Source organism: Streptomyces sp. NPDC001678, from assembly GCF_042892945.1.
Classification (GTDB): Bacteria; Actinomycetota; Actinomycetes; order Streptomycetales; family Streptomycetaceae; genus Streptomyces.
In genome coordinates this window covers 57,672-114,578 of the sequence record NZ_JBIAUP010000020.1, presented here as the reverse complement: position 1 = coordinate 114,578, position 56,907 = coordinate 57,672, and the positions used below count along the sequence as shown (strand labels likewise).

48 protein-coding genes (1 of these 48 cut by a window edge) are annotated in these 56,907 nt (G+C 73.3%); 28 read left to right on the top strand and 20 right to left on the bottom strand.

Annotated features, from left to right (window positions below; genetic code table 11):
- Positions 1-132: 132 nt before the first annotated feature.
- Genes ACFYZR_RS30145 through ACFYZR_RS30135 form a run of 3 tightly spaced genes read right to left on the bottom strand, consistent with a single transcriptional unit; the run spans position 133 to position 3,234 of the window.
- Entirely contained in the window at positions 133-1,293 is a 1,161-nt protein-coding gene (locus tag ACFYZR_RS30145) for an Mrp/NBP35 family ATP-binding protein (RefSeq protein WP_391916049.1), read from the bottom strand.
- 43 nt (positions 1,294-1,336) lie between these two features.
- Positions 1,337-1,951 (bottom strand): DUF1003 domain-containing protein, encoded by a 615-nt coding sequence (locus tag ACFYZR_RS30140; protein ID WP_391916046.1) that lies wholly within the window; start codon positions 1,949-1,951, stop codon positions 1,337-1,339.
- Positions 1,948-3,234: a magnesium transporter MgtE N-terminal domain-containing protein gene (locus ACFYZR_RS30135; RefSeq protein WP_391916044.1), complete on the bottom strand. Its 1,287-nt coding sequence runs from the start codon at positions 3,232-3,234 to the stop codon at positions 1,948-1,950. Before ACFYZR_RS30135 ends, ACFYZR_RS30140 begins: the two co-directional genes overlap by 4 nt.
- A 185-nt stretch (positions 3,235-3,419) precedes the next feature.
- On the opposite strand from ACFYZR_RS30135, the gene ACFYZR_RS30130 reads away from it, so the two are divergent.
- Positions 3,420-4,238: a hypothetical protein gene (locus tag ACFYZR_RS30130; RefSeq protein WP_391916041.1), complete on the top strand. Its 819-nt coding sequence runs from the start codon at positions 3,420-3,422 to the stop codon at positions 4,236-4,238.
- Between the two features lie 109 nt (positions 4,239-4,347).
- Here ACFYZR_RS30130 and ACFYZR_RS30125 read toward each other — a convergent pair whose 3' ends face one another.
- Positions 4,348-4,848: a hypothetical protein gene (locus ACFYZR_RS30125; RefSeq protein WP_391916038.1), complete on the bottom strand. Its 501-nt coding sequence runs from the start codon at positions 4,846-4,848 to the stop codon at positions 4,348-4,350.
- Positions 4,849-4,885: 37 nt separating this feature from the next.
- Between ACFYZR_RS30125 and ACFYZR_RS30120 the strand changes: the two genes are divergently transcribed.
- A complete protein-coding gene (locus ACFYZR_RS30120) occupies positions 4,886-5,887 on the top strand; it encodes a DMT family transporter (protein ID WP_391916036.1) in 1,002 nt (333 codons plus the stop codon).
- Between the two features lie 15 nt (positions 5,888-5,902).
- Here ACFYZR_RS30120 and ACFYZR_RS30115 read toward each other — a convergent pair whose 3' ends face one another.
- Positions 5,903-7,012, bottom strand: coding sequence for a magnesium and cobalt transport protein CorA (locus ACFYZR_RS30115; protein WP_391916034.1), 1,110 nt, complete (start codon positions 7,010-7,012; stop codon positions 5,903-5,905).
- Between the two features lie 498 nt (positions 7,013-7,510).
- On the opposite strand from ACFYZR_RS30115, the gene ACFYZR_RS30110 reads away from it, so the two are divergent.
- The 4 genes from ACFYZR_RS30110 (at position 7,511) to ACFYZR_RS30095 (ending at position 10,695) form a co-directional block, all read left to right on the top strand.
- A complete protein-coding gene (locus tag ACFYZR_RS30110; RefSeq protein WP_391916031.1) occupies positions 7,511-8,164 on the top strand; it encodes a suppressor of fused domain protein in 654 nt (217 codons plus the stop codon).
- Between the two features lie 119 nt (positions 8,165-8,283).
- Positions 8,284-8,925 carry a DUF6758 family protein gene (locus ACFYZR_RS30105; protein WP_391916029.1) on the top strand — a complete coding sequence of 214 codons (642 nt, stop codon included), beginning with the start codon at positions 8,284-8,286 and terminating at the stop codon, positions 8,923-8,925.
- A gap of 78 nt (positions 8,926-9,003) precedes the next feature.
- Positions 9,004-9,867 carry a PHP domain-containing protein gene (locus ACFYZR_RS30100; RefSeq protein WP_391916026.1) on the top strand — a complete coding sequence of 288 codons (864 nt, stop codon included), beginning with the start codon at positions 9,004-9,006 and terminating at the stop codon, positions 9,865-9,867.
- Between the two features lie 222 nt (positions 9,868-10,089).
- Positions 10,090-10,695, top strand: a complete 606-nt coding sequence (locus ACFYZR_RS30095; RefSeq protein WP_391916024.1) for a MarC family protein — start codon at positions 10,090-10,092, stop codon at positions 10,693-10,695.
- A 75-nt stretch (positions 10,696-10,770) separates the two neighbouring features.
- On the opposite strand, the gene ACFYZR_RS30090 is transcribed toward ACFYZR_RS30095, so the two are convergent.
- Entirely contained in the window at positions 10,771-10,923 is a 153-nt protein-coding gene (locus ACFYZR_RS30090; protein WP_391916021.1) for a hypothetical protein, read from the bottom strand.
- 261 nt (positions 10,924-11,184) lie between these two features.
- Between ACFYZR_RS30090 and ACFYZR_RS30085 the strand changes: the two genes are divergently transcribed.
- Positions 11,185-11,964: a VOC family protein gene (locus tag ACFYZR_RS30085; protein ID WP_391916018.1), complete on the top strand. Its 780-nt coding sequence runs from the start codon at positions 11,185-11,187 to the stop codon at positions 11,962-11,964.
- Between the two features lie 65 nt (positions 11,965-12,029).
- Here ACFYZR_RS30085 and ACFYZR_RS30080 read toward each other — a convergent pair whose 3' ends face one another.
- Complete coding sequence (locus ACFYZR_RS30080; RefSeq protein ID WP_391916015.1) at positions 12,030-12,890, bottom strand: alpha/beta fold hydrolase; 861 nt, start codon at positions 12,888-12,890, stop codon at positions 12,030-12,032.
- 180 nt (positions 12,891-13,070) lie between these two features.
- On the bottom strand, positions 13,071-15,761 hold the full coding sequence (locus ACFYZR_RS30075; protein ID WP_391916012.1) for a DEAD/DEAH box helicase: 2,691 nt from the start codon (positions 15,759-15,761) through the stop codon (positions 13,071-13,073).
- A gap of 517 nt (positions 15,762-16,278) precedes the next feature.
- On the opposite strand from ACFYZR_RS30075, the gene ACFYZR_RS30070 reads away from it, so the two are divergent.
- Complete coding sequence (locus tag ACFYZR_RS30070) at positions 16,279-17,037, top strand: ferritin-like fold-containing protein (protein WP_361704778.1); 759 nt, start codon at positions 16,279-16,281, stop codon at positions 17,035-17,037.
- Between the two features lie 83 nt (positions 17,038-17,120).
- Here the strand turns inward: ACFYZR_RS30070 and ACFYZR_RS30065 are convergent, their stop codons facing one another.
- The 4 genes from ACFYZR_RS30065 to ACFYZR_RS30050 all read right to left on the bottom strand — a co-directional run bounded on the left by ACFYZR_RS30065 (position 17,121) and on the right by ACFYZR_RS30050 (position 19,043).
- Positions 17,121-17,399, bottom strand: coding sequence for a hypothetical protein (locus tag ACFYZR_RS30065; RefSeq protein WP_391916009.1), 279 nt, complete (start codon positions 17,397-17,399; stop codon positions 17,121-17,123).
- A gap of 200 nt (positions 17,400-17,599) precedes the next feature.
- A complete protein-coding gene (locus tag ACFYZR_RS30060; protein WP_391916007.1) occupies positions 17,600-17,827 on the bottom strand; it encodes a DUF3107 domain-containing protein in 228 nt (75 codons plus the stop codon).
- A gap of 165 nt (positions 17,828-17,992) precedes the next feature.
- Positions 17,993-18,631: a TetR/AcrR family transcriptional regulator gene (locus ACFYZR_RS30055; RefSeq protein WP_391916005.1), complete on the bottom strand. Its 639-nt coding sequence runs from the start codon at positions 18,629-18,631 to the stop codon at positions 17,993-17,995.
- Between the two features lie 181 nt (positions 18,632-18,812).
- Positions 18,813-19,043 carry a hypothetical protein gene (locus ACFYZR_RS30050; RefSeq protein WP_391916003.1) on the bottom strand — a complete coding sequence of 77 codons (231 nt, stop codon included), beginning with the start codon at positions 19,041-19,043 and terminating at the stop codon, positions 18,813-18,815.
- A gap of 168 nt (positions 19,044-19,211) precedes the next feature.
- On the opposite strand from ACFYZR_RS30050, the gene ACFYZR_RS30045 reads away from it, so the two are divergent.
- From ACFYZR_RS30045 to moeZ, 12 genes are all read left to right on the top strand, one after another.
- On the top strand, positions 19,212-20,204 hold the full coding sequence (locus ACFYZR_RS30045; protein ID WP_391916001.1) for an alpha/beta fold hydrolase: 993 nt from the start codon (positions 19,212-19,214) through the stop codon (positions 20,202-20,204).
- Positions 20,197-21,570, top strand: coding sequence for a DUF3152 domain-containing protein (locus ACFYZR_RS30040; RefSeq protein WP_391915998.1), 1,374 nt, complete (start codon positions 20,197-20,199; stop codon positions 21,568-21,570). Before ACFYZR_RS30045 ends, ACFYZR_RS30040 begins: the two co-directional genes overlap by 8 nt.
- 65 nt (positions 21,571-21,635) lie before the next feature.
- The gene (locus ACFYZR_RS30035) at positions 21,636-21,728 is read left to right on the top strand and encodes an Ms4533A family Cys-rich leader peptide (protein WP_346429068.1); all 93 of its coding nucleotides are present in this window, start codon (positions 21,636-21,638) and stop codon (positions 21,726-21,728) included.
- A gap of 161 nt (positions 21,729-21,889) precedes the next feature.
- Positions 21,890-23,614 (top strand): ABC transporter substrate-binding protein, encoded by a 1,725-nt coding sequence (locus tag ACFYZR_RS30030; protein WP_391915995.1) that lies wholly within the window; start codon positions 21,890-21,892, stop codon positions 23,612-23,614.
- Complete coding sequence (locus ACFYZR_RS30025) at positions 23,611-24,636, top strand: ABC transporter permease (protein WP_391915993.1); 1,026 nt, start codon at positions 23,611-23,613, stop codon at positions 24,634-24,636. Before ACFYZR_RS30030 ends, ACFYZR_RS30025 begins: the two co-directional genes overlap by 4 nt.
- Positions 24,633-25,622 (top strand): ABC transporter permease, encoded by a 990-nt coding sequence (locus tag ACFYZR_RS30020; RefSeq protein WP_391915990.1) that lies wholly within the window; start codon positions 24,633-24,635, stop codon positions 25,620-25,622. The genes ACFYZR_RS30025 and ACFYZR_RS30020 overlap by 4 nt, the downstream gene beginning before the upstream one ends.
- Positions 25,619-27,277, top strand: a complete 1,659-nt coding sequence (locus tag ACFYZR_RS30015; protein WP_391915987.1) for a dipeptide ABC transporter ATP-binding protein — start codon at positions 25,619-25,621, stop codon at positions 27,275-27,277. Before ACFYZR_RS30020 ends, ACFYZR_RS30015 begins: the two co-directional genes overlap by 4 nt.
- A gap of 155 nt (positions 27,278-27,432) precedes the next feature.
- On the top strand, positions 27,433-28,971 hold the full coding sequence (locus tag ACFYZR_RS30010) for a DUF3492 domain-containing protein (protein ID WP_391916064.1): 1,539 nt from the start codon (positions 27,433-27,435) through the stop codon (positions 28,969-28,971).
- 113 nt (positions 28,972-29,084) lie between these two features.
- On the top strand, positions 29,085-30,005 hold the full coding sequence (locus tag ACFYZR_RS30005; protein WP_391915984.1) for a hypothetical protein: 921 nt from the start codon (positions 29,085-29,087) through the stop codon (positions 30,003-30,005).
- Positions 30,006-30,101: 96 nt separating this feature from the next.
- Positions 30,102-31,016 carry an NAD-dependent epimerase/dehydratase family protein gene (locus tag ACFYZR_RS30000; protein WP_391915981.1) on the top strand — a complete coding sequence of 305 codons (915 nt, stop codon included), beginning with the start codon at positions 30,102-30,104 and terminating at the stop codon, positions 31,014-31,016.
- On the top strand, positions 31,004-31,783 hold the full coding sequence (locus ACFYZR_RS29995; protein ID WP_391915978.1) for a spherulation-specific family 4 protein: 780 nt from the start codon (positions 31,004-31,006) through the stop codon (positions 31,781-31,783). The genes ACFYZR_RS30000 and ACFYZR_RS29995 overlap by 13 nt, the downstream gene beginning before the upstream one ends.
- A 63-nt stretch (positions 31,784-31,846) precedes the next feature.
- Entirely contained in the window at positions 31,847-33,025 is a 1,179-nt protein-coding gene (gene moeZ / locus ACFYZR_RS29990; RefSeq protein WP_391915975.1) for an adenylyltransferase/sulfurtransferase MoeZ, read from the top strand.
- A gap of 82 nt (positions 33,026-33,107) precedes the next feature.
- On the opposite strand, the gene ACFYZR_RS29985 is transcribed toward moeZ, so the two are convergent.
- The 7 genes from ACFYZR_RS29985 to ACFYZR_RS29955 form a co-directional block, all read right to left on the bottom strand.
- Positions 33,108-34,697: an alpha/beta hydrolase gene (locus ACFYZR_RS29985; protein WP_391915972.1), complete on the bottom strand. Its 1,590-nt coding sequence runs from the start codon at positions 34,695-34,697 to the stop codon at positions 33,108-33,110.
- 64 nt (positions 34,698-34,761) lie between these two features.
- A complete protein-coding gene (locus ACFYZR_RS29980; RefSeq protein WP_391915969.1) occupies positions 34,762-35,775 on the bottom strand; it encodes a hypothetical protein in 1,014 nt (337 codons plus the stop codon).
- 126 nt (positions 35,776-35,901) lie between these two features.
- Positions 35,902-37,458 (bottom strand): alpha/beta hydrolase, encoded by a 1,557-nt coding sequence (locus tag ACFYZR_RS29975; protein ID WP_391915966.1) that lies wholly within the window; start codon positions 37,456-37,458, stop codon positions 35,902-35,904.
- Positions 37,459-37,531: 73 nt separating this feature from the next.
- Positions 37,532-39,475 carry an ABC transporter permease gene (locus tag ACFYZR_RS29970; protein ID WP_391915963.1) on the bottom strand — a complete coding sequence of 648 codons (1,944 nt, stop codon included), beginning with the start codon at positions 39,473-39,475 and terminating at the stop codon, positions 37,532-37,534.
- On the bottom strand, positions 39,472-40,239 hold the full coding sequence (modA, locus tag ACFYZR_RS29965; protein WP_391915960.1) for a molybdate ABC transporter substrate-binding protein: 768 nt from the start codon (positions 40,237-40,239) through the stop codon (positions 39,472-39,474). The genes ACFYZR_RS29970 and modA overlap by 4 nt, the downstream gene beginning before the upstream one ends.
- A gap of 12 nt (positions 40,240-40,251) precedes the next feature.
- Complete coding sequence (locus ACFYZR_RS29960; RefSeq protein WP_391915958.1) at positions 40,252-40,647, bottom strand: molybdopterin-binding protein; 396 nt, start codon at positions 40,645-40,647, stop codon at positions 40,252-40,254.
- A 135-nt stretch (positions 40,648-40,782) separates the two neighbouring features.
- Complete coding sequence (locus ACFYZR_RS29955) at positions 40,783-43,410, bottom strand: YbhN family protein (RefSeq protein WP_391916061.1); 2,628 nt, start codon at positions 43,408-43,410, stop codon at positions 40,783-40,785.
- A 287-nt stretch (positions 43,411-43,697) separates the two neighbouring features.
- Here ACFYZR_RS29955 and ACFYZR_RS29950 point away from each other — a divergent pair, with 287 nt between their 5' ends.
- The 5 genes from ACFYZR_RS29950 to nudC all read left to right on the top strand — a co-directional run bounded on the left by ACFYZR_RS29950 (position 43,698) and on the right by nudC (position 53,304).
- Positions 43,698-44,042: an MGMT family protein gene (locus ACFYZR_RS29950; RefSeq protein WP_391915955.1), complete on the top strand. Its 345-nt coding sequence runs from the start codon at positions 43,698-43,700 to the stop codon at positions 44,040-44,042.
- A 212-nt stretch (positions 44,043-44,254) separates the two neighbouring features.
- Positions 44,255-47,572 (top strand): ATP-dependent helicase, encoded by a 3,318-nt coding sequence (locus tag ACFYZR_RS29945; protein ID WP_391915954.1) that lies wholly within the window; start codon positions 44,255-44,257, stop codon positions 47,570-47,572.
- A 31-nt stretch (positions 47,573-47,603) separates the two neighbouring features.
- Positions 47,604-50,822: a UvrD-helicase domain-containing protein gene (locus tag ACFYZR_RS29940; RefSeq protein WP_391915952.1), complete on the top strand. Its 3,219-nt coding sequence runs from the start codon at positions 47,604-47,606 to the stop codon at positions 50,820-50,822.
- A 47-nt stretch (positions 50,823-50,869) separates the two neighbouring features.
- Positions 50,870-52,303 carry a dipeptidase gene (locus ACFYZR_RS29935; RefSeq protein WP_391915949.1) on the top strand — a complete coding sequence of 478 codons (1,434 nt, stop codon included), beginning with the start codon at positions 50,870-50,872 and terminating at the stop codon, positions 52,301-52,303.
- 59 nt (positions 52,304-52,362) lie between these two features.
- The gene (gene nudC, locus ACFYZR_RS29930) at positions 52,363-53,304 is read left to right on the top strand and encodes an NAD(+) diphosphatase (protein WP_391915946.1); all 942 of its coding nucleotides are present in this window, start codon (positions 52,363-52,365) and stop codon (positions 53,302-53,304) included.
- A 21-nt stretch (positions 53,305-53,325) separates the two neighbouring features.
- Here the strand turns inward: nudC and ACFYZR_RS29925 are convergent, their stop codons facing one another.
- Positions 53,326-53,568, bottom strand: a complete 243-nt coding sequence (locus tag ACFYZR_RS29925; protein WP_229351040.1) for a mycoredoxin — start codon at positions 53,566-53,568, stop codon at positions 53,326-53,328.
- A gap of 210 nt (positions 53,569-53,778) precedes the next feature.
- On the opposite strand from ACFYZR_RS29925, the gene ACFYZR_RS29920 reads away from it, so the two are divergent.
- From ACFYZR_RS29920 to ACFYZR_RS29910, 3 genes are all read left to right on the top strand, one after another.
- Positions 53,779-55,986, top strand: a complete 2,208-nt coding sequence (locus tag ACFYZR_RS29920) for an ATP-dependent DNA helicase UvrD2 (protein WP_391915943.1) — start codon at positions 53,779-53,781, stop codon at positions 55,984-55,986.
- 146 nt (positions 55,987-56,132) lie between these two features.
- Positions 56,133-56,432 (top strand): hypothetical protein, encoded by a 300-nt coding sequence (locus ACFYZR_RS29915; protein ID WP_391915940.1) that lies wholly within the window; start codon positions 56,133-56,135, stop codon positions 56,430-56,432.
- A 132-nt stretch (positions 56,433-56,564) separates the two neighbouring features.
- Positions 56,565-56,907: the 5' portion of a WhiB family transcriptional regulator gene (locus ACFYZR_RS29910; RefSeq protein WP_311614403.1), read on the top strand. 20 nt of this gene lie beyond the right edge of the window; the window shows 343 of its 363 coding nt (coding positions 1-343); the start codon lies at positions 56,565-56,567; its stop codon lies beyond the right edge, outside the window.

The window sequence follows — 56,907 nt, the reverse complement described above, 5'->3', positions numbered from 1 at the left end:
GGTCCTACACCAACACCGCCCCCCCCCCCCCCTTCCCCCCCCCCCCCCCCACGAACACTCGCCCTGAGGCGGCCCCCCCCCCCGGGGGGGGGGGCGGGGGGGGCCCCCCCCCGCCCCCCCACTCGTGACGCGTCAGAACTTGTTGCGCGGCGTGATGCCCAGCGACATGCCCGACAGACCCCGCTGCCGCCCGCCGAGCTTGCCCGCGATGGCGCGCAGCGCGCTGCCCGCCGGGGAGTCGGGGTCGCTCAGGACGACCGGCTTGCCCTCGTCGCCGCCCTCGCGCAGCCGGACGTCGATCGGGATCGAGCCCAGCACGGGGACGTTCGCGCCCGTGGTGCGGGTGAGGCCGTCGGCGACCTTCTGGCCGCCGCCCGTGCCGAAGACGTCGACCATCTCGTCGCAGTGCGGGCACGGCAGCCCGGACATGTTCTCCACGACGCCGACGATCTTCTGGTGGGTCTGCACGGCGATCGAGCCGGCCCGCTCGGCGACCTCTGCGGCGGCCTGCTGAGGGGTCGTCACCACGAGGATCTCGGCGTTGGGGACCAGCTGGGCCACCGAGATGGCGATGTCGCCCGTGCCCGGCGGCAGGTCGAGGAGGAGGACGTCCAGGTCGCCCCAGAAGACGTCCGCCAGGAACTGCTGGAGGGCGCGGTGGAGCATGGGGCCGCGCCAGACCACCGGGGCGTTGCCCGGGGTGAACATGCCGATGGAGATGACCTTCACACCGTTCGCCGACGGCGGCATGATCATGTTCTCGACCTGGGTGGGACGGCCGTCCGCGCCCAGCATGCGGGGCACCGAGTGGCCGTAGATGTCGGCGTCCACGACACCGACCTTCAGGCCGTCGGCCGCCATGGCGGCGGCCAGGTTGACCGTCACCGAGGACTTGCCGACGCCGCCCTTGCCGGAGGCGACCGCGTAGACGCGGGTCAGCGAGCCGGGCTTGGCGAAGGGCACCTCGCGCTCGGCCTGGCCGCCGCGGAGCGAGGCCGCGAGCTCGCGGCGCTGCTCGTCGCCCATCACGTCCAGCTCGACGGTGACGCCCGTGACGCCCTCGACCCGGGAGACCGCCTCGCTCACCATGGAGGTGATCTTGTCGCGCATGGGGCAGCCGGCGACCGTCAGATAGACCGCCACCGCGACCGTACCGTCCGCCGCGATCTCCACCGATTTGACCATCCCCAGCTCGGTGATGGGGCGCTGGATCTCGGGGTCGTTGACCGTCGCGAGCGCGGCGCGGATCGCGTCCTCACTCGGCGCGGCGGTGTCGTACGTGTCGGTAGCCATAGCTCCGATGGTACGGCGCGGCACGGGGCCTCGGGAAAGCCTCTCAGCGGTCGCCTTCCTCACTCTCCGCCGGGAATACGCGCCGCTGCTCCAGCTCCTTGACCAGCTCCTCGAACTCCGAGCGGATCCAGTCCCGGGTCGCGACCTCGCCGAGGCCCATCCGCAGCCCCGCGATCTCCCGCGTCAGGTACTCGGTGTCCGCGATGGAGCGCTCGTTCTGCTTACGGTCCTGCTCCAGGTTGACCCGGTCGCGGTCGTCCTGGCGGTTCTGCGCCAGCAGGATCAGGGGGGCGGCGTACGACGCCTGGAGGGACAGCACGAGCGTCAGGAAGATGAACGGGTAGTTGTCGAACCGCAGGTGCCCGGGGACCGAGGTGTTCCACACGACCCAGACGATGATGACGACCGTCATCCAGACGATGAAGCGGCCCGTGCCCAGGAAGCGGGCGATCCGCTCCGACATCCGGCCGAAGGCCTCCGGGTCGTACTCCGGCAGCCAGCGGGCCCGCTTCACCCGCGGCAGGTCGAGCCGGACGCGCGGCGACGGGTGGGGGTGCGGGTGCACCGCCGCCGACTCCGCCTTCGCCCGGTCGGCGGACCGGTCCGGGCGCAGCGCGGGCGCGCTCGCGCGGGCCCGGTCGCGGTCCCCGGGCCTCATGGCCCGCCGCCCTGGAGGTCGATGCCGAACGCGCCGTGGTGGAGCTCGGTCTCCCGCCAGTCGTCCGGCAGCAGGTGGTCGAGGACGTCGTCCACGGTGACCGCGCCGAGCAGCGAGCCGCTCTCGTCCACCACCGGCACGGCGATCAGGTTGTAGGTGGCCAGATAGCTGGTGACGGCGGGCAGCGGGGTGTCCGGCGGCAGCGGCCGCAGCTCGGTGTCGGTGAGCGCGCCGACGAGCGTGAACGGCGGGTCGCGCAGCAGCCGCTGGAAGTGCACGGTGCCCAGGTACTTGCCCGTCGGCGTCTCGTCCGGCGGCCGGCACACGTACACCTGGGCGGCGAGCGCGGGGGAGAGGTCGGGGTTGCGCACCCGCGCGAGCGCGTCGGCGACGGTCGCGTCCGGGCGCAGCACGATCGGCTCGGTGGTCATCAGACCGCCCGCCGACAGCTCCTCGTAGGCCATCAGCCGCCGGACGTCGGCCGCCTCGTCCGGCCGCATCAGCGTCAGCAGCCGCTCCATCTCCTCCTCCGGCAGCTCGGAGAGCAGGTCGGCCGCGTCGTCGGGGTCCATGGCCTCCAGGACGTCGGCGGCCCGCTCCTCCTTCAGCTTGCCGAGGATCTCGATCTGGTCGTCCTCCGGCAGCTCCTCCAGGACGTCCGCGAGCCGGTCGTCGTCCAGGGCGGCGGCGACCTCGGCGCGCCGCTTGGGGGAGAGGTGGTGGAGGACGTTGGCCAGGTCGGCGGGGCGCAGCCGCTCGAAGGTGGCCAGCAGGTTCGCGGCGCCCTGGCCGTGCTCCTCCAGCGAGAAGCCCGTGACGGCGGACCACTCCACCGTCAGCGTCTCCCCCTTGCGGCGCAGGGCGCCGCCCTTGCCCCGGCGGACGAAGACCTTGTCGATCTCCCAGTCCCGGCGGGCGGGCAGCTGGGTGATGGACACGTCGAGGACGGTCACCTCCTCGTCCGTGCCGGTGAGCCGCACCCGGCGGTCGAAGAGCTCGCCGTAGACCAGCGTCTCCGTGGGCCGCTGCTCGAACCGCCGCATGTTCACCACACCCGTCGTGATGACCTGCCCGGACTCCACGCCGGTCACCCGGGTCATGGGCAGGAAGATCCGCCGGCGGCTGACCACCTCCACGACCAGCCCCAGCACCCGGGGCGGCCGTCCGCCCACGCGCAGCATCGCCACGACGTCGCGGACCCGGCCCACCTGGTCCCCGTTGGGGTCGAAGACCGCCACGCCCGAGATGTGCGACACGAACACCCGGGGGGCACCTGCTGCCATGGCCGCGTACCTCCTCCCGCGCCGGGTGGTGTCCGATTCAGGCTAGCGTGACCGGCTTCGCCGGGCGCGGGAGAGACGGCCGTACGGAGCCTCTACGGATCCTGTACGGACTCCCCGCTTCCGCTCGTCGGCGGCACAGGTACGCTGCGCCGTAGCCCACCGGTGACCGGAGGACAGGAGCAGGGGTGCGAACGCGGAACGCGGCTCTCGTGGGAGCCCTGTGCGTCGGCCTGTCGGCCGTGCTCACGGCCTGCGGCGGCGGAGCCGAGGACCCGGACGCGGGGACCAACGGCGTCGGCAAGCTCGAACCCGCCGCCATCCAGGACAAGGCCCGCACCGCCGCGCGCGGCGCCGAGGCCGTCCACCTGTCCGGCAACGTCGTCAGCCAGGGCCGTACGTACCGCATCGACATGCGGCTGAAGAAGAACGGCGGCACGGGCCGGGTGTCCTCCTCCGCCGCCAGCTCCTTCGAGCTGCTGCGCGTGGGCGACGACCTCTACCTCAAGGCACCCGCCGGGTTCTGGGCCAAGGGGGCCACGCCGGCGCCCTCGAAGGCGCCCACCTCCTCCGCCCCGGCCAAGGGGGACAAGGCGGCCGCCGCGGGCAAGCTCGACGACAAGTACGTCAAGGTGCCCTCGGACGACCCCGCCTACCAGCAGTTCCGGGGCTTCACCGACAAGGACGTCCTCCTCGACGGCCTGCTCACCCTCCACGGCACCCTCGCGCGCGGCGACCACGGCACGGTCGGCGGCGTCCGCACCATCCGGGTCACGGGCGCCAAGGGCGGCGGCGGCACGATGGAGGTCTCCCTGACCGGCACCCCGTATCCGGTGCGGGTGCAGCGCGCGGGCGGCGCGGGGCAGCTGGAGCTGGACGGCTGGGGCAAGGACTTCGCCCTCGCCGTCCCCGACAAGAACCAGACCGTCGACTACGGCAAACAGCTGCGCATCCCCTCGGGCGGCGCGCTCCCGTCGTCGGGGGCGGGCGCCGACCCGGGGAAGTGACCGGACGCGCCCGAAGGGCGCGGGGCAGTGTCGGTCTGCGGCTACCGCCGCGCGGGCGCGACCAGCCACGATGCGCCCGCAGATGACGCCCCGACTACCAGCGGAGCGCCTAGCGGCGCCCCCGGCGCAGCAGCCGCGGCAGCGCCGCCGGCATGGGCTCGCGCGTCGTCGCCGGCGTCGCCAGCGGAACCGCCGCCAGGGAATCGTCCGGCAGGTCCGCGGTGGCACCGGACGGCGTCAGCCGCAGCACCCGGCACTCCTTCGCCCAGCGCTCCTCCAGCTGCTCCGCGCCGGGCGCGTTGAGCCGCTTGCCCTTCAGCTCGGTGACGGCCGCCGTCCACTCCTCCCCGTGCGCCGGGAGCTCGCTCACCGACGCGGTCCAGGAGACCAGCCGCCCGCCCTTGTCCTTGCTGCGCACGGTGACGGTGGCCGTGGCGCCCTCGGTGAGCCCCAGCTCGTCCACGGGCTGCTCGCCCGGGCCGCCCACGAGATGCGCGGCACCCTCGTGCCAGACGTGCCACAGCGCCCGGCTGGGCCCGGCCGGACCCTTCACCCAGATGAGGCCGGACTTCTTCGTGGCCTCTTCGATCAGCGCCTGCGTCATCGTCATGCGCCCTACCTTACGCACGGGTCCTAGGCTTGAGTCCGTGAGTGCTGCCCGAGCGAGACGCGACGCGATACCGACGCCCACGACGACCACCGGGCAGGCCGGACCGGCCGGACCCGGCCCGGATCCCGGCACGCCGGGGGTGTCCGTCCGCACCGAGCTGCTCCTGCTCGCCGTCGCCATCGCCGGCGTCTCCCTCTCCGCGCCGCTGATCGCGGCCACCGCCGCCCCCGCCCTGGCCATCGCCTTCTGGCGCAACGCCATGGCCGTCGGCGCGCTCACCCCCGTCGCCCTGCTCCGCCGCCGCCACCGCGCCGAGCTGCGCGGCATCGGCCGGCGGACGGCACTGCTGGCCGTCGCCGCCGGGGCGCTCCTCGCCGTCCACTTCGGGGTCTGGCTGCCCAGCCTCCAGATGACCTCCGTCGCGTCGTCCACCGCGCTGGTCACCACCACGCCCATCTGGACCACCCTGCTGCTGCGGCTGCGCGGCCACCGCCCGCCCGCGCTGGTCTGGGCCGGCACCGGGCTGGCCTTCCTCGGCGTGCTGACGCTCACGGGCGTCGACCTGTCCCTCTCCCCGCGCGCCCTCGCCGGCGACGGCCTCGCGCTGGCGGGCGGCATCGCGGCCGCGGGGTACGTCCTGCTGGGCGCGGAGGTGCGCCGGACGGTGGGCACGGTCGCGTACACCTATGTCTGCTACACGACCACGACGGTGCTGCTGCTCGCCGCGTGCCTGTGCGGGGGAGTGTCCCTCGGCGGCTACAGCGGGGAGACGTGGCTGAAGCTGGCGGTGCTCACGGTCACGGCGCAGCTGCTGGGCCACTCGCTGATCAACCGGGTGGTCAAGGGCCTGGGCCCGTCCGTCACGTCCACGGCGATCCTGCTGGAGACGCCGGGGGCGGCGCTGATCGCGGCGGTGTGGCTGGGGCAGACGCCGCCCGCGATCGCCTACCCGGCGCTGGCGGTGATCATGGCGGGGCTGGCGCTGGTCATCATGGGCGACAGGAAGAAGGACCGGGTTCCCCCGGAAACCGGCGTTTAAAGGCCTGGGACGCGCCTACAGCCACCCGTTCCGCTTGAAGCCGCGGTGGATGGCGTAACAGATCACGACGGTGACCACCATGACCGTGGGGTAGCCGTACTTCCACTGCAGCTCCGGCATGTACTTGAAGTTCATGCCGTAAACGCCCGCGATCATCGTCGGGACGGCGAAGATCGCCGCCCAGGACGTGATCTTGCGCATGTCCTCGTTCTGGGCGACGGACGCCTGCGCGAGGTTGGCCTGGAGGATGGAGTTCAGCAGGTCGTCGAAGGAGACCACCTGCTCGTGCACGCGCGCCAGGTGGTCGGCGACGTCACGGAAGTACTTCTGGATGTCCGGGTCGACCAGCCGCATCGGCCGCTCGCTGAGCAGCTGCATCGGCCGCATCAGCGGGGTGACCGCCCGCTTGAACTCCAGCACCTCGCGCTTGAGCTGGTAGATGCGGCCCGCGTCGCCGCCCCGCCGGCTGCCCTTGCTGGGCTCGGAGAAGACGTCGATCTCCACCTCGTCGATGTCGTCCTGCACGGCGTCGGCCACGGCTATGTAGCCGTCGACCACCTGGTCGGCGATGGCGTGGAGCACGGCCGAGGGGCCCTTGGCGAGCAGCCGGTCGTCCTCCTCCAGCCGGTGGCGCAGGGCGCGCAGCGAGCCCTGGCCGCCGTGCCGGACGGTGATGATGAAGTCCGGGCCGGTGAAGCACATCACCTCGCCGGTCTCCACGACCTCGCTGGTGGCGGTGAGTTGGGCGTGCTCCACGTAGTGGATGGTCTTGAAGACGGTGAAGAGCGTGTCGTCGTAGCGCTCCAGCTTGGGCCGCTGGTGGGCGTGGACCGCGTCCTCCACGGCCAGCGGGTGCAGCCCGAACTCGCGGGCGATCCCGGCGAACTCCGACTCCGTGGGCTCGTGCAGCCCGATCCACGCGAAACCGCCGGCGCCGCGCACCCGGCGCAGCGCCTCGGCGGGGCTGACGAGCTCGCTGACGCGCTTGCCGTCGCGGTAGACGGCGCTGTCCACGACGGCGCTGCTGACCGAGGCGTCACGGGTGGTGCCGTAGCCGCCGCTCTGGGCGGGCACCCGGCGCAGGGCGGGGCGGACGGCGGCGCGCAGGTCACGGATCATCGACATGGCTGGCTCCTTCACGGGCCGGCCGCGGGCCGCTACGCGGGTGCAACGCTGCCTGGAAGGAGGACGTGGCCGGGCGCTCGGGGCGCGGGGGAGCACGTCCGCGAATCAGGCGGCGCTTCGCGCGGTGCGTTGCGGCCGACGGCAGTTCGCGGAGAGTTCGCAGAGAACTGCGGAGAACACGGAACAAAGCGAGGGAAAGGCGCTCTTCCGTCAAGTGCCGCGGGCGTGAAGGGACTTCCGGGATGCCGTCCGGCCGAGGGGCCGGTCGTGGAAGGCCTCAGATCACAGGGTGACGTGCGTCCGGGGCGAGGAGACGGGAGAACTGCCGGTACTGCACGGTCGACTAGGATCCACCGCAGCCCCACCTCCTCCGGCCGGTCCCCGCGTAAGGGACGAACGTCATGCCTGGACCAGAGGCCGAGGCGAGTCAAGGCTAGCAGTGACCTGACGCGTCAAGGCCCCGCTTTGCCTGTTCGATACGCGTTCTATGCTCACTGCATGTCAGACGTTCTCGCACTGGTCGAGGCCCGGCTGCTGACGGCCCTCGGTGCACCCGACGCGCGTGCCGCGATCACCTTCCTGGGCACCGACCGGATCGAGGTCCTCCGGTTCCTTGCCTCCGACGACACCGGGGACATCGTCCGCTACGCCACCCTCGGCATGTCCGCCCAGCCCATGACCGACCCGGCCGGCCCCTCGCCCGACCACCACCCCTCATCGAGCCGCTTCGCGGCGCCCCTTTCCGTTTCCCTCGCCGACCCCCTGCGTGGCCCCCGCGCCGAGCTGGTCCTCTCCGTGCGCGCCGGCCGCGCCGACACGGACAAGGTGCTCCGCCCGCTCGCCGTCCTCGCCGCGTCGCCCCAGGTCGAGGGGCTCGTGGTGGCGCCCGGTGCCTCCCTGGACACCGGCGAGCCGCTCTGGCCCGGGGCGCCCTTCACCTCCGTGCTCGTCGCGGAGTCCGGCGGCCTGGTCGAGGACCTGGAGCTGGACGCCCCGCTGGATCCCGTCCGCTTCCTGCCCCTGCTGCCGATGACGCCCAACGAGGCCGCGTGGAAGCGCGTCCAGGGCGCCGCCGCGCTGGAGGAACGGTGGCTTCGGCACGGCACGGATCTGCGCGACCCGCTGCGCGCCGGGGTGCCGCTCGGCGAGTGACCGGCGGGTGGCCGGCGGGTGACGCGCCGGACGGGGTGTCCCGAAGGGTGGGGACGCCCCGACTCCGGACGGGTGATCGTCCTTGACGCGGGGGCGCCCTGGTAGGACCGTTGGAGGCTATGAGGGGCGAACCCAGTTGCCCGAAGTGCGGTGGCCGGGTCCGCGCGCCCGGTCTCTTCGCCGACTCGTGGCAGTGCGCCGTGCACGGCACCGTGCACCCTCTGCAGCCGGTCGTCCCGCCGAGCGTCGAGGCACTGGCCGTCGCGGTGGGGCGGGCCCGGGTGCCGGTCTGGATGCCCTGGCCCCTGCCCGTCGGCTGGCTCTTCACCGGTGTGGCCAGCGCGGGCGACGACCGCGCGGGCGCGCGGGCGACCGCCGTCGCCTGCTCGGGGCCCAGCCCGCTGGGCGGCCCCGGTGAGCTGCTGCTCGTCGCCGAGGAGCTGGGCGTCGGCCTCGGCGCGCGCTACGCCGGCGTCGACGGCCCCGACCCCGGCCCGTACCTCCGCGTCGACCGCTCGCCGCACGCCAAGGTCCACGCGGCCGGGCGGCCCACCCCCCTGTGGCACGTCGAAGGCGCCCCCGGCGACCGGGCCGTCTTCGCGGGGGAGGCGCGGGGGCTGTGGCTGTGGGCGATCGTGTGGCCCGAGCGGTCGGGGCTGCTGATGTACGACGAGCTCGTGCTGACGGATCTGCGGGACGCGGGGGCCGAGGTCGACCTCCTGCCGTGCGGGGCGCTGTCGCCGCGGATCCTGTCGCCCTGAGCGCGGGCGCCCGCCCACAACCGGGCCCGTTATCCTGAACCGGTCCTGTCCTGTTCCGGTTGTGTTGGGAGTCGTGTCGTGCGCATCGATCTGCACACCCACTCCACGGCCTCGGACGGTACGGACACCCCCGCCGAGCTGGTGCTGGGCGCGGCCGCCGCCGGGCTGGACGTCGTCGCGCTGACCGACCACGACGGGGTCGGCGGCCACGTCGAGGCCATCGCGGCCCTCCCCGCCGGGCTCACCCTGGTCACCGGCGCCGAGCTCTCCTGCCGCTTCACCGGCCCCGACGGCTTCAGCGTCCACATGCTGGCCTACCTCTTCGACCCCCACGAGCCGGAGCTCGCCCGCGAGCGCGAGCTCGTGCGCGACGACCGCGAACCGCGCGCCCGCGCCATGGTCGCCAAGCTCAACGAGCTCGGCGTGCCCGTCGCCTGGGAGCGCGTCGCGCGCATCGCCGGCGACGGCGCCGTCGGCCGCCCGCACGTGGCCACGGCCATGATCGAGCTCGGCGTGATCGACAGCGTCTCCGACGCCTTCACCTCCGAGTGGCTCGCCGGTGACGGCCGGGCCTTCGTCGAGAAGCACGAGCTCGACCCCTTCGACGCCATCCGCCTGGTCAAGGCGGCCGGCGGGGTCACGGTGCTCGCCCACCCCTTCGCCCTCAAGCGTGGCAACTGCGTCTCCGAGGCACAGATAGCCGAGCTCGCCTCGGCCGGCCTGGACGGCATCGAGGTGGACCACATGGACCACGACGCCGCCACCCGCGCCCGGCTGCGCGGCCTCGCCGCCGACCTCGGCCTCCTGCCCACCGGCTCCAGCGACTACCACGGCAGCCGCAAGAGCTGCCGCCTCGGCGAGTTCACGACCGACCCGGAGATCTACGGGGAGATCACGCGCCGTGCGACGGGCGCGTTCCCCGTCCCGGGCGCCGGCGGCTGACCACTCCGCGCTCCGGGCCCGGCCGTCCGTCCACGGGCGGATGAGCGCGCCCGTACGTCCCTTCCCCTCTCACCGCGTCGACGTGTACGCGGCGATCGTCCGAGGCGTACGAGCCGTTCGCGCGCGCCCCTCGAAAGCACGCTTTTCGAAGGCTCCGCCCGAGGCGCCCCCTCATACCTCCCCCCACCGCTCCTGCTCGCTCCGCACCCGCAAGGCCCTCACGTGTTCGACATCGCTGTCTTCGGCTCCCTCTTCCTCACCCTGTTCGTGATCATGGACCCGCCCGGGATCACGCCGATCTTCCTCGCCCTCACCGCGGGCCGCCCGGCCAAGGTCCAGCGCCGCATGGCCTGGCAGGCGGCGACGGTCGCCTTCGGCGTGATCGCCCTCTTCGGCATCTGCGGCCGGCAGATCCTCGACTATCTCCACATCACCACCCCCGCCCTGATGATCGCGGGCGGTCTGCTCCTGCTGCTGGTCGCGCTGGACCTGCTCACCGGCAAGTCGGAGGAGCCCAAGCAGACCAAGGACGTCAACGTCGCCCTCGTGCCGCTGGGCATGCCGCTGCTGGCGGGCCCCGGTGCGATCGTCTCGGTGATCCTCGCGGTGCAGCGCGCCGACTCGGCGGCCGCGCAGGTCTCGGTGTGGTGCGCCATCGCGGCGATCCACGTCGTGCTGTGGGTGGTGATGCGGAACTCGCTGCACATCATCCGTGTGATCAAGGACGGCGGTGTGGTGCTCGTGACCCGGCTCGCCGGCATGATGCTCTCGGCGCTGGCCGTGCAGCAGATCATCAACGGCATCACCCAGGTGATCCAGCACCACTGACGCCACCCCGCGAACGCGGAACGCCCCCGTACGGTCGTCGTACGGGGGCGTTCGGCTTTCCGGAGCGGGTCGGCGCTACCGGACCGAGGAGTCGGCTGGACGGATGTATATGCGCTGGCCGATGGAGGCGGCCTGCTGCACGATCCGTTTGACGGAGGCGGCGTCCACGACGGTGCTGTCGACGGCGGTGCCGTCGACGTCGTCCAGGCGCATGATTTCGAAGCGCAAGGCTTCTCCCTTCGTCTGATCCTCCTGCGGAGAACGGTGAACAGTGACGCGCGCGGCGACATTGCGACGCGCGTTCCAAGAGTGTCCAACGAGTTTAACCCTCGAAACATTCCCTACGCTAAAGAAATTTTTAACATGACTAATGAGTGACCGGGTGGTGACCGGTCTACCCCCCTGACGGCCGCGCGTGCCGGAGTGCGTTCGGGGGGAGCGAGTGGAACCCTGGTCCCACTCCCGGATACGGAAACGAGGCGATCGGCGATGGCGGCCACGGAGGGTGCCGGGCTGGGACAGCCCTGCTGGGTGAGCCTGCTGACCGCCGACCTCAAGGCGTCCCAGGACTTCTACGCGGCCGTGATGGGCTGGACGTTCCGGGCCGGCACGTTCGGCGAGGGCTTCTCCGTCGCGATCTCCGACGGCAAACCCGTCGCCGGCCTGACCGACGCCGCCCGCACCCTGGGCGTGGCCGCCGCCTGGACCTCGTACTTCGCCGTCGACGACGCCGACATGGTGGCCTCCCGGGTCCGGGAGCGCGGTGGCACGGTCGCGGTCGGCCCCCTCGCGGTCGGCCGCGGCCGCGTCGTCCTGGCGGCGGACCCGATGGGCGCCGTCTTCGGCTTCTGGGAGGGCCCTAACACCCCGGGCTGGCGGATCGGCTCCGGCTCCGCGCCCGCGTGGCTGGAGCTCCGCACCCGCGACGCGTTCGCCGCCGCCATGTTCTACGGCGAGGTCTTCGACTGGGCGATGGACCGCCCCGGCCGCTGCGAGGTCCGTTACGAGGACGACGCCGTGACCGTCCGCGCGGGCGGCCGCACCGTGGCCTCGCTGCGCGGCGGGGCCGTCGAGGCCGACCCCGACCCGCGCATCCGCCCCCGCTGGCACGTGTACTTCCGCGTCGACGACGTCGAGAAGGCCGTGGAGGCCGCCCTCGCCGAGGGCGGCGCGGTCGTCTCCGAGCCGACCCGCTCACGGGTGGGACGCGAGGCGACCCTGCGGGATCCCGAGGGGGGCCTCTTCACGGTCACCGAGAAGACGGGCTAGGCCGAAGACGGGCTGGGCCGAAGACGGGCTGGGCCGAAGACGGGCTGGGCCGAAGACGGGCCGGGTCAGGGCCGGGCCGCGTCGTTCCAGAAGCGCGCGAGCGCCTCGGCCGTGGCGGCCGGCCGCTCGGCGTTGGGGGAGTGGCCCGCGCCCGGGATCACCGTACGGACCGCCGACAGCTTCTCGGCCATCGCGTCGATCTCCGGCACCGGCCAGGCGTAGTCCAGCTCCCCGGACACCACGTGCTTGGCCAGCGGCACCCGCGCCAGCTCGGCCGTACGGTCGGGCTCGACCGTCAACTGGACACCGGTCGCCTTCAGTTGCTCGGGAACCGTGCGCATCCAGCGGTGATGGAGGAACTCCGTCAGCTCCGGCGGGGTGTCGGCGGCCGCCGCGCCCTCCGCCCCCTCGCGCTGCATCTCCCGCCAGACGCTCTCCATGTCCAGCATGCCCAGGGCCTGGACGAGCAGACGCGTACGGGCCTGCTGCGACTCGGAGATCGAGCCGGGGCCGCTGCTCATGACGGTCAGCGAGCGGAAGGGGGACGCGTCCGCGAGCACGGCGGCGCGGGTGATCAGGCCGCCGAGCGAGTGCCCGAGCAGATGCACGTCACCGCCGAGCGCGGCCGTCTGCGCGAGGACGTCGCGGGCCAACTCGTCCTGCGCGTACGCGGCCTCGTCGCGCGGCCCCGGGCTCTCGTGCTGCCCCCGCCCGTCCACGGCCACCACCCGGAACCCGGCCGCGGCGAGCGGTGCGAGCAGCGCGATGAAGTCCTCCTTGCTGCCCGTGAAGCCGGGCACGAGGAGGGCGGTGCCACGGGGCGGGGAGGAGGGGCGGGCGTCGTGCACGGCGAACTCCCCGCGGGCGGTGGTGAGGAGATACGCCTCGGCGCACGGCGGGAGGGCGAGGAAGGGGGGCCGGCTCATGGCACGAGGCTAGCGCGGGGCGGGTGACGGGCCGGAGGGGGTGCCCCGGCGCCGCCCCTGGCCTGCTACTGGCCCGTTCCCGGGCCTACTCTCGGCCTGTTCCCGGGCCCGCCCCCGGCCCCGGATACGCCCGAGCGCCGGGTGGGCTGACATCAGCCCACCCGGCGCTCGGGTTTTGGATCAGGCGTCGGCCTTGGGGGCCGCTGCCTTCCGGGTGCGCTTCGGCTTGGCCTCGGCGGCTTCGGCGGTGTCCACGGCGGCCTCGGCCTTCTTGGCCACGGCCTTCCGGGTCCGCTTCGGCTTCTCCTCCGCCGCTGCGGCGGTCTCGACCGGGGCCGCGGCAGCCTTCTTCGCGGTCGTACGGGTGCGCTTCGGCGTGGTCTCCGCTGCCTCGGCGGTGTCGACGACGGCCTCGGCCTTCTTGGCGACGGCCTTCCGAGTGCGCTTCGGCTTCTCCTCCGTCGCCTCGGCGGCGGTCTCGACGACGGCCGCGGCGGTCTTGCGGACCGTGCGGGTGCGCTTCGGCTTGGCCTCGGCCGCCTCGGCGGTGTCGACGGCGGCTGCGGCAGCCTTCTTCGCGGTGGTGCGGGTGCGCTTCGGCGTGGTCTCCGCTGCCTCGGCAGCGTCGACGACGGCCTCGGCGGCCTTCTTGGCAGCCGTGGTGCGGGTGCGCTTCGGCGTGGCCTCGACGGCCTCCACCGCCTCGGCGGTGTCCACGGCGGCCTCGGCCTTCTTGGCGACGGCCTTCCGGGTGCGCTTCGGCTTCTCCTCCGTCGCCTCGGCGGCGGTCTCGACGACGGCCGCGGCGGTCTTGCGGACCGTGCGGGTGCGCTTCGGCTTGGCCTCGGCCGCCTCGGCGGTGTCGACGACGGCCTCGGCGGCCGCCTCGGCGGTGTCGACGACGGCCTCGGCGGTCGCCTCGGCGGCGACGACGGCCTCGGCGGCCTTCTTCGCCGTCGTGCGCGTCCGCTTCGGCTTGGTCTCCGCCACCTCGGCCGTCTCGGCCGTCTCGACGACCTCGACCTCGGCCTCGGCCACGGCGACGGCCTTCTTGGCGGCCGTGCGGGTGCGGGCGCGCTTCGGCTTCGCCTCGGCGGCCTCCACCGTCTCCACGGCCTCCGCCACGCGGGCGGCCGGGACGGCCAGGGCCGCCGCGGCGCTCTCGACGGTCTGGAAGTCGACCGTGTCGGTCACCGGGGCGACGACCGGCCGGATGCGGCGGCTGCGCGTACGGGCGGGGGCCTCGGCCTTCGCCGCGGGGGCCGCGGCCGGAGCGGCGGCGGGGGCTGCGACCGGGGCCGCGGCCCGGGCCGGCTCGGCCGTCACGGCGGGCGCCGTGGCGACGGCGGTCGTACCCGCACCGGCGTTCGCACCCGCGCTGCCGCGCGTGCGGCGACGGCGACGCGGGCGGGCCGGGGTCTCCGGGGCGCCGGACGCGCTCACGGCGCTCTCGGCGGCCTTCGTCGGCTCGGCGGCCGGAGTCACGGCCGTCGCGGCCGCCGGGGCCTCCGAGCCGACCGGCGCGCCGTTGCGCGTACGGCGGCGCTGTCGCGGCGTACGGGCCGGACGCTCCTCCTCCGCGCGGTCACGGCCGCCGTCACGGCCGCCACGACGGCCACCGTCACGGCCGCCGTCACGGCCGCCGTCACGACCACCGTCCCGGCCGCGGCCACGGCCGCCCGGCTCGCCGAGGTCCTCGATCTCCTCGGCCGCGAGGCCGGCGAGGGTGCGCTCGGAGCGGGGCAGGATGCCCTTGGTACCGGCGGGGATGCCCAGCGCCTCGTACAGGTGCGGGGACGTGGAGTACGTCTCCTCCGGCTCGTCGAACGACAGCTCCAGCGCCTTGTTGATCAGCTTCCAGCGCGGGATGTCGTCCCAGTCGACCAGCGTGACGGCCGTACCCGACTTGCCCGCGCGGCCGGTGCGGCCGATGCGGTGGAGGTAGGTCTTCTCGTCCTCGGGGGTCTGGTAGTTGATCACGTGCGTGACGTCGTCGACGTCGATGCCGCGCGCGGCGACGTCGGTGCAGACCAGCACGTCGACCTTGCCGTTGCGGAAGGCGCGCAGCGCCTGCTCGCGGGCGCCCTGGCCGAGGTCGCCGTGGACGGCGCCGGCGGCGAAACCGCGCCGGGTGAGCTGCTCGGAGATGTCGGCGGCCGTCCGCTTCGTACGGCAGAAGATCATCGCGCGGTTGCGGCCCTCCGCCTGCAGGATGCGGGCGACCATCTCCGGCTTGTCCATGTTGTGGGCGCGGAAGATGTGCTGCGCGATGTTGGCGTGCGTCTGGCCCTCGTCGTCCGGCGAGGTGGCGCGGATGTGCGTGGGCTGCGACATGTAGCGACGCGCGAGCGAGATGACCGCACCGGGCATGGTCGCCGAGAAGAGCATCGTCTGGCGCTTGGCCGGGAGCATCGTGATGATGCGCTCGACGTCGGGCAGGAAGCCCAGGTCCAGCATCTCGTCGGCCTCGTCGAGGACGAGCGCCTTGACGTGGGCGAGGTTCAGCTTCTTCTGGCCGGCGAGGTCGAGCAGCCGGCCGGGGGTGCCGACGATGACGTCGACGCCCTTCTTGAGGGCCTCGACCTGGGGCTCGTAGGCGCGGCCGCCGTAGATCGCCTGGACGCGGACGTTGCGGACCTTGCCGGCGGTGAGGAGGTCGTTGGTGACCTGCTGGCACAGCTCACGGGTGGGGACCACGATGAGCGCCTGCGGGGCGTCGGTCAGCTGCTCGGGCTTCGCCCGGCCCGCCTCCACGTCGGCGGGGACGACGACGCGCTCCAGCAGGGGCAGGCCGAAGCCCAGGGTCTTGCCGGTGCCGGTCTTGGCCTGGCCGATGACATCGGAGCCGGAGAGCGCGACCGGAAGGGTCATTTCCTGAATGGGGAACGGATTCACGATGCCGACGGCCTCGAGGGCCTCGGCGGTTTCGGACAGAATCCCGAGGTCACGGAAAGTGGACAGAGTCTTGCCTCTTCTGTGAGACGCGGCGCGAAGCGGCGAAGGGGGTCGTACGTGAGGACGTACGGACCGCGCGGGGGTACTGAGCCGGCCACCGGGTGGGGGCCGGGCGCGGCGCGGGACCACTGCCTTCGCTCGAGCACACGTGCCGCGAGCGGATCCCTCCAGGTGCGTACGACTCGTGCGCACCCCGCGGAGGGCGGTCGGTTGTGTGGAAGCCGATCGGGCCACCGACCGGGCATCCGCTGGAGTCCTGGAGACTCGCCTCCAGAAGACACAGCATGAGTTCGGCCGGCCGAATACTCGGCTGGCCTATTAGCACTGTACCCCGGAAAGGCGCATGTGTGTCCGGACAATCGGGTGTCCGGATCGGGATGAACTGTCTGACCAGGGGGTTCGCCGTGTCGCGTGGCGGGCTATCGTTCGCTGCATGGAGACGCCCGACACGCCAGAGAACGCCACCGAGCCCGTCTCCCCGGACGCCGGGGAGCACACCGGAATCGCCGCCCAGGACTGGGCCACGGCATCCGCGGACCCGCAGTACCGGGCGGCCGTCGTGGATCTGCTCGGCGCCCTCGCCTACGGTGAGCTGGCCGCCTTCGAGCGGCTGGCGGAGGACGCCAAGCTCGCGCCGACCCTGGACGACAAGGCGGCCCTGGCCAAGATGGCCGCGGCCGAGTTCCAGCACTTCCAGCGGCTGCGGGACCGGCTGGAGGCGATCGACGCGCCGCCGACCGCCGCGATGGAGCCCTTCGCGGCCGGCGTGGACGAGTTCCACCGGCTGACCGCGCCCTCGGACTGGCTGGAGGGCCTGGTCAAGGCGTATGTGGGCGATTCGATCGCCAGTGACTTCTACCGTGAGGTCGCGGCGCGGCTGGACTCCGACACCCGGGCGCTGGTGCTGGCCGTGCTCGACGACACGGGCCATGCCTCGTTCGCGGTCGAGAAGGTGCGGGCGGCGATCGAGGCCGAGCCCCGGGTGGGCGGGCGGCTCGCGCTCTGGGCGCGCCGGCTGATGGGCGAGGCGCTCTCGCAGGCGCAGCGTGTGGTCGCCGACCGGGACGCCCTGTCGACGATGCTCGTGGGCGGGGTGGCCGACGGCTTCGATCTTGCCGAGGTCGGGAAGATGTTCTCCCGGATCACCGAGGCGCACACCAAGCGCATGGCCGCGCTGGGCCTGGCGGCATAACAGACGCCGGAGCAGCGGGACGCTCAACGCTCACCACCGGTCATCCCGTCTCACCACCGGTATCCCGTCGCGGGCCGCGGTCGTCAGGCCGTGGCCGAGCGGCGGGGCCGGCCGGTGGGGCGCAGCAGCAGCGAGAGCAGCGCGACGCAGACGCCCAGGGAGACGCCCAGCGTGGCGAGGGTGTGGCCCGGGCCCAGCACGGAATGGCCCAGGAGGGCGCCGAAGAGGGCGGCGCCCGGTCCGGTGGACAGGGCCAGGCCCCGGGAGCGGATCTGCCCGAAGCGGGCGGGAAGCCAGCGCAGGGCCGCACAGGAGACGGCGAGGCCGATGAGGACCGAGCCGAGCGCTTCCCAGAGGATCATGCTCAATACCCTCCCAGTGAGGTGGCCGAGAAGCGGGGTGCAAATCGGTCGTAGCGGTCTTACCCCGGGACACCCCGGGGCAACCCTCGACGACGATCTCGGTACACCCCCGTACCGGGCCCCGTACTGGCTGACAACAACGGCGGGGCCCCGGTGAATTCCATACCGGGGCCCCGCCGTTCAATTCCGCTGGAAGCGGGTCACATCGCGCCGAAGCCGACCTTGCGGGTCGCGGGCTCGCCGATCTCCACGTACGCCAGGCGGTCGGCCGGCACCAGGACCTTGCGGCCACGGTCGTCCGTCAGGCTCAGCAGCGCGGACTTGCCGGCGAGCGCCTCGGCCACCACACGCTCGACTTCCTCGGCAGCCAGCCCGCTCTCCAGAACGATCTCGCGGGGCGCGTGCTGCACGCCGATCTTGACCTCCACGGTCTGTCCCTCCGAAGGTTGGGGTCCCCCATGGCTGAGCCCAGGGGAGGGGTGCGCGGACCAGCCGCGCCGTACGTTCCCCACATTAGCCCGGTAAGGGCGGTCCGCCGGGCCTCGCCCGCACGCTCGCAGCGAACATCATTCGCCGCGTGTCACCGCCGCGCGTCAGCCCTGCTCGTGGCCGACCTTGGGGAAGCCCGCGATACCGCGCCAGGCCAGCGAGGTCAGCAGCTGGACGGCCGTCTCGCGCGGCACGGTGCTCTCGCTGGAGAGCCAGTAGCGGGCGACCACCTGGGAGACGCCGCCGAGGCCCACGGCCAGCAGCATGGCCTCGTCCTTCGACAGGCCGGTGTCCTCGGCCACGACCTCGCTGATCGCCTCCGCGCACTCCAGCGAGACCCGCTCGACGCGCTCGCGCACGGCCGGCTCGTTGGTGAGGTCGGACTCGAAGACCAGGCGGAAGGCGCCGCCCTCGTCCTCGACGTAGGCGAAGTAGGCGTCCATGGTGGCCGCCACGCGCTGCTTGTTCTCGTTGGTGGAGGCGAGCGCCGTGCGGACCGCCTGCAGGAGGTTGTCGCAGTGCTGGTCCAGCAGGGCCAGGTAGAGGTCCAGCTTGCCGGGGAAGTGCTGGTAGAGGACCGGCTTGCTCACGCCCGCGCGCTCGGCGATGTCGTCCATCGCGGCCGCGTGGTAACCCTGCGCCACGAAGACCTCCTGGGCCGCGCCCAGGAGCTGATTGCGTCGGGCTCGGCGCGGCAGGCGCGTGCCACGCGGGCGCGCCTCGGTCTGCTCGATGGCTGTCACGCCGCCTCCCATGTCGTTTTCTGTGCTCCCCCGGCGGCAGCCGGGAGGTGCCCGGTGTGCACGCGCCCGCCATCGTACTTTTGGGTAACCGGGGCGTGCGCGGTAGGAGCGGAGAATTTCATGGACCGGTCGCTGTAGGAAATCGACAAATCGTCGATTATCCGCTCAGGTGCCCCGGGAGTCAGCGGTAGTCGTCCTCGTCCAGCTCCACCACCCGGGCCTGCTCGGCGCGGTCCGCCTCGTTCGCCGCGCCCGGGTCGACGTGCGCCAGCGAGTCGTCCTCGTGCGGGGACAGGTCCGCGTGCTGCTCGGCCGCGTCCGCCTCCGGGGTCTCCGCGTCGAAGTCCATGGCAACCGCCTCGTCGTCGAGTTCTTCCTCAAAGGTGTCCGGGTCGGTCGGGTCGACTGGCATAACGGATCCCTTCCGGTATCCGGGATGAACGCTCCTCTTGGATGAACGCCCCTCTTACTCCTTGATACTCCCTGTCGGGCAGCCTAGGAGAGAGCGCCCCGCACCGCCAGGCGATCTGTGACCCCCACCACAAGGGCCCCGGCGTGATCGTCTCGTAACATTGCCCGCATGTCATCGACCGAGTCGCCGGACACCGGTGCCGTGCCCGTGGTGCCGCCCACGCGGTCCTCACGGGTCAGTCCGGGGGAGGTGCTGCGCACGGTGGCCCTGCCCGGGGTCACGCTGACGGTCCGCTCCCGCCCGCCCGTCCGCGCCGGACTGCCGCCCGCGCTCTTCGTCCACGGGCTCGGCGGTTCCTCGCAGAACTGGTCCGAGCTGATGGACCGGCTCGCGGACGCCGTCGACGGCGAGGCCCTCGACCTGCCCGGCTTCGGTGACGCGCCCCCGCCGGAGGACGGCGACTACTCCATCACGGGGTACGCGCGCGTGGTCATCCGCCATCTCGACAGCAGCGGCCGCGGGCCCGTCCACCTGTTCGGCAATTCGCTGGGCGGCGCCGTCGCCACCCGCGTCGCCGCGGTCCGCCCCGACCTCGTCCGTACGCTCACGCTCGTCTCGCCCGCCCTGCCCGAGCTGCGCCCCCAGCGCACGGCGGTGCCCACCGGGCTGCTCGCCGTGCCCGGCGTCGTCTCCCTCTTCGCCCGGATGACGAAGGAGTGGACGGTCGAGCGCCGTACCCGCGAGGTGCTCGCCCTCTGTTACGGCGACCCCGCCCGGGTGACCCCCGAGGGCTTCGCCCTGGCCGTCGCCGAATACGAGCGGCGCCTGGAGCTCCCCTACTTCTGGGACGTCATGGCCCGCTCGGCGCGCGGCATCGTCGACGCGTACACACTCGGCGGACAGCATTCGCTGTGGCGTCAGGCGGAGAAGGTCCTTGCCCCTACTCTGCTCGTGTACGGAGTGCGCGATCAGCTCGTCTCCATCCGCATGGCCCGCCGCGCGAACAAGGCATTCCGCGACTCGCGGCTGCTGACGCTTCTCGAGGCGGGGCATGTCGCGATGATGGAGGACCCGGACGCGGTGGCTCGCGCCTTCCGGGACCTGCTCGCGGACACCGTCACGACACCGACACCGGAACGGAGCGCCCCGCCCCGTGGGTAAACACAGCGCACGCGCCGACCGGCCGCCCCACGGGGCCGCCGCGGGCGCCGCCCCCGGCTCGGGCCGCCGCCGCACCGAGGGCGGGCCCGGCCCCGGGGCCTCGCTGCCCGACACCGGGCAGCCCGTGCCCGGCCCCGGCCCGGGGCGCCGGCGCGGTAGCGCCTCCGGCAGGGACGCCGAGGAGCTCGCCGCCGACTTCGACGCGGGATTCGGCCACGACTACGACGCCGGTTACCACGCGGGCTACAGCTCGGGCTTCACCCCGGGCGCGGCCGCCGAGCCGCGCGAGCCGGTGCTGGGCTGGGGCGTCATCGGCGCCCAGCGCGCCCAGGGCGCGGCCGGTCCGGCCGCCCCGCCGGCCGGACCCACCCGCTTCACCACGGGATACGTGCCCGCCGACGCCCTCCACGGCGATGCCCTCCACGGTGATCCGCTCGCGGACCCGGCGGCCGGGCCCGGGCCGTCGGCCGGTTCCGCCCGGCCCGCCCCGCCCCGGCCCCGCCGTGACGGCGGGCGCGCGGCGGCCCGCGGCGCCGGGAACCGTGGCGGCGGGACCCGTGGCGGCACCGGGCGGACGGTGATCGGCGTCGCGGCGGCCGTGGTGACGGCCGTCCTCGCGGTGACGGTGACCACCCAGCTGCGGGACGGCGGCGACGACGCGGCACGGGCGCGCGCCGCGGACGTCGGCAAGCGCGTGGACCCCGAGGCGGCCTCGCGCTCCGACAGCAGACCCACGCCCAAGGGCGGTGCCGAGGTGCCCGCCACGTACGAGCAGAAGATGGCGAAGAAGTACCCGCTGGAGGCCGACGCGGGGGCCTCGGGTGAATTCGTGACCGTGGCGGGTCATGACAAGGCCCCCGGTAAGGGTGATGTTCTCCGGTACCGCGTTGACGTGGAGAAGGGCCTGCCGTTCGACGGCTCGCTCTTCGCCACCGCCGTCCACCGCACTCTCAACGACGACCGCAGCTGGGGTCACGGCGGCAAGCGCACCTTCGAGCGCGTCTCCTCCGGCGACGCCGACTTCGTCGTCACCCTGGCCAGCCCGAAGACGACGGCCGCCTGGTGCGCCAAGTCCGGCCTGGACACCACCGAGGACAACGTCTCCTGCGACTCGGCCGCGACCGACCGCGTGATGATCAACGCCTATCGCTGGGCACAGGGCTCGCAGACCTTCGGCGACCGGATGCACGAGTACCGGCAGATGCTGATCAACCACGAGGTCGGCCACCGCCTCGGCCACGACCACGAGTCCTGCGCCAAGGAGGGCGCGCTCGCGCCCGTGATGATGCAGCAGACCAAGTTCCTCACGACCGACGGGAAGACCTGCCGTCCCAACGCCTGGCCCTTCCCGGGGTCCGGTTCCTGAGACGGCTGGTCTCGCACCCTGAGACACCTTTGCGGCTGGGCGAAAATTCGTTCAGTCTTCTCGGCATGTCGTCCCGCCCCGCCTTCGAGAACGCCGCCTTCGAGCTGGCGCTGATCGGCGTGGCCGCGCACTCCGTCGCCGACATTCACTGTCGCTGAACGACCCGTTCCGGCATCTCCCCGCGTATTTCCGCGCGCCTTCACGCGTCGCGTCCGCCGGGGGCGGTACGGGCGCTTCCGCGCGCTCTTCTCCTGCCGCCTTCCGGGAACGCGTTCCGCGCTCCTCCCCCCTCGCATTCCCGCGAAAGGCCTGACCTGTCATGCGTCAACTGTCCGTCATATCCCGCCGCGTGGCCGCGGCAGCCGTCAGCGTGGTCCTGGTCGGCGGCGCGGCGGCGTGCGGCCCGAAGGGGAGCGGCGGTGACTCCGCCGGCGGCGGCGCCGACGGCGCGCCGAAGAAGGGCGGCACGCTCACGGTCCTCAACAGAGCGCCGCAGAAGCAGTTCGACCCCGCCCGCCTCTACACCTCCGGCGGCGGCAACATCCCCTCGCTCGTCTACCGCACCCTCACCACCCGCAACCGCGAGAACGGCGCCGAGGGCACCAAGGTCGTCCCCGACCTCGCCACCGACACCGGCACCGCGAGCGACGACGCGAAGACCTGGACGTACAGGCTCAAGGACGGGCTGAAGTACGAGGACGGCACGCCCATCACCTCCGCCGACATCAAGTACGGCGTCGAGCGCTCCTTCGCCCCCGAACTCTCCGGCGGCGCCCCTTACTTGCGCGACTGGCTCATCGGCGGCGACACCTACCAGGGTCCGTACAAGGAGAAGAAGGGTCTCGACTCCATCGAGACCCCCGACGCGAAGACCATCGTCTTCAAGCTGAAGAAGTCCGAGGGCGACTTCCCCTACTTCGCGACCTCCACCCAGTTCGCCCCCGTGCCCAAGGCCATGGACACCGGCGCCAAGTACGCCGAGCACCCCGTCTCCTCCGGCCCGTACAAGGTCGTGAAGAACACCAACGACGGCGAGCAGATGGTCCTGGAGCGCAACCCCAACTGGTCCGAGGAGACCGACAAGGAGCGCCACGCCTACCCCGACCGCATCGAGGTCAAGTCCGGCCTCGCCCCGGCGGTCATCAACCAGCGGCTCTCCGCCGGCCAGGGCGCCGACGCGGCCGCCGTGACCACCGACACCAACCTCGGCCCCGCCGAGCTCGCCCAGGTCACCGGCGACAAGAAGCTGGCCGCCCGCGTCGGCACCGGCCACTTCGGCTACACCAACTACCTGGCCTTCAACCCCAAGGCCAAGCCCTTCGACAACCCGAAGGTGCGCGAGGCCGTCGCCTACGCCGTGAACCGCACCAGCGTCGTCAACGCCGCCGGCGGCTCCGCGCTGGCCGAGCCCGCCACCACCTTCCTGCCCAACCAGAAGTCCTTCGGCTTCACGCCCTACGACCCCTTCCCGGCGGGCGCCAACGGCAACGCCGCGAAGGCCAAGGAGCTGCTGAAGGACGCCGGTTACGCGGACGGCCTGGACATCACGCTGACCCATTCCACCGCCCAGAACTTCGAGACCAGCCCCGAGATCGCCACCGCGCTCCAGGCCGCCCTCAAGGAGGCCGGCATCCGGGTCAAGCTGGAGGGCCTGGAGGAGAACGACTACGACGAGAAGACCCACAGCGTCGACAAGCAGCCCGATCTCTTCCTCGCCCACTGGGGCGCCGACTGGCCCTCCGGCGGCCCCTTCCTCGCCCCGATCTTCGACGGCCGGCAGATCGTCAAGGACGGCGCCAACTTCAACGCCTCCCGCCTCGACGACTCCGCGGTCAACGACGAGATCGACGCGATCAACAAGATCACCGACCATGACGCCGCCGCCAAGCGCTGGGGCGCCCTGGACCAGAAGATCGGCGCCCAGGCACTGACCGTGCCGCTCTTCCACCCGGTCTACAAGCGCCTCGTCGGCAAGGACGTCAAGAACGTCGTCATCAGCGACTGGACCGGTGTCCTCGACGTCTCCCAGGTCGCCGTCAAGTGACCACCGAACCGATCACCACCCAGGAACCGGTGGCGGGAGCCGCTCCCGCCTCCGGCGCCCGGCAGGTATGGCGGCGGCTGCGCGCGCGCAAGTCCGCGCTCGCGGCCGCCGCCGTCCTGGGCCTCCTCGCACTCCTCGCCCTCGGCGCGCCCCTGCTGGCCGCCCTGGAGGGCCAGGACCCCAACAGCTACCACGACACCCTCGTCGACTCCGCCCGCGGCGGCGTCCCGCTCGGCGACCTCGGCGGCATCGGCGCCGAGCACTGGCTGGGCGTCGAACCCGGCACCGGCCGCGACCTGTTCGTCCGTCTCCTGTACGGCGCCCGCGTCTCGCTGCTCGTCGGCATCGGCGCCACGCTCGTCCAGGTGCTCATCGGCCTCGCCGTGGGCCTGGCGGCCGCACTCGGCAGCCGCGCCGTGGAGAGCGCGCTCGGCCACCTCACCGACGTCATGGTGGCAATGCCCCTGCTGGTCTTCGCCATCGCCCTGATGGCCGTCGTCCCGGCCGGCTTCCCCCGCCCCGTGCTGCTCGTCATCGCCATCGGACTGCTCAACTGGGGCGGCATGGCCCGGCTCGTCCGCGCCCAGGCCCTGAGCCTCACGAAGCTCGACTTCGTCTCGGCCGCCCGGCTCACCGGCGCCTCCCGGCGCCGCATCGCCCGCCGGGAACTGCTGCCCTCGCTCGCCGCCCCCGTGATCACCTACGCGGCCGTGCTGCTGCCCGCCAACATCGTCATCGAGGCGAGCATGTCCTTCCTCGGCGTCGGCGTGAAGCCGCCCACCCCCTCCTGGGGACAGATGCTCTCCACGGCCACCACCTGGTTCCGCGCCGACCCCATGTACGTCCTGCTGCCCGCCCTCATGCTCTTCGTCACCACCCTCGCCTTCACCGTCTTCGGCGACGGGCTGCGCACGGCGCTCGACCCGCGCCAGGCGAGCCGGCTCGGAGCCGGCCGCAAGCGGCGCACGCCCCGCACGAGCGGCGCGGGGACCCGCACGAGCGACGCGGGAGGTGCGGCATGACCGGCTACTTCCTGCGCCGCGCCCTCGGCGCGCTCGCCGTCGTCCTCGTGCTCTCCGCCGTCGTCTACGCGACCTTCTACATCGCCCCCGGCGACCCCGCGCGCCTGGCCTGCGGCCCCCGCTGCAACCCCGAACAGATCAGCCAGGTCCGCGAACAGCTCTCCCTGAACGACCCCGTGTACGTGCAGTACTGGCACTTCCTCCAGGGCATCGTCACCGGGCACGACTACTCCACCGGCACCGGCGTCCTCCACTGCCAGGCACCGTGCTTCGGATTGTCGTACCAGAACGACCAGCAGGTCACCGACCTGATCGTCCAGCGGCTGCCCGCCACCGCCTCCCTCGCGACCGGCGCCATGGTCGTCTGGCTGCTGCTCGGCACCGGCACCGGACTGCTGTCCGCGCTCCGCCGCGGCGGCCCCACCGAGCGCGTGCTCACCTGGCTCACGCTCGCCGGCACCGCCACCCCCGTCTTCATCAGCGGCCTCGGCCTGCTGATGCTGTTCTGCGCCTACCTGGAGTGGCTGCCCTTCCCGACGTATGTGCCGCTCATGGACGACCCCGAGCAGTGGGCCTGGAACATGCTGCTGCCCTGGCTCGCCCTCGGCCTCCTCGAGTCGGCGAAATACGCCCGGCTGACCCGCAGTTCCATGCTGGAGACGCTGGCGGAGGACCACATCCGCACCTTCCGCGCCTACGGGGCGACCGAGCGCTCCCTGATCGCCCGGCACGCCCTGCGCGGCGCCGTCGCCCCCGTCGTCGCGCTCACCGCCGCCGACTTCGGGTCGATGTTCGGCAACGCCGTGCTCACCGAGATGATGTTCGGCCTGCCCGGCATCGGACAGCTCCTGGTGAACGCCACCCGCACCATCGACCTGCCCGTCGTCGTCGCCGTCGTGATGGTCACCGGCACCGCCGTCGTGATCGCCAACATCGTGGCGGACCTGCTCTACGCCGCCGCCGACCGAAGGGTGGTGCTCCGATGACGACCGTCACGCCCCCGCCGACCGGGACCGACGAACCCCTCGTCGTCGTGGACGACCTGTCCGTCCGCTTCCCCACCGGTTCCGGCGACGGTGCCGTCCAGGCCGTCTCCGGGCTCTCCTTCACCCTCGCCCCCGGCGGCGCCCTCGCCGTCGTCGGCGAGTCCGGCTCCGGCAAGTCCACCGCCGCCTACGCCCTCCTCGGCCTCCACCACGGCACCGGCGCCGAGGTCGGCGGCACCGTGCGCGTCGCCGGCCAGGACGTCCAGGCCGCCGACGAGGCCACCCTGCGGCGGCTGCGCGGCGGAACGGCCGCCATGGTCTTCCAGGACCCGCTGTCCTCGCTCGACCCGTACCAGGCCATCGGCGACCAGATCGCCGAGGTCCACCGGCTGCACCACCCGGGCGCCGGCCGCCGCGCGGCCCGCGCCCGCGCCGTGGAGGTCCTCGACCGCGTCGGCATCCCCGACGCGGCCCGGCGCGCCCGCTCCCGCCCGCACGAGTTCAGCGGCGGCATGCGCCAGCGCGCCCTCATCGCCATGGCGCTGGCCTGCGACCCCCGGCTCCTCGTCGCCGACGAGCCCACCACGGCCCTCGACGTCACCGTCCAGGCCCAGATCCTCGGCCTCCTGCGCGAGCTGCGCGAGGAGACCGGCATGGGCCTCATCCTCGTCACCCACGACCTGGGCGTGGCCGCCTCCAGCGTCGACGAGCTGCTGGTGATGAAGGACGGCCGGGCCGTCGAGCACGGCCCGGCGCACGAGATCCTCGCCCGGCCCCGGGAGGACTACACCCGTGAACTGTTGGCGGCCGTCCCGCGCGTAAACGTCCGCCGGGACGGAACCGGCACGACCGGACGTGACGACTCCGCGCAGCCCGTCCTCCTCGAAGCCTCCGGCCTCCGGCGGGAGTTCGGGCGGGGAAAGAAGACCGTCACCGCCGTCGACGACGTGACGCTCACCGTCCGGGCCGGGGAGACCGTCGGCGTCGTCGGTGAATCCGGCAGTGGCAAGACCACTCTCGGCCGGATGCTGGTGCGCCTGCTGGAGCCCACCGGCGGCGAGCTGCGCTACCGGGGCCGCGACATCGGCGGCCTGAAAGAGCGTGAGCTGCGCTCCTTCCGCAACGAGCTCCAGATGGTCTTCCAGGACCCCGTCTCCTCGCTCAACCCGCGCCGCAGCATCGGAGAGTCGATCGCCGACCCGCTGCGGGCCGCCGGACGGCTGGACGACGCCCGGATCGTCGCCCGCGTACGGGAACTCCTGGAGCGCGTCGGCCTCGACCCGGACGCCTACCACCGCTACCCGCACGAGTTCAGCGGCGGCCAGCGGCAGCGCGTGGGCATCGCCCGCGCCCTGGCCCCCGAACCGAAGCTGATCGTGTGCGACGAGCCCGTCTCCGCCCTCGACGTCACCACACAGGCGCAGGTCGTGCGGCTGCTGGGCGAGTTGCAGCGCGAGCTCGGACTGGCCGTGGTCTTCATCGCCCACGACCTCGCCGTCGTCCGTCAGGTCAGCGACCGGCTCGTCGTCATGCGCGGCGGCCGGATCGTCGAGGAGGGCCCCGCCGACACCGTCTACGAGCGGCCCCGGCACGCCTACACCCAGGGCCTGCTCGCGGCGGTGCCCCGGCTCGAACCGGCGGAAGCCACCGCATAGCGCGGAACAACGCCGCATCTGGCCGAAAGTCACTTCTGTTCACCCCTTCCGGTGGCGCGACGGACAACCGTCCGCCGCGCCACCGGGAAGCGCGCATAGCGTGCTCCCCGCTGCCGTAACGGCGGTTGCCGACAAGGGAGAACGGGGGTGTGTTCGTGCGCGTGGGACTGCTTTCCGAGGGCGGTTACCCATACGCCGCCGGCGAGGGCGGAGAGTGGTGCGACCGCTTGGTGCGCGGGCTCGGCCAGCACGACTTCGAGCTCTACGCACTGAGCCGGACGGCCCGTCAGGAGGACAGCGGCTGGTACGCGCTGCCGGGCAACGTCCGGCGAGTGAGAGCCGCCCCCCTCTGGGGCGGACCCGCACCCGGCGGCAGCGGCCGGGCCTACGGCGCGTACGGGCGCGACCAGAGACGGCGGTTCACCGCGCACTTCGGGGACCTGGCGGCGGCCATCACCTTGCCGGGAGATCAGGCGTACCGTTTCGCCGACGGCCTGGGCGGTCTCGCCGACCTCGCCCGCGAGGAGGGCGGCCTCGCCGTCGCCCTCCGCTCCGAACTGGCCCTGCGCGCCCTGGAGACCGCCTGCCGCGCACCCGGCGCCCACCCCGCCGCCTACAGCACCCGCGTCGCCGACCTCCTCGTCGTCTCCGGGCTGATCGAGCGCGCCCTGCGCCCACTCTCCCTCGACTGGTACGGCACCGCCGACGGCGACCGCGGCCTCGCGGCCGTCGATCTGTGCCACGCCACCTCCGCCGGCACCGCCGCCCTCCCGGGCCTCCTGGCCAAACGCTTCTTCGGTACCCCTCTACTCGTCACCGAGTACGAGATCGGGCTCCGCGAGTACTACCTGTCCTCCGCCCCGGCCGACCTCTCCCCGTCCGTCCGCACCCTCATGTCCGCCTTCCACCGCCGGCTCACCGCGCTGATCTACGCCGAGGCAGCGGTGATCACCGCCGGCGACGGCCAGGGCCGCCGCTGGCAGGAACGCGGCGGCGCCGACCGCTCCCGGCTGCGCACCGTCCACCCCGGCATGGACGCCAGCCTCTACGAGGCCGTGGGCGAGGGCGACGAGCGCGCCGCCCCCCATCCCGACGGCCCCCCCACCCTGGTGTGGGTCGGCGGCCGGACCGAACCCCATCTGTGGGAGGCCCTCGCCACCCTGCGCACGACGGAACCGGAGCTCCGGCTGAGAGTGGTGGGGGTGCCTCCGGATACCGACACCCCTCCGGAAGGCGTGTCCTTCGGCCCCGCCTGCGGCCCCGAGGACTACGCGGCGGGCGATGTCGTCCTCCTCTCCGGAGCCGTCGACGGCTTCCCCGCAGCCCTCGCCGAGGCGATGTTCTGCGCCCGCGCCACGGTCTCCCCGGACGTCGGCGCCGTCCGCGAAGTCATCGGCGGCACGGGTCTGGTCGTCCCCCCGCGCGACCCGGCCGTCCTCGCCGACGCGTGCCTGGCGCTGCTGGGCGACCCCGAGCGCCGCGCCCGGCTGGGCGCCGCGGCCCGCGCCCGCGCGCTGGAGCTCTTCACCGTCGAGCAGAACGTCGCCGGGTTCGGGGCGATCTACCTGGAGGTCCTCTCCAGGGCCCCCGTCCAGCTGGGCACCCCCGACCCGTCCGTCCCCTTCTCCCACGCGGCGGCCCCCCTCTCCGCGACCTCCCGCACGGCCTCACCCACCTGGGCGGGCCGCCGATGACGACGTCGATAACTGAAGAATGCGTGTGGGCAGGCGTTCCGCAGGGCGGAACGGGTGGGCACACGCCACCCACGGACCCGCACGGGCAAGCGGACCCGGTGAAGGTACTGCTGGTGCGCCACCACAGGCTGTGCGCCAGAGCAGTGGACCCGCTCGAAATCGCCGCCGGCCTGGAGGCACGCGGCATCTGCGACCGCGTCGCGTCCACCGACTACCGCCACCGGGACGTCTTCTCCCTCGCGGAAGAACTCCACGCGAGAGCGGAACGCACGGAGTCGGACGTGGCCCGCGCCCGCCCGCCGCTGGAGGGCAGACGTCACGGCCCGTGCACCGCCCTGCGCGGCGCCCGGGCCGCGACAGCCGCCCTGGCCTGCCTCTGGCTGGTCGCCCACGTCCTCGTGGGCGACCTGTTGATCGCGGTGCTGCTGCACGGCCGCCGGGCCCTGGCCGGGCAGCCGCTCCTCCCGGCCGTCCTGGCCGGGGCGGCACCCACCGCCCTCGCCCTGGCCTGCGCCGTCGCCCCCGCGGCCTGGTGCGCGCACTGGTTCGCGGCAAGGGCGCGCCGGGTGCTGCCGGCCAGCCGGGACCTCGCCGAGTTCGGCAGGAGGACGCGGCCCGCGCTGCTCGTGGCGCTGACGCTCTTCCTGGGCGCCCTGCTGGCGTTCCTCTGGCCGGCACGTTCGGCCTTGCCGATCAGCCAGGCGCCCGGCGCCACCCCGCCCGTCCTCCACTACCTGACCGCGGCGGCCCTCGGCCTGCTCCTCTTCCTCGCCGCGCTGCTCACCGCCCACGGCCTGCCCCGGGCGGCCGTCGCCGCCACCCTGGCCGCCGCCGCGGCCGAGGCCCTGCCCCCGCTCACCCTGCTCGCCGCCCGGCTTCCGGGCTGCGAAGCCCTTCGCTGGCCCGTCGGCTGGGCGGCCGGGGCCTTCGGCCCCACCGCCCTGTCGCTCGCCGCGTGTGTCCCGCCGGCCCTCGCCCTGCTGGTCCACGCCGTCTCCGCGCTGTCCCGGGCCTCGGTCCACGGACCCCGGTGACGACACCAACCGCACCACCCCGTCGACAGGAGAGAGAGCAAGCACGATGACCGTTTCCTCCCCGCGCACCACCGGGCGAGAGCGAGGGCCCGACCGATGAGAGTCCTGCTCCTCGGCGCCAACGGCTACCTCGGCCGTTTCGTGGCCGACCGGCTGCTCGCCGACCCCGCCGTCCAGCTCACCGCCCTGGGCCGGGGCGACGACGCGGACGTCCGATTCGACCTGGCCACCGGCAGCCCCGGCGCCCTCACCCGCTTCCTCAACGCCGTCCACCCCGGCGTCGTGATCAACTGTGCGGGCGCCACCCGGGGCGGGGCGCGCGAGCTCGCCCGGCACAACACCGTCGCCGTCGCCACCGTCTGCGAGTCGCTGCGCCGCAGCGGCTGCGGCGCCCGGCTGGTGCAGGTGGGGTGCTCCTCCGAGTACGGGCCCTCGCAGCCCGGCTCGTCCACCGCCGAGGACGCGGTGCCGCGCCCCGGCGGCCCGTACGGGGTGAGCAAACTCGCCGCCACCGAGCTGGTGCTCGGTTCCGGGCTCGACGCGATCGTGCTGCGGGTCTTCTCCCCGGTGGGGCCCGGCACGCCCGCCGGCTCGCCGCTGGGCCGGCTCGCGGAGGCCATGCGCCGGGCGATGCAGAGCGGCGACAACGAGCTGAAGCTCACCGGCCTCGGGGTGCAGCGCGACTTCGTCGACGTCCGCGACATCGCCCGGGCCGTCCACGCGGCCTCCCTCTCCGCCGCCCAGGGCGCCGTCAACATCGGCACCGGCCGCGCCGTGCGGCTGCGCGACGCCGCGACCCTGCTGGCCAGGGTCGCGGGCTTCGGGGGCGCCCTCCACGAGCTGGACGACCCCCACCTGGGCAGCCCGCCCGCGTACCCCTACCCGGACGGCTGCGGCAGCTGGCAGCAGGCCGACGTGCGCACCGCCCGGGACCGGCTCGGCTGGCGGCCGCGCATCGCCCTGGAGGAATCGCTGGCCGACATCTGGATGGAGGCGGCGTGTCGTATCTGATCTCCCCGGGGTACCGCCGCGCCCTCGCCGCCCGGAAGGCCCCGCTCCGTCTCGCCGTGCCGGGCTTCGCGCATCCGCTGGTGGCCCCCGCCGAGTGGGGCGGCCTCCAGCGGGCGGGCCTCCCGCTGGACTGGGTGGCGATCGGCGGCGGCGTGCCGGTGGAGCCCGACGGCGCGAGCGGCGGCCCCGGCGCCCGGCAGGACCCGTACTGGCTGTCCGCCGTCGTCCCGCTGCGCACGTCCGGCGTCCGGGTGCTGGGCCACCTGGACGTCCGGTACGGCACCCGGTCCTTCGGTGAACTCCTCTCCGACGCGCAGCGCTACCTCAACTGGTACCGGGTGGACGGCTTCACGCTGGCCCGCTGCCCGGCCGACGAGGCCGGGCTCTCCGGGACCCGGCGGATGGCCGGCGCGCTGCGGACCCTGCTCGACGGGGCGTATCTGGTCCTGTCCCACGACGCCCACCCCGGCCCCGGATACGCGGACGTCGGCGATCAGTTGGTGACGTACGCGGGCCCCTGGTCCGGTTACCGGTGGTCCCGGGCCGCCGAGTGGACCGCCGACCATCCGCCCGAGCGCTTCTGCCACCTGGTGCACGGCGTGCCGCGCACCCATCTGGACGAGGCGCTGCGCGTCGCCCGCTGGCAGGGCGCGGGCACCGTCTACTTCACGGACCGCACCGACCGTGACGCCCTGGACCCCTGGGAGTCCCTGCCCGGCTACTGGGACGACTTCGTCTCGCGCATCGGACCTGGTGTCTCGGAATGAGACAGGGCGTGGCAGTGTTACGGGAAGCACCACCGTACTGACATACCGACCTACGGAGTCCCCGTGTCGCTGCCACCCCTGGTCGAGCCGGCATCCGAGCTCACCGTCGACGAGGTCCGCCGGTACTCCCGCCACCTGATCATCCCGGATGTCGGGATGGACGGGCAGAAGCGGCTGAAGAACGCCAAGGTGCTCTGTGTGGGCGCGGGCGGTCTGGGCTCGCCCGCGCTGATGTACCTGGCCGCCGCCGGCGTCGGCACCCTGGGCATCGTGGAGTTCGACGAGGTCGACGAGTCGAACCTCCAGCGCCAGATCATCCACAGCCAGGCCGACATCGGCCGCCCCAAGGCCGAGTCCGCGCGCGACACGGTCCTCGGCATCAACCCGTATGTGAACGTCGTGCTGCACGAGGGCCGCCTCGAGGCCGACAACGTGATGGAGATCTTCTCCCAGTACGACCTGATCGTCGACGGCACGGACAACTTCGCCACCCGCTACCTCGTCAACGACGCGTGCGTGCTGCTGGGCAAGCCGTACGTCTGGGGCTCCATCTACCGCTTCGACGGTCAGGCGTCCGTCTTCTGGAGCGAGCACGGCCCCTGCTACCGCTGCCTCTACCCCGAGCCCCCGCCGCCGGGCATGGTGCCCTCCTGCGCCGAGGGCGGCGTGCTGGGCGTGCTCTGCGCCTCGATCGGCTCGATCCAGGTCAACGAGGCCATCAAGCTGCTGGCGGGCATCGGCGACCCGCTGGTCGGCCGGCTGATGATCTACGACGCCCTGGAGATGACCTACCGGCAGGTCAAGGTCCGCAAGGACCCCGACTGCGCGGTCTGCGGCAAGAACCCGACCGTCACCGAGCTCATCGACTACGAGGCCTTCTGCGGCGTCGTCTCCGAGGAGGCGCAGCAGGCCGCCGCCGGCTCGACGATCACCCCGCTGCAGCTGAAGGAGTGGATCGACGAGGGCCAGAACATCGACATCATCGATGTCCGCGAGCCCAACGAGTACGAGATCGTCTCCATCCCCGGCGCCCGGCTGATCCCCAAGAACGAGTTCCTGATGGGCAGCGCGCTCCAGGGGCTGCCGCAGGACAAGAAGATCGTCCTGCATTGCAAGACGGGTGTCCGCTCCGCGGAGGTGCTGGCTGTCCTGAAGTCCGCGGGCTTCGCGGACGCGGTGCACGTGGGCGGCGGCGTGATCGGCTGGGTCCACCAGGTCGAGCCGCAGAAGCCGGTGTACTGACGGTCCGACGGTCCGGATGCGAACCGGCCCCGCTCGCCGAGAGACGAGCGGGGCCGGTCGTGCTTCACGAGCTGTACGTGCTCTACGGGCAGGTCGTGCCGTCCGCCGGGAGCCTGCCGTCGAGGAACGCGGCGTCCATGGTCTTCGTGGCGCACGCGTCGACGCCGTACGTGCCGTGGCCCTCGCCCTTGACGGTCAGCCGGACCCCGACGCCCTTGCCGAGCTTCTCGGCCATGTTGGCGGCGCCGGCCACCGGCGTCGCCGGGTCGCCCGCGTTGCCGACCACCAGGATCGGCGCGGCCCCCTCGGCGCTCACTTCCGGGGTCTTCCACTTGCCCTTCACCGGCCAGCCCGTGCACGACAGCAGCGACCACGCGGCGGACTCCCCGAAGACCGGCGAGGCGGCCTTGAACTCCGGCAGCAGCCGCCGGACGTCGTCCACGCCGTAGCGGTCCTGCGAATCGGCGCAGGAAATGGCCCGGTTGGCGGCCTGGAGGTTGTTGTAGCGGCCGTCGGGCGACCGGCCCGCCATGGAGTCGAAGAGCAGGAGGAGGGTGTTGCCCGTGCCCTTGACCCTCGCCTCCTGGATCCCGGCGGTCAGGTACTTCCAGGTGTCCTTGGAGTACAGCGCGGTCGCGATGCCGTTGGTCGCCTCGTCCTGGGTGAGCTTGCGTCCCTGGCTCGTCGGCAGGGGCCGCGCGTCGAGCTCCTTGAGGAGCGTGGTGATCTCGTCCAGGGTGGGGCAGCGCCCGCCGCCGCCCGCCGAGGCGCAGTCCTTGAGGTAGTCGTCCAGTGCGAGCTGGAAGCCCTTGGTCTGGCCGAGGTCGCCCTGCACGGTGTCCTGCGTCGGGTCCACCACGGCGTCGAGAACGGTGCGCCCGACGTTCTTGGGGAACAAGTGCGCGTAGACGCCGCCCAGTTCGGTGCCGTACGAGATGCCGAAGTAGTGGAGCCTGGAATCGCCGAGCGCGGCCCGGATCCGGTCGAGGTCACGGGCGGCGCTGATCGTGTCCACGTACGGCAGGACCTTGCCGGAGTTCTTGGCGCAGGCGTCGACGAACGCCTTGTTGGTCGCCAGGGTCTGCCGGAGTTCGGCGTCGTCGTCCGGGGTGCCGTCCACCTGGTAGGCCGCGTCGAGTTCCTTGTCGCTCTGACAGCGCACGCCCGCGCTCTCGCCTACGCCGCGCGGGTCGAAGCTCACCAGGTCGTAGCGGGCGTGGAGGGTGTCGTAGCCGTCGGCGAGGGCGGGCAGCGCGGAGACGCCCGAGGCGCCGGGGCCGCCGAAGTTGAAGACGAGCGAGCCGATGCGGCGGGACGGGTCGGTGGCCTTGCTGCGGATCAGCGCGATGTCGATCTTCTCGCCGTCCGGCTTGGAGTGGTCGAGCGGCACCGGGAGCTTCGCGCACTGCCATGCCTTGCCGGGGGCCTTGCCCTCGCCCTGCGCGGGGGTGGGGGCGGCGCACGTCTTCCAGCTGAGCTTGGGGACGGGGGAACCGTTCTTGCCACCGCCGTTGCCGCCACCGCTGCTGTCGGCACCGCTGCCGCTGCCGCTGTCCTGGCCGTTCGCTCTGTCGCCGCCGTTGCCACCGCATCCGGTGGCGGCGAGGGCGATCACGAGGACGGTGGCGGCGAGGGAGGCGAGGGCCGTTACCCGGGGGCGTGTGGGACTCATTCCACCGACTCTACGGATGAATCGCTCTTTCCCGACCCCTTGGGGACCCGGCGTACGGGCGTTGTCAGGCGGAGCGCAGGGGCGCGCAGCCGATCCGGCCCGCGACGGCGTCCACGAAGGCCGGGAACGCCCGGCGCGGATCGTCGGCCCGGGTGCCGGTGCGGCCGGGGCCCGTGCGCATGGTGAACACCGTGGGGCGGCCCGCGCAGTCGGCCCGTACGAGCGCGCCCGTCGCCTCGATCCGCCCGTGGGCCCGCCAGCCGGGCGCGGGCGGGCTGTCGCCCGTGAGGCCGTCGAACAGGGCGACGATCCTGGGCCGGGCGGTCATCGCGAACCGGGTCGCCCAGCGGAACGCGTCGGCGGGGGTGGCGGTGTCGTCCTCCGTCGCCGCCAGCGCGCACGTCTCGAAGTCCGGTTCGGCACTGCCCGTGCCGGCCGGACCGGCTATGCCCGGTATCGCACAGGACCCGGGCGCGCGGGGCGAGGCCATCGGCCGCGCCTCCCCGGCGCACCCCGTCGCCTTCGCCGCCCGGTTGGCCACCTCCAGCAGGAGCCTGCCCGTCCGTGCGGGGGAGGCGTCCGGGAACGACCCGGTCAGCGTGACGACCGACGGGCGGCCGCGCACATCGCACGACTCCGGCAGCACCAACGTGCCCGACGCGGCCGTGACGAAGCCGGGGAGGGCGTCCGGGAGCGGCGAGTCGCCCCCGGCGAACAGCTCCGTCAGCCAGGCCCGGCGCTCGTCCGCCGCCTCGGGGCCCGTGCCGTAACGGACCTCCAGGCGGCGCTCGGTGCCGCGGCCCCCGCGGTCGCCGCCGCGCCAGCTCAGCGTGCAGTGGCCATGGGGACGGCCGGGCCCCGGCGCGCTCTCCCGGGAGACGCGCTGCCGGGCACCACCGGCCTCCCCGCGGAACGGGCCGCCGTCCTCCGGCCAGGTGCCCCAGCAGTAGTCCTGCCTGGCCAGCGGCCTGAACTGCGTCTGCCACAGCGCCATCAGGGCCGCCAGCAACGCCGCTATGGCCAGGGCGCCGGTGAGCAGTCTGGCCCTGCGGCCCGGGTGTTCGGCCGTCCGTAACACCTCTGTCCCCCTCCGTCGCCCACGGTGAAAACAGTCCGAGTGAAACTCTGTGCGGGCGATGGTAGTGCGGGCCACTGACATTCGAGCCGCTGGAGTTCGTAGTACCGGTGTGATGTGCTATGGGTGCTATGAGCACACCTTCCCGGGTGCCGGAACAGTACCTTCCAGCAGGTATGCGTCAACCGCGCTTTTCACGCACGCGTTGCCGCTGTCGTACGCCCCGTGGCCTTCTCCCCGGTACGTCATCTCGACTCCGACGCCCTTGCCGAGCTCCTGGGCCATCTTGCGCGCTCCCTCGTAAGGAGTCGCCGGATCACCGGTGTTGCCGACGACGAGGATGGGCGCGGAGCCCTTCGCGCTGACATCGGGCGTCTGCCATTCGCCCTTTACGGGCCAACCGGTGCACTGCAACAGGCTCCATGCCATGAAGTCCCCGAAGACCGGTGACGCCTTGCGGAACTCCGCCGCCCTGCGCTGGATGTCGGCCGCGGTGTAGCGCTGGGTGAAGTCGGCGCACGTGATGGCGTTGAGGGACGCCTGGAGGGAGCTGTAACTACCGTCCTGGCCACGTCCGTTCATGGAGTCGCCCAGCATGAGGAGGATCTTCCCGTCGCCGTTCTCGGCGTCCTCGACGCCCTCGGTGAGGTAGTCCCAGAACTGCTTCGAGTAGAGCGACTGCGCGATGCCGCTGGTGGCGAGCGACTGCGTGAGGTCGCGGCCCCCGCCGCCCGGCACCGGCTTCTTCTCCAGCCGGTCGAGGAGCGAGCTGATCTGCTGCTCCGTGGGGCAGTTGTCCGACGTCTTCGTGCAGGCCGTCATGTAGTCGCCGAGGGCGAGCTGGAACCCCGCGGCCTGGGCGAGGGCGCTCTGCAACGGATCGCTCGACGGGTCCACCACGCCGTCCATGAGCGCCCGGCCGACGTTCTTGGGGAACAAGTGCGCGTAGACGCCGCCCAGTTCGGTGCCGTAGGAGACGCCGAAGTAGTGGAGCTTCTCGTCGCCCAGGACCTGGCGCATGAGGTCCATGTCGCGGGCGGCGTTCGTGGTGCCGATGTGGGGGAGGAACTTGCCCGAGCGCTTCTGGCAGCCCTCCGCGTACTTCTTCACCCGGTCCACGAGGGCGTTCTGTTCGGCGGTGGTGGCCGGGGTGGCGTCCGCCGCGTAGTACGCGTCCAGCTCCTTGTCCGGCAGACACGTCACCCCGCTGCTGCGGCCGACCCCGCGCGGGTCGAAGCTGACCAGGTCGTAGCGGGTGCGCAGGGTGCGGTAGTCGTCGGCGAACGCCGGGAGCGTCGTCACCCCGGAGCCGCCGGGGCCGCCGAAGTTGAAGAGGAGCGAGCCGATGCGGTGCGCCTGGTCGGTGGCCTTCGCCCGGATCATGGCGATGCCGATCTTCTCGCCGTCCGGGTGGGCGTAGTCGAGCGGCGCGCGCAGGGTCGCGCACTCCCAGTCCGGGCCGGGGGGCCGGCCGGCGGTGCCCGCGTCCTCGCTGCGGCTGGGGGGCGGGCAGGGCTTCCAGTCCGGTTTCTGTCTCTGGAGGGCGGCGTCGGCGGGCGCGGTGGGGGCGTTCGAGGAGGAGGGCGTCGCCCGCCGTGCTTCGCCGTCGGCGTCGCCGCTGCAACCGGTGAGCCCGGTGACCGTGGTCAGCAGCGCGGCGGCGAGCAGCGCTCGCCCTCTGGACACGCGTACGGATCTGGACACGCCTCCCACTTTTGGGCGGGGCGGGCCGGGGCGCGCGCAGGGCGGGCCGTATGGGTTACATGGGGACGAATCCGACTTCCGTCGCCTTCGCGGTGACCCAGACGGGGGTGCCCTCCGTGAGCTGCAGCTCCGCTGCGGCGGCAGGGGTGATCTCAGCGACGATCTCAAGGTCCGCGTCCACGAGGACGCGCATTCTGCTGCCTTGCGCGGTGAGTTCACGGACCTTGCCCTGCCAGACGTTGCGGGGGCTGCTGGCGGTGGCCGTGGGGCGGGTGGTGTGGAGAGACACCGCTTCGGGGGCGATCACGGCGAGGCCGGGGCCCGGGGCGGGGGGCGGGCCCGCCGTCGTCAGGGTCGCGCCGTTCGCCAGGCCGAGGGTGCCGGCCGTCGCCTCGGCCGGCCAGGCGTTGAGGCCCAGCATGCGGGCCACCCACGGGGAGCGGGGGTGCCGGGCGAGCTCGGCCGGGGGCGCGTACTGGGTCGTACGGCCGTCCTCCAGGACGAGCACGTGGCCGGCCAGCGATACGGCTTCCACGGGGTCGTGGGTGACGATCAGGCACACGCCGGGGAAGTCGGCGAGGTGGGTGCGCAGGGCGTGGCGCACCTGAGCGCGGGTCGACTGGTCCAGGGCGGCCAGCGGCTCGTCGAGGAGCAGCAGGTGCGGACCGGCGGCCAGGGCCCTGGCCAGGGCGACGCGCTGGGCCTGGCCGCCGCTGAGCAGGCCGGGCCTGCGGTGGGCGAGGTGGCCGATGCCCAGGTGGTTCAGCCACTGCTGGGCGGTGGCGTGGGCCTCGTCCTTCGGGGTGCCCTGGGCGCGGAGGCCGTAGGCCGTGTTGGCGAGCGCCGTGAGGTGCGGGAAGAGGGCGCCGTCCTGGGGGACCCAGGCGATGCGGCGGCGGTGGGGCGGGGCGGACGAGACGTCCTGGTCGCCGAGGGTGAGCGTTTCCGCTGTGGCGCGGTGGGTCAGGCCCAGGAGGGTGCGGAGGAGGGTCGTCTTGCCGGCGCCGTTGGGGCCCACGATCGCGATCGTGGTGCCGGCGGGGGCGTCGAGGGTGGTCTGTACCGCGCCCGTGACCGTGGTGCGCAAGGGGTGCGGCGTGGTGCGGGCGGGACCGGGGCGGGCAGGGCCGGGGCGGGCAGGGCTTTCCGGAGCCGCGTGGTGTTCGGCCGTTGCCGTACTCGGTTCCGGGTGCTCCGCACTCGGCCGCCCTCCCGTCGTCGGCGTCTGCGGCCAGCGGCCCCGGAGGGTCAGGAGGACCGCTGTCGCGATGGCCAGGAGGAGCAGTGATACCGCTGTCGCGCCTTCCGGGTCGTCCTGGAGGAGCAGGTAGACCTGGAGAGGGAGCGTCTGGGTGATGCCGGGGAGGTTGCCCGCGAACGTGATCGTCGCCCCGAACTCGCCCAGCGCGCGCGCCCAGCAGAGGGCCGCTCCCGCGAAGAGGCCCGGCGCGATCATGGGGAGGGTGATGGTGCGGAAGGTCCGGAGCGGCGACGCCCCGAGGGAGGCCGCCGTCTCCTCGTAGCGGGGGTGGAGGCCGCTGAGGGCGCCCTCCAGGCTGATCACCAGGAAGGGCATGGCCACGAAGGTCGACGCCACGACCGCCGCCGTGGTCGTGAAGGGGATCGTGACGCCGAACCAGTCGTCCAGCCAGGCCCCCAGGACGCCCCGGCGGCCGTAGCCCTGGAGGAGTGCCACGCCCGCGACGGTCGGCGGGAGGACCATCGGGAGCATCACGAGGGAGCGGACGAGCGCCTTGCCCGGGAAGTCCACCCGGGCCAGCAGCCAGGCGAGGGGCACCCCGAGGGCGAGGGAGAGCGCCAGGGCGTACGCCGAGACCGTCAGGCTCAGGGTGAGGGCCTGGGTGACCTCGGGGGAGGTGAGGCGGGATGGAAGGGTGGCCCATGGCGTGCGGGTGAGGACGCCCGCCAGGGGGAGGAACAGGAAGCCGACGGCGAGGATGGAAGGGATCGCCAGGGTCAGGGGCGTGCGGGCCCTCATGGCTGCTGGAAGCCCGCCTCACGGAGGAGCTTCTGTGCCTCGGACGAGCTGAGCCACTTGACGAAGTCGGCCGATTCCTCGGTGTGCTTCGAGCCCTTGAGGGTCGCGGCGGGGTAGGCGGCCACCGCGTTCTGGGCGTCGGGGATGGCGACGGTCGCGACCTTGCCCTTGGCCGCGGTGGCGTCCGTGACGTACACGATGCCCGCGTCCGCCTCGCCGAGGGTGACCTTGCTCAGCACGGCGCGGACGCTGGGCTCCTGGGAGACCGGCTTGACGTCGACGTGCTGCTGGTCGAGGACCTTCTTGCTGTAGCGGCCCGCGGGCACCTCGGGGGCGGCGAGGACCACCTTGAGGCCGGAGCGGGAGAGGTCGGGGAGGCCCTGGATCTTCTGGGGGTTGCCGGGGGCCGTGGCGATCGTCAGGCGGTTCTTCGCGATGGTGGCGGGGGTGTTCGTCTGCTGGGCGAGGCCGTCCATCGTCTTGGTGTCGGCCGTCACCAGTGCGTCGGCGGGCACGCCTTGGCGCACCTGGGCGGCGAGCTCCTGGGAGCCGGCGAAGGAGAAGTTCACCGTGGTGCCGGGGTGCTCCTTCTCGTAGACGGCCTTGGCCTCCTTGAAGACGTCCGTGAGGGAGGCGGCGGCGAGGACCGTGAGGGTGGTCCGCTGCTTGGCGTCGTCGCTCTTGCCGTCGCCACCGCCGCAGGCCGTGGCCAGGGGGAGGAGAAGCGCCGCCGCCAGGGCCGTGCGCGCGAGGGTACGGGGCATTGTCTCTCCTGGTCAGGCGCGGTCGATGTGCACGTTGGTGGCCTTCACCCGGGCCACGGCCTCCATGCCCACGGTCAGGCCCAGTTCCTCCACGGCCTCGCGGGTGAGGAGGGAGACCAGCCGGTGCGGCCCGGCCTGGATCTCCACCTGTGCGGCCACGTCGCCGAGCTTCACGGCGGTGATGATCCCCGGGAAGGCGTTGCGCGCGCTGGTGTGCGGCTCGTCGTCGCTCTCGTTCGCCTCGGCGGCGAGGCTCACGGAGAAGGCCGCCAGGTCGGGCCCCTCGATGATCCGCTTGCCGGTCTCGTCACGACGGGTGGGGATCCTGCCCGCGTCGGCCCAGCGGCGGACGGTGTCGGGACTCACGCTCAGCAGCCGGGCTGCCTGCCCGATGGTGTACGACCGCATGTGCGGCACGGTATGTCGATCCAGCTCGCATCTGCAAGGCTGAAAGCCTGACCTGCTGGGTAAATCCAGCCCCTCCGGCGTTTGAGGAGCGGGGGTCCGGGGGCGGAGCCCCCGGGAAACGGCCCGCAGGGCCCCCTAGATCGCACCCTTCCGCGTCAGATGCGTGAACGACGCCCAACCCGGCAGGACCGGCAGCCAAAGCGTCATCAGCCGGAACAGCAGCACCGCAGGAGCCGCCTGCTCCGCCGGCAGCCCGGCAAACGTCAGCGCACCCGTGAGCGCGAACTCCACCGCTCCCACACCACCCGGCGTCGGCGCCGCCGACCCCAGCGCGTTGGCGGTGAGGAAGACGACCGCGATGCTCGCGTAGCTGAGGTCGCCACCGAAGGCCCGGATCGACGCGTCCAGGCACATCACGTTCGCCGCCGTCAGCAGCAGCATCCCGCCGATGCCGAAGCACAGCTTCTGCGGCCGCTGGAGCACGTCCAGCATGCGCGGCACGACGCCCGCGAACAGCGACCGGACCCGGGTCGAGACGAACTTCCGCAGCACCGGGATCGCGGCGACCACCAGCACCAGGACCGCGGCCGTCAGCAGGCCGCCGATCACGGTCCGGGAGGGGCCCAGGGACGAGCTGCGTTCCGTGCCGGTCACATAGCCGAAGGACAGCAGCAGCATGATGTGGCAGGCCAGGCCGAAGAGCTGGGACGCGCCGACGCTCGCCACGGCCAGGCCCGGGCGGATGCCCGCCCGCTGGAGGAAGCGGGTGTTCAGGGCCACGCCGCCCACCGCCGCCGGGGCGACGATCTTCACGAACGAGCCCGCGACCTGCGCCAGGACCGTCCGGCCGAAGGTCACCTTCTCCGGGACGAAGCCGAGCAGGCTCATCGCCGCGGCCACGTAGGTCAGCGCCTGGAAGGCCACTGCCATCGCGACCCACGCCCAGTTGGCCTTGTCGACGAGATCGCCGAACTTGATGTGGGTGAGCTGGGACAGCAGGAAGTACGCGGCGATCGCGCCCGCGACGAAGCTGATCAGCGTGCGGGGCTTGATGCGCTCCAGCCGCACCGGCTCTATCGGCGCCTGCGGCCGGATGAGCAGGACCTGGCGGCGGATCTGGGCGAGCAGGTCCTCCTCGCGGGCCTCCTCGATCGCCTCGTCGATCGCCTTCTTCTCCGCCTGGCGCTCGGCCTTGAGCGCCTTGCGGCCGGCCTCGACGGGCTCGGCCTCGGCGGCGCGTTCCGCCTCCCGGGCCTCCTTGGAGAGGCGGGCGTTCTCCAGCACCCGGTCGCGTTCGCGCTGCGCCCGCTCGCGGGCGAGCTGGCGCAGGGTCGCGCGGTTGACGCGGGTGAGGGCGAGGGGCTGGAGGAGGGGGAGGCTGTCGGCGACGGCGTCGGGGCCGAGGACCTCCACGGCGGTGGCCACGGCCCGCTCGGCGCCGACCCGCAGGCCGAGGGTGACGAGGAGTTGGGCGACGTCCATGCGGAGCACCAGGTCGCCGGCCGCGATCTCGCCGCCGCGCAGATCCGTGAGGACCACATTGCCGGAACGATCCACCAGCAGGGCGTCGCCGTCGAGCCTGCGGTGGGCGATACGGCGCGACTGGAGGGCCTTGAGCTGGTGCCAGGCGCCCCGCATCAGCTCGTCGGTGATCTCCTCGGTGGGGACGGAGACCAGGGGACGGCCGCCGATGTGCTCGTAGATGAGCATCACGGCGTCCGGGCCCAGCTCGGAGGTGGCGATGAGCTTGGGCGCGTTGGCACCGGCGGCGATGGCCGCGTAGGCGAGCAGCGCCTCCTGTTCGAGGGCCTGGCGCAGCGACTGGAGGCTGCGGCGCTGGGTGATCCCGCGCAGGGCCAGGCGCTGCCAGACGCGGTAGAAGAAGCCCTGGGCCTGTTGCTCGCGGTCCACGACGGTGACGTCGAGGGGCGGCCCGTCCTCCATGGTGACGATGTAGCGGCGGCCCCGGTCGGGGTGCTGCTCGGCGGTCTCGTGGTCCTCGGCGCGCAGCGCGGTCTCCGGCCGGAAGCCGACGCGCCGCAGCCCGGCGAGGAGGTGCTGGCCGGTGGGGCGGACGTTGGGGGAGCCGACGGCGTAGAGGGTGGCGTAGGCGACGGTCCAGCCGATCAGGACGGTGATGGCGATGGAGAACGGCGTGGTGTAGCCGTTGACCAGCACCGCGAAGGCGTCCAGGAGGAGCACGGCCCACATGGCCACGCGCCAGCGGGGCCGCCGGGACATGCCGACGGCCGTCATATAGGCGATCACGGGCGCCAGATAGCCGTGCACCGGGTCGGTGAAGCCGCCCGTGGGCGAGCGCTGGGTGAGCGCCGCGCGGATGGATTCGGGCGCCGACTCGGCCACCCACAGGTCGGTGGCCAGCGACACGCCGTGGGCCAGCACGGCGGCGAGGACGCCGTCGGCGATGCGCAGCCCGTCGCGTTTGATCAGCCGTTCGATGGCGAAGGCCACCGGGACGATGAAGACCGCGATGTTCGCCGTGAGCCCGGCGAAGCTGGCCAGCAGATGGGGCGCCTTGCCGGTGCTCGCGCTGATGTCCTGCGCCAGGCCGGAGGTGGTGGCGTGGGCGAAGGCCGCGAGCGCGAGCACGAGGGCGATGCCCACGATGCCCAGGAAGAGCCGGACCAGGTCGGCCGGACGGTGGACACGGGCGGGGAGCAGCGGCTCGTCGCCGGAGACCTTGTCGATGTGGCCCTCACCGTCCTCGCACGGATACGCGCCGCGGTCCCTGTCGCAGGGCAGCACGTCGCGGGCGCGGGCCTCGTCCGGAGGCTGCGCGCCCTGCTGCTTGTCGGTCTCTTCTCGGTCTCGTATCACCAGTCACCGCCCGGAAGATGGTGGCATGGCCCGGCCGGGCAAGGGGGTATCAGGGTGCATTTCGGGGGGCGCGGACTCCGGATCGTACGCCCTGTAGTGCGATGACGCACTCTGGGTGATCTTCTGGACGGCCTGGTTCCGGTGGCCGGGACGGCCTGTCCGGGGCGGGCCTGGGCGGCCCGTCCGGGGTGCGATGCGGCAGTATGCACCGGATGGACGAGCTTCCCGAGTACGCGGAACGGGTGCTGGCCGTCGCCGAGCTGATTCCGGCGGGCCGGGTGATGACCTACGGAGACGTCGCCGAATGGCTGGAAGAGGGCGGCCCCCGGCAGGTCGGCCGCGTCATGGCCCTCTACGGCGGGGCCGTGCCCTGGTGGCGCGTCGTCCGGGCGGACGGTGTGCTGCTGCCGGGCCACGAGCGGGAGGCCCTGGCCCACTACCGCGCCGAGGGCACCCCGCTGCGGGAGCCGGGCCGCACGGCCGACGCCCGGATGCCCCGGCTCGCCATGGCCCGCGCCCGCTGGGACGGCACCCCGGATGTGACTCCGCACACCTGACGGCCGGAGGACCGCCGCCGCCGGGCCGCGCCCCGGCCCGTGACCACAAGGCGTTACCCGAACGGATGAGGCCCTGGAAGAGGGACGGAGGCTCGCGGGACGCACTGCGCCACACGGGTCTCCTGGCGTAGCGTCGGGGGTCGCCCTTCTCGCCGTGACGCGTCCCGGCCGACCGACCACCCGTACCTCCCCCCTCAGGACCGGCAACACACGTGAGCTCCTCGTCGTCCCACCAGCGGCCCGCCACGGGCGCGTACCGCCTCGTGCGCACGCCGCCGGGCCCGGTGGTCCCTCCTGAGCTGGACGCGTGCCAGCGCGCGGTGGTTGACCACGGCCGGGGGCCGCTGCTGGTGCTCGCCGGTCCGGGCACGGGCAAGACGACCACGCTCGTCGAGGCGGTGGCCGAACGGGTGCGGCGGGGCACCGACCCCGCGCGGATCCTCGTGCTGACCTTCAGCCGCAAGGCGGCCGTCGAACTGCGCGACCGGATGACGGCCCGGCTCGGCGGCGCCCAGGGCCCGCAGGCCACCACCTTCCACTCCTACTGCTACGCGCTGGTGCGCGCCCACCAGGACGTCGAGCTGTTCGCCGAGCCCACCCGGCTGCTGTCCGGCCCGGAGCAGGACGTCATGGTGCGCGAGCTGCTGGAGGGCGAGCTGGAGCTGGGCAAGGAGGGCCGCGGCCGGGTGCGCTGGCCCGACGAGCTGCGCGCCTGCCTGACCACCCGCGGCTTCGCCGACGAGATGCGCGCCGTCCTCGCCCGCAGCCGGGAGCTGGGCCTGGGCCCCGGCGAGCTCGACGCCTTCGCCCACCGCACGGGCCGCCCCGACTGGCGCGCCGCCGCCTCCTTCCTCGCCGAGTACCTGGACGTCCTCGACGCGCGCGGCGTCCTCGACTACGCCGAGCTCGTCCACCGCGCCGTCCTCCTCGCCGGGCGCCCCGAGGTCGCGGCCGAACTGGGCCGGAGCTACGACGCGGTCTTCGTCGACGAGTACCAGGACACCGACGCCTCCCAGGCGCGGCTGCTGCGCGCGCTGGCGGGCGGCGGCCGGACCCTGATCGCCTTCGGCGACCCCGACCAGTCCATCTACGCCTTCCGGGGCGCGGACGTCGGCGGCATCCTCGAATTCCCGCACGACTTCCCGCGCGCCGACGGCTCGCCCGCCCCGGTCGCGGTCCTCACCGCCTCGCGCCGCTCCGGCGCCGCCCTGCTCGCCGCCACCCGGCTGCTCACCCGCCGGATGCCGCTGACCCGGCTGCCGGCCGACGCGGTACGGGCCCATCGCGAGCTCACGGCCGTACGGGACGGGGGCCGGGTGGAGGCGTACACCTACCCGACGGCGGGCGCCGAGCTCGACAACATCGCCGACATCCTCCGCCGCGCCCACCTGGAGGACGGTGTCCCCTGGCAGGACATGGCCGTACTCGTCCGCGCGGGCTCCCGCTCGATACCGTCCCTGCGCCGCGCCCTGACGTCGGCGGGCGTCCCGGTCGAGGTCGACGGCGACGACATCCCCCTCCGCCACGAACCGGCGGTGGCCCCCTTGCTGACGGCGCTGCGAGCGGTGGCGGAGTCGACGGCCTCGGCCACAACGGCCCCCGCGACCGATGCCTCAACGGGTGGGCGGGTGGGAGATCCCGCGCCGGAGGCGCGGAACTGGCTCACGCCGGAGACGGCGCTGCACCTCCTCTCATCGCCCCTGGGCGGCATGGACGCCGCAGACCTCCGCCGCCTGGGCCGAGCCCTCCGCGAGGAGGAGCGCGCGGCGGGCGAGGGAATGCCGCGCCCCTCGGACACCCTCATCGCCGAAGCCCTCGCGGAGCCGGAACGCCTCGTCGCCCACGACCCCGCGTACGCACGCCCCGCCCAGCGCCTGGGCGCCCTCTTGGCGGGCGCGCGCGCCCTCCTGGCGCGCGGCGGCACGGCCGAGGAAGCCCTCTGGCACCTGTGGGACGGCACCCCCTGGCCCACCCGGCTGCGCCGCGCCGCCCACCGCGGCGGCCCGGCCGGCCGCAACGCCGACCGCGACCTCGACGCCGTCTGCGCCCTCTTCGAGACCGCCGCCCGCGCCGAGGAACGCACCGGCGGCCGCGGCGCCCTGAACCTCCTCGACGAGCTGGACGCCCAGGACATCGCCGCCGACACCCTCACCCGCCGGGCCGTGCGCCCCGACGCCGTACGGCTGATGACCGCGCACCGCTCCAAGGGCCTGGAGTGGCGGCTCGTCGTCGTCGCGGGCGTCCAGGAGGGCCTCTGGCCCGACCTGCGGCGCCGCGGCTCGCTCCTGGAGGCCGACCGCATCGGGCGCGACGGCATCGCCGAGCCCCTCGGCGCGGGCGCCCTCCTCGCCGAGGAGCGCCGGCTGTTCTACGTCGCCGCGACCCGGGCCCGCGACCGGCTCGTGGTCACGGCGGTCAAGGCGGCCGCCGAGGACGGCGACCAGCCCTCCCGCTTCCTGGCCGAGCTGGGCGCCGAGCCCGTCGACGTCACCCAGCGCCCGCGCCGCCCCCTGGCCGTCGCCGCGCTCGTCGCCGAGCTGCGCGCCACCACCGTCGACCCCGCCGCCTCCGACGCCCTGCGGGCCGCCGCCGCCGAACGGCTCGCCCGGCTCGCCGCCCTGCGCGACGAGGAGGGCCAGCCGCTCGTCCCCGCCGCGCACCCCGACCGCTGGTGGGGCCTGGACGAGCCCACCCACAACGCGGTGCCGCTGCGCGACCCGGAGCGGCCCGTCGCGCTGTCCGGCTCCGCCCTCGGCCAGCTCACCGAGGACGGCTGCTCCCTCCAGTGGTTCCTGGGCCGCGAGGTGAAGGCGGACGCCCCCGCCACCGCCGCCCAGGGCTTCGGCAACGTCGTCCACGTCCTCGCCGACGAGGTCGCCTCCGGCCGCACCCCCGCCGACCTCGCCGTGCTGATGGAGCGTCTGGAGACCGTCTGGGCGTCCCTGGCCTTCGACGCCCCCTGGAAGTCGCGGCAGGAGATGGAACAGGCCCGCGCCGCCCTGGAGCGCTTCCTGCGCTGGCACGTGATGGAGCGCGCCCGCGACGCCGCCGCCACCGAGCACCCCTTCGACGTCACCCTCAAGGCCCAGCAGTACCAGGTGCGCATCCGCGGCTCCATGGACCGCGTCGAGCGGGACGCCCAGGGCCGCGCGTACGTCGTCGACTTCAAGACCGGCAAGAGCGCGCCCTCCGCCAAGGACGTCGAACGCCACCCCCAGCTCGCCGTCTACCAGCTCGCCGTCGCCGAGGGCGCCGTGGACGACGTCTTCGGCGGCGCCCGGCCCCGGCCCGGCGGCGCCGAACTCGTCCACCTGCGCCAGGGAGCGGCCAAGAAGGACGGCGGGGAGATGCTCCCCAAGGTCCAGGCGCAGGAGCCCCTCGACGGCGAATGGGTCGGCGAGCTCCTCGCCGAGGCCGCGGGCCGGGTCCTCGAGGAACGTTTCACCCCCCGCCCCGGCCGGCAGTGCGACCACTGCTCGTTCCGCGCCTCGTGCAGTGCCCGGCCCGAGGGCCGGCAGATCGTGGAGTGAGATGTCAGTGGGTCCCTCTAGCGTTACCGGCGTGACCCCGCGCCTGACCGATCCCGAGCAGCTCAAGGAGCTCCTCGGCATCCCCTTCACCCCGGAGCAGACGGCCTGTATCACCGCGCCGCTCGCCCCGCAGGTCATCGTGGCCGGAGCCGGGTCCGGCAAGACCACGGTCATGGCCGCGCGCGTCGTCTGGCTGGTCGGCACCGGGCAGGTCGCGCCCGAGGAGGTCCTCGGCCTGACGTTCACCAACAAGGCCGCGGGCGAGCTCGCCGAGCGCGTCCGCAAGGCCCTCGGCCGGGCCGGGATCGGTACGGAGCCCGCCGAGCCCTCCGAGAAGGAGACCGGCGGCGAGCCCCGGATCTCCACCTACCACGCCTTCGCCGGCCAGCTCCTCAAGGAGCACGGCCTGCGCATCGGCCTGGAGCCCACCTCCCGCCTCCTCGCCGACGCCACCCGCTTCCAGCTCGCCGCCCGCGTCCTGCGCTCCTCACCGGGCCCGTACCCGGCCCTCACCCGCCCCTTCGCCGACCTGGTCACCGACCTGCTGGCCCTCGACGGCGAACTCGCGGAGCACCTGGTCGAGCCGGAAGGGCTACGGGCGTACGACAGCGAACTCCTGGACACCCTCGCCGGCGCCAAGCTCACCAACGCGGACCTGCGCAAGATCCCGGAGACGGTCCGCGCCCGCCTGGAGCTCCTGGAACTCGTCGAGGCGTACCGCGAGGAGAAGCGCTCCCGCGACCTCCTCGACTTCGGCGACCAGATCGCCCGCTCCGCCGAGCTGGCCCGCACCCGGCCCGAGGTGGGCCGCATCCTCCGCGAGCAGTTCAAGGTCGTCCTCCTCGACGAGTACCAGGACACGTCCGTCGCCCAGCGGCTGCTGCTGGCCGGCCTCTTCGGCGCCGGCACGGGCCACGCGGTGACGGCCGTGGGCGACCCCTGCCAGGCCATCTACGGCTGGCGCGGCGCCTCGGTGGCCAACCTCGACGACTTCCCGCGGCACTTCCCGCACGCCGACGGGCAGCCCGCCCGGCGCTACTCCCTCAGCGAGAACCGCCGCAGCGGCGGCCGCCTCCTGGACCTCGCCAACACCCTGGCGGCCCCCCTCCGCGAGCGCCACGAAGGCGTCGAGGCCCTGCGCCCGGCCCCCGGCGCCGAGCGCGACGGCGTCGTCCGCTGCGCCCTGCTGCCCACCCACGCCGAGGAGCTCGACTGGCTCGCGGACTCCCTCGCCCACCTCGTCCGCACCGGCACCCGCCCGGGCGACATCGCCGTCCTGTGCCGCACCGCCACCGACTTCGCCGAGATCCAGGGCGCCCTCGTCCGGCGCGACGTCCCCGTCGAGGTCGTCGGCCTCTCCGGGCTGCTCCACCTGCCCGAGATCGCCGACCTGGTCGCGGTCTGCGAGGTCCTCCACGACCCCACCGCCAACGCCTCCCTGGTCCGGCTGCTGACGGGCCCCCGCTGGCGCGTCGGCCCCCGGGACCTGGCCCTGCTGGGCCGCCGCGCCCGTACGCTCGTGCCCTACGGCCCCACCGGCACCGACCCCGACCGTCGCCTCGCCGAGGCCGTGGAGGGCGTGGACCCCACGGAGACGACGTCCCTGGCCGACGCCCTGGACACCTTCCTGTCGGCCGACCCCGGCGACGACCTGCCCTTCTCCACCGAGGCCCGCGTCCGCTTCGCCCGCCTCGCGGCCGAGCTCCGCGACCTGCGCCGCGGCCTCGGCGACCCGCTGATGGACGTCCTCCACCGCGTCCTCGCCACGACGGGCCTGGAGGTGGAGCTGTCGGCCTCCCCGCACGCCCTGGCGGCCCGCCGCCGCGAGACCCTCACCCAGTTCCTGGACGTCGCCGCCGGCTTCGCCGCCCTGGACGGCGAGGTCACCCTGGCCGCCTTCCTCGGCTTCCTGCGCACGGCCGCGCAGTACGAGAAGGGCCTCGACAACTCCCTGCCCGGCGGCGAGGACACCGTCAAGATCCTCACCGCGCACAAGTCCAAGGGCCTGGAGTGGGACGTGGTGGCCGTCCCGGGCCTGGTGGCGAAGGCCTTCCCCAGCGAGCAGTCCCGCGACTCCTGGACGTCCCAGCCCAAGGTCCTCCCGCACGCCCTGCGCGGCGACACCGACACCCTCCCCGACGTCACCGACTGGACCGCCAAGGGTCTGGCGGCCTTCAAGGGCGCGATGAAGGCCCACCAGCACACCGAGGAACTGCGCCTCGGCTACGTCACCTTCACCCGCCCGCGCAACCTCCTCCTGGGCTCCGGCCACTGGTGGGGCCCGAACCAGAAGCGGACGCGCGGCCCGTCGGAGTTCCTGGAGGCCCTCCGCGCCCACTGCGAGGCGGGCCACGGCGAGATCGAGGCCTGGGCGGACGCCCCGGCCGAGGACGCGGAGAACCCGGCCCTCCACCAGGAGACGGACCACGCCTGGCCCCTGCCCCTGGACCAGGCCTCCCTGGCCCGCCGCCGCGAGGCGGCCGGGGCGGTCCGGGCACACCTGAACCGCCTGGAGACGGAGACGGACCCGCAGCCACGGACCACGCACCCGCTCCCCCCGGAGGAGACCCGCGCCGTCGCCTCCTGGGACCGCGATCTGGACGCCCTCGCCGGCGAGCTCCGGCGCACCCGCGCCAAGGTCCACGACGTGCTGCTCCCGTCCACCCTGACCGCCACCCAGCTGATGCAGCTGGCCGCCGACCCCGACGCCTTCGCGAGCGACCTCGCGCGCCCCATGCCGCGCCGCCCCCAGCCCGCCGCCCGCCGGGGCACCCGCTTCCACGCCTGGCTGGAGTCCCGCTTCGAGGCCCTCCCGCTGCCCTTCCTGGGCCCGGAGGAGCTCCCGGGGGGCGCCGACCCGGGCGAGATCGCCGACGAGCGGGACCTGGCCGAGCTCAAGGAGGCCTTCCAGCGGACCCCCTACGCCCACCGCACCCCCTACCGGGTGGAGGCCCCTTTCCAGCTCACTCTCGCGGGCCGCACGATCCGGGGCCGCATTGACGCGGTGTACCGCGAACGGAACGGCGGGCGCGACACGTACGAGATCGTCGACTGGAAGACCGCCCGCGCCCGGACCGCCGACCCCCTCCAGCTGGCGATCTACCGCCTGGCCTGGGCGGAGCAGCACGGACTTCCGCTCTCCTCCGTGACGGCCGCTTTCGTGTACATCCGCGACGGCGAGAAGGCGGTCCCGCCGGACCTGCCCGACCGCGCCGCGCTGGAACGGATCCTCCTGGGGGAGGACGTGTGACGAAACCCGGTCCTGGTCGCCCCGCGTGTCCGGATAGGCTCGATGGCATGAGCAATGCCCCGGACAACGCCGTCCGCGCGTACATCGACGAGCACCGCGCCGCCTTCCTCGCCGACCTGGCCGAGTGGCTGCGCATCCCTTCCGTGTCGGCCGACCCGGCCAACGCGGCCGATGTGCGCCGCAGCGCCGAGTGGCTGGTGGCGAAGCTCGCGGAGACGGGCTTCCCGACGGCGGAGCTCTGGGAGACGGGCGACGGCGAGGGTGCCCCCGCCGTGTTCGCGGAGTGGCCCTCCGGCGTGGCGGACGCGCCCACGGTCCTGGTCTACGGCCACCACGACGTCCAGCCCGCCGCCCGCGAGGACGGCTGGCACACGGACCCGTTCGAGCCGACGACGATCGACGGCCGGCTGTACGCGCGCGGCGCGGCCGACGACAAGGGCCAGGTGTTCTTCCACACCCTGGGCGTCCGCGCCCACCTGGCGGCCACCGGCCGCACCGCCCCGGCCGTCAACCTCAAGCTGATCATCGAGGGCGAGGAGGAGTCGGGCTCGCCGAACTTCCCCGCGCTGATCGCCGCGCACGCCGACCGGCTCGCCTGCGACGCCGTGATCGTCTCGGACACGGGCATGTGGTCCGAGGACACCCCGACGGTGTGCACGGGCATGCGGGGCCTGGCCGAGTGCCAGATCGACCTGTACGGCCCGGACCAGGACATCCACTCCGGTTCCTTCGGCGGCGCCGTGCCCAACCCGGCCACGGAGGCCGCCCGCCTGGCGGCCGCCCTGCACGACGAGGACCGCAGGGTGACGATCCCGGGGTTCTACGACGGGGTGGTGGAGCTCACCGAGCGGGAGCGCGAGCTGATCGCCGAGCTGCCGTTCGACGAGAAGCGCTGGCTGCGCGCCGCGCACTCGCACGGCACCCTCGGCGAGGCGGGCTACAGCACGCTGGAGCGCGTCTGGGCCCGTCCGACCGCCGAGGTCAACGGCATCGGCGGTGGCTATCAGGGCCCCGGCGGCAAGACGATCGTCCCGTCGTCGGCCCGGCTGAAGCTGTCCTTCCGGCTGGTCGCGGGCCAGGACGCCGATCGTGTCCAGGAGTCCGTGCGCGACTGGGTGGCGGCCCGCCTCCCGCAGGGCGGCGGCATCCGGCACGAGATCACGTTCACCGGCTCGACCCGCCCCTGTCTGACCCCGCTGGACCACCCGGCGCTCCAGTCGGTCGTACGGGCCATGACCAAGGCCTTCGGCCAGAAGGTCCGTTTCACGCGCGAGGGCGGCTCGGGCCCGGCGGCGGACCTCCAGGACGTCCTGGGCGCCCCGGTGCTGTTCCTCGGCATCTCGGTGCCGTCGGACGGCTGGCACGCGCCGAACGAGAAGGTCGAGCTGGACCTGCTCATGAAGGGCGTGGAGACCGCCGCCCACCTGTGGGGGGACCTGGCCGGGACGACCAGCAAGGGCGCCGGCCCCGGCGACGCCTGACGCCGGTCGTGTCGCGCAAGACGCACAAACATTGTCAAGAGGGGGAGTTGGAAGCAGCCGTGACCACCTGGACCGAATTCACCGCCACCCGGCCCGACACGCTCGACGTCGCACTGAGCGGCGCGAGCGGCATCGACCGTGCCGCGCACCACCGTCTGGACGAGGCGTGGCTCGCCGCGGCGTGGAGTCACCCCACGACGCGGGTCTTCGTGGTCTCCGGCGGTCAGGCGCTGATCGACGACACCCCCGACGGCCGCACCGAACTGGTGATGACGCCCGCCTTCGAGGCGCCGGTCACCGAGACGCACCGCTACTTCCTCGGCAAGGACGAGCACGGTGTGGCCTACTTCGCGCTCCAGAAGGACGCGCTGCCCGGCCGTATCGACCAGTCCGCGCGCCCGGCGGGCCTGCGGGAGGCCGGTCTGCTGCTGTCCCCGCGCGACGCGGGCCTGCTCGTGCACGCCGTGGCCCTGGAGAACTGGCAGCGCCTCCACCGCTTCTGCTCGCGCTGCGGCGAGCGCACGGTGATCGCGGCCGCCGGCCACATCCGCCGCTGCCAGGCCTGCGGCGCCGAGCACTACCCCCGGACCGACCCGGCCGTGATCATGCTGGTCACGGACGAGAAGGACCGGGCGCTGCTGGGCCGCCAGATGCACTGGCCGGAGGGCCGTTTCTCGACGCTCGCGGGCTTCGTGGAGCCGGGGGAGTCCATCGAGGAGGCGGTGCGCCGGGAGGTCGCCGAGGAGGCGGGCGTCGTCGTCGGCGACGTGGAGTACATCGCCAGCCAGCCCTGGCCGTTCCCCTCCAGCCTGATGCTGGGCTTCATGGCCCGGGCGACGTCCTCGGACATCCAGGTGGACGGCGAGGAGATCCACGAGGCGCGCTGGTTCTCCCGGGACGAGCTGCGGGCCGCGTTCGAGAGCGGGGAGGTCCTGCCTCCGACCGGCATCTCCATCGCGGCCCGCCTGATCGAGCTCTGGTACGGCGAGCCGCTCCCGTAGGGAGCGCGCGGCCGGCCGGCGTCAGGCGCCGATCTTCGCCTTCACCTGCGCCAGCGAGGGGTTGGTGAGGGTGGAGCCGTCGGCGAAGAGCACGGTGGGGACCGTCTGGTTCCCGCCGTTCGCCTTCTCCACGAAGGCCGCCGACTCGGGGTCGAGCTCGATGTTGATCTCGTTGTAGGCGATGCCCTCGCGGTCCAGCATGGTCTTCAGACGGCGGCAGTAGCCGCACCAGGTGGTGCTGTACATCGTCACGGTGCTCGACATGCGACCCGCGCTCCTTCTTCCTCGGGGGAGATTCCGGAGGAAGAACGCACACCCGGTGCGCAGCATTCCCGAGCGTTTCCGACGCCTCCCCGACGCGGTTCCGGCACATTCCCGGACCAATCCCGGACCGTTCCCGGATTAGTACGACCGGTCTGCCCCACCTGTGGACGACATTCCCGGTCACCCCGCCGGACCTGGCAGCATGGCGGGGTGACAGCAGCAACGCACTCCACTCTCTTCCCCCAGGTGCCGGACTCGGCCGACGCGGTGCTCGACGGGCTCGACCCCGAGCAGCGCGAGGTCGCCACGGCCCTGAGCGGTCCGGTGTGCGTGCTGGCCGGCGCCGGTACGGGCAAGACCCGTGCGATCACCCACCGCATCGCCTACGGCGTCCGGTCCGGTCTGCTCCAGCCCGCGAGTGTGCTCGCCGTCACCTTCACCAACCGGGCGGCGGGCGAGATGCGCGGCCGGCTGCGCCAGCTGGGCGCGGGCGGCGTCCAGGCCCGTACGTTCCACTCGGCCGCCCTGCGCCAGCTCCAGTACTTCTGGCCCAAGGCCGTGGGCGGTGAGCTGCCCCGGCTGCTGGAGCGCAAGGTCCAGGTGGTGGCGGAGGCCGCGGCCCGCTGCCGGATCCGGCTCGACCGCAATGAGCTGCGTGATGTGACGTCCGAGATCGAGTGGGCGAAGGTCACCCAGACCGTTCCCGAGGACTATCCGGCCGCCGCCGCCAAGACCGGCCGGGAGGTCCCCCGGGACCCCGCCGAGATCGCCCTGGTCTACGGGACGTACGAGCAGCTCAAGCGCGAGCGCGGCGTGATCGACTTCGAGGACGTGCTGCTGCTCACCGTGGGCGTCCTCCAGGACCGCCACGACATCGCCGAGACCGTCCGCCGCCAGTACCACCACTTCGTGGTCGACGAGTACCAGGACGTCAGCCCGCTCCAGCAGCGGCTGCTGGAGCTGTGGCTGGGCGACCGCGACAGCCTGTGCGTGGTCGGTGACGCCAGCCAGACGATCTATTCGTTCACCGGCGCCACCCCCGACCACCTGCTGAACTTCCGGGTCCGGCATCCGCACGCCACCGTCGTCAAGCTCGTCCGGGACTACCGCTCCACCCCCCAGGTGGTCCACCTGGCCAACGGACTGCTGGCCCAGGCCCGCGGCCGGGCCGCCGAGCACCGGCTGGAGCTGGTCTCCCAGCGCGACCGCGGCCCCGAGCCCGTCTACGGGGAGTACGCGGACGAGCCCGCCGAGGCCGAGGGCACCGCGCGCAGGGTCCGGGAGCTGATGGATTCAGGGGTGCCCGCGAGCGAGATCGCGATCCTCTACCGCGTCAACGCCCAGTCCGAGATCTACGAGCAGGCCCTCGCCGACGTCGGGGTGCCCTACCAGCTGCGCGGCGCCGAGCGCTTCTTCGAGCGCCCCGAGGTGCGCGAGGCCGGGCTGCTGCTGCGGGGTGCCGCCCGCGCCGGCGGCCACTCGGACCCCCAGCTGGCCGGTGTCGACGACGTGCCCTCCCAGGTGCGCGCCGTGCTCGGCACGCGCGGCTGGACGCCCGAGCCCCCGGCGGGCTCGGGGGCGGTCCGTGACCGCTGGGAGTCCCTGGCGGCGCTGGTGCGCCTCGCCGAGGACTTCGTCCGGGCCCGCCCGGCGGCCACCCTCGCCGACCTGGTCGCCGAGCTGGACGAGCGGGCGAACGCCCAGCACGCGCCCACGGTGGAGGGTGTGACGCTCGCCTCACTGCACGCGGCCAAGGGCCTGGAGTGGGACGCCGTCTTCCTGGTGGGGCTCGCCGAGGGCATGATGCCGATCACCTACGCCAAGACCGACGAGCAGGTGGAGGAGGAGCGCCGGCTGCTCTATGTCGGCGTCACCCGGGCCCGGGTCCACCTGTCGCTGTCCTGGGCGCTGTCCCGGACACCGGGCGGCCGGCCCTCCCGGCGGCCCACCCGCTTCCTCAACGGCCTGCGGCCGGGCTCCGCGGCCGTCCGCCCGGTCTTCTCCGCCACGGCCGGGCAGGGGGGCGTCGAGCGGGGCGCCGGGGCGCGCAGACGGCGCGGCTCCGCCCGGTGCCGGGTCTGCGGCCGGACCCTGACCGACGCGGGCGAGATCAAACTGATGCGCTGCGAGGACTGCCCCTGCGAGCTCGACGAGGCGCTCCACGAACGGCTGCGCGACTGGCGGGCCGAGCAGGCCCGCCTGCTGGGTCAGCCCGCCTACTGCGTCTTCACCGACAAGACACTTCTCGCGATCGCCGAGGCCGTTCCGGGAACCGAAGCGGAGCTCGCGAGCATCTCAGGTGTCGGAGGACGGAAGCTCGGGAAGTTCGGAGCCGACGTTCTCGCCCTGTGCGCGGGCGAAGATCCGGGCTCGACGGATGTGTCCCAGGACACCTCCCAAGAAACTCCGGAAAAATAGTTTGCGCGTGTGGAGGCAGTGCCCATAGCCTTCCGAGCAGGGAAGCGACGGGCCTTTCAGGTTCCGTTGACTCCGTGCTGTACTGAAACCGAAGACTTGGACCGTGTCACAGCGGTCCCCCGAGACGCCGAGAGGAGGCGGAGACAATGATCAGCTTTATGGCCAGCGACAAAATGACCGATCGCCAGATCGGCTCCGCCGCCATGCTCGGCTTCCTCGGCTCCTTCCAGGGCACCGGTCTGTCCGGCGCCACCCAGGTCCTCATTCCGGTCCGGCCGGAACAGCGACCGACCAAGGGATCCGAGGTAAGGGCAGCAGCTGAGGCACAGGCGCAGGCCTATGCCGTCGCGGCGGTCGCCAATGGCGCCGGATCCCTGAACGCAGCGCACCACCTTCCCAAGACGTGGGCCTTCCGTGGGCTCGAACCCTGGAGAGATCCAGCCTGATCGGCATGATCAGGTCGGCACCTTCCAGGGCCGCGGAACCCACACCGGGATCCGCGGCCCTTTTGTTTGCCCCCCAGCCGGGGGAAACCAGCCCGGCCACCAGCCGGAACAACAGACGAGGAAACACCCACCGTGCAACTCAAGGCGCACACCCCGTCCGTAGCGACCGACCTGATCCCCCCGCCCGTCCCCACGGAGGACACCTTGACCCCGCTGACCGCCCTCACCGACCTCGACGAGGCCATCGAAAACCTCGGCGTCCCGGTCCCCTGCCGCAGCTATGACCCGGAGGTCTTCTTCGCCGAGTCCCCGGCCGACGTCGAGTACGCCAAGTCCCTCTGCCAGACCTGCCCGCTGCGCGCCGCCTGCCTCGCCGGGGCCATGGACCGTCGTGAGCCCTGGGGCGTCTGGGGTGGCGAGCTGTTCGTCCAGGGTGTGGTCGTCGCCCGCAAGCGGCCCCGTGGCCGCCCGCGCA

Excerpts from the sequence above, each read along its gene's own strand:
- ACFYZR_RS30115 (WP_391916034.1), bottom strand. The coding sequence starts at position 7,012 with ATGTCGATGATCCGTGACCTGCGCGCCGCCGTCCGCCCCGCCCTGCGC.
- ACFYZR_RS29970 (WP_391915963.1), bottom strand. The coding sequence starts at position 39,475 with ATGAGGGCCCGCACGCCCCTGACCCTGGCGATCCCTTCCATCCTCGCC.
- ACFYZR_RS30015 (WP_391915987.1), top strand. The coding sequence starts at position 25,619 with ATGACGACCGTCACGCCCCCGCCGACCGGGACCGACGAACCCCTCGTC.
- ACFYZR_RS29935 (WP_391915949.1), top strand. The coding sequence starts at position 50,870 with ATGAGCAATGCCCCGGACAACGCCGTCCGCGCGTACATCGACGAGCAC.
- ACFYZR_RS30140 (WP_391916046.1), bottom strand. The coding sequence starts at position 1,951 with ATGAGGCCCGGGGACCGCGACCGGGCCCGCGCGAGCGCGCCCGCGCTG.
- ACFYZR_RS30070 (WP_361704778.1), top strand. The coding sequence starts at position 16,279 with ATGGAGACGCCCGACACGCCAGAGAACGCCACCGAGCCCGTCTCCCCG.
- ACFYZR_RS29960 (WP_391915958.1), bottom strand. The coding sequence starts at position 40,647 with ATGCGGTCGTACACCATCGGGCAGGCAGCCCGGCTGCTGAGCGTGAGT.
- ACFYZR_RS30045 (WP_391916001.1), top strand. The coding sequence starts at position 19,212 with ATGTCATCGACCGAGTCGCCGGACACCGGTGCCGTGCCCGTGGTGCCG.
- ACFYZR_RS29915 (WP_391915940.1), top strand. The coding sequence starts at position 56,133 with ATGATCAGCTTTATGGCCAGCGACAAAATGACCGATCGCCAGATCGGC.
- ACFYZR_RS30125 (WP_391916038.1), bottom strand. The coding sequence starts at position 4,848 with ATGACGATGACGCAGGCGCTGATCGAAGAGGCCACGAAGAAGTCCGGC.
- ACFYZR_RS30035 (WP_346429068.1), top strand. The coding sequence starts at position 21,636 with ATGTCGTCCCGCCCCGCCTTCGAGAACGCCGCCTTCGAGCTGGCGCTG.
- modA (WP_391915960.1), bottom strand. The coding sequence starts at position 40,239 with ATGCCCCGTACCCTCGCGCGCACGGCCCTGGCGGCGGCGCTTCTCCTC.
- ACFYZR_RS30030 (WP_391915995.1), top strand. The coding sequence starts at position 21,890 with ATGCGTCAACTGTCCGTCATATCCCGCCGCGTGGCCGCGGCAGCCGTC.
- ACFYZR_RS30105 (WP_391916029.1), top strand. The coding sequence starts at position 8,284 with ATGAGGGGCGAACCCAGTTGCCCGAAGTGCGGTGGCCGGGTCCGCGCG.
- ACFYZR_RS29950 (WP_391915955.1), top strand. The coding sequence starts at position 43,698 with ATGGACGAGCTTCCCGAGTACGCGGAACGGGTGCTGGCCGTCGCCGAG.
- ACFYZR_RS30000 (WP_391915981.1), top strand. The coding sequence starts at position 30,102 with ATGAGAGTCCTGCTCCTCGGCGCCAACGGCTACCTCGGCCGTTTCGTG.
- ACFYZR_RS30065 (WP_391916009.1), bottom strand. The coding sequence starts at position 17,399 with ATGATCCTCTGGGAAGCGCTCGGCTCGGTCCTCATCGGCCTCGCCGTC.
- ACFYZR_RS30085 (WP_391916018.1), top strand. The coding sequence starts at position 11,185 with ATGGCGGCCACGGAGGGTGCCGGGCTGGGACAGCCCTGCTGGGTGAGC.
- ACFYZR_RS30110 (WP_391916031.1), top strand. The coding sequence starts at position 7,511 with ATGTCAGACGTTCTCGCACTGGTCGAGGCCCGGCTGCTGACGGCCCTC.
- ACFYZR_RS30145 (WP_391916049.1), bottom strand. The coding sequence starts at position 1,293 with ATGGCTACCGACACGTACGACACCGCCGCGCCGAGTGAGGACGCGATC.
- ACFYZR_RS30080 (WP_391916015.1), bottom strand. The coding sequence starts at position 12,890 with ATGAGCCGGCCCCCCTTCCTCGCCCTCCCGCCGTGCGCCGAGGCGTAT.
- ACFYZR_RS30020 (WP_391915990.1), top strand. The coding sequence starts at position 24,633 with ATGACCGGCTACTTCCTGCGCCGCGCCCTCGGCGCGCTCGCCGTCGTC.
- ACFYZR_RS30135 (WP_391916044.1), bottom strand. The coding sequence starts at position 3,234 with ATGGCAGCAGGTGCCCCCCGGGTGTTCGTGTCGCACATCTCGGGCGTG.
- ACFYZR_RS30050 (WP_391916003.1), bottom strand. The coding sequence starts at position 19,043 with ATGCCAGTCGACCCGACCGACCCGGACACCTTTGAGGAAGAACTCGAC.
- ACFYZR_RS30075 (WP_391916012.1), bottom strand. The coding sequence starts at position 15,761 with ATGACCCTTCCGGTCGCGCTCTCCGGCTCCGATGTCATCGGCCAGGCC.
- ACFYZR_RS29985 (WP_391915972.1), bottom strand. The coding sequence starts at position 34,697 with ATGAGTCCCACACGCCCCCGGGTAACGGCCCTCGCCTCCCTCGCCGCC.
- ACFYZR_RS29925 (WP_229351040.1), bottom strand. The coding sequence starts at position 53,568 with ATGTCGAGCACCGTGACGATGTACAGCACCACCTGGTGCGGCTACTGC.